Origin of the sequence: Aliivibrio sifiae (assembly GCF_002954705.1) — a bacterium.
GTDB lineage: Bacteria > Pseudomonadota > Gammaproteobacteria > Enterobacterales > Vibrionaceae > Aliivibrio > Aliivibrio sifiae_A.
This window is the reverse complement of record NZ_MSCO01000001.1, coordinates 2,425,776-2,483,446: the sequence shown is the minus strand read 5'-3', so window position 1 is coordinate 2,483,446 and position 57,671 is coordinate 2,425,776. Positions and strand designations below refer to the sequence as shown.

Annotated in this window: 48 protein-coding genes, 3 tRNA genes and 1 other RNA gene (1 of these 52 only partly in view); 33 read left to right on the top strand and 19 right to left on the bottom strand. The window is 39.4% G+C overall.

The features are described 5' to 3' along the window. From rsmI to lpxC, 16 genes are all read left to right on the top strand, one after another. On the top strand, positions 1-499 hold the 3' portion of the coding sequence (gene rsmI / locus BTO22_RS11005) for a 16S rRNA (cytidine(1402)-2'-O)-methyltransferase (RefSeq protein WP_181044597.1). The gene continues 365 nt to the left of window position 1, outside the view; 499 of the gene's 864 nt are visible here — the last part of the coding sequence; the start codon falls outside the window, past its left edge; the stop codon is at positions 497-499. A gap of 56 nt (positions 500-555) precedes the next feature. After that, positions 556-962: RNase P RNA component class A (rnpB, locus tag BTO22_RS11000), an RNA gene on the top strand. Between the two features lie 167 nt (positions 963-1,129). Further along, complete coding sequence (gene rsmH / locus BTO22_RS10995) at positions 1,130-2,080, top strand: 16S rRNA (cytosine(1402)-N(4))-methyltransferase RsmH (RefSeq protein WP_105055508.1); 951 nt, start codon at positions 1,130-1,132, stop codon at positions 2,078-2,080. Beyond that, complete coding sequence (gene ftsL, locus BTO22_RS10990; RefSeq protein WP_105055507.1) at positions 2,077-2,403, top strand: cell division protein FtsL; 327 nt, start codon at positions 2,077-2,079, stop codon at positions 2,401-2,403. The genes rsmH and ftsL overlap by 4 nt, the downstream gene beginning before the upstream one ends. After that, entirely contained in the window at positions 2,400-4,139 is a 1,740-nt protein-coding gene (locus tag BTO22_RS10985; protein ID WP_105055506.1) for a penicillin-binding transpeptidase domain-containing protein, read from the top strand. The genes ftsL and BTO22_RS10985 overlap by 4 nt, the downstream gene beginning before the upstream one ends. 7 nt (positions 4,140-4,146) lie before the next feature. Then, positions 4,147-5,628: a UDP-N-acetylmuramoyl-L-alanyl-D-glutamate--2,6-diaminopimelate ligase gene (murE, locus tag BTO22_RS10980; RefSeq protein WP_105055505.1), complete on the top strand. Its 1,482-nt coding sequence runs from the start codon at positions 4,147-4,149 to the stop codon at positions 5,626-5,628. After that, positions 5,625-6,983: a UDP-N-acetylmuramoyl-tripeptide--D-alanyl-D-alanine ligase gene (locus BTO22_RS10975; protein ID WP_105055504.1), complete on the top strand. Its 1,359-nt coding sequence runs from the start codon at positions 5,625-5,627 to the stop codon at positions 6,981-6,983. The genes murE and BTO22_RS10975 overlap by 4 nt, the downstream gene beginning before the upstream one ends. Next, positions 6,983-8,065 carry a phospho-N-acetylmuramoyl-pentapeptide-transferase gene (mraY, locus tag BTO22_RS10970; protein ID WP_105055503.1) on the top strand — a complete coding sequence of 361 codons (1,083 nt, stop codon included), beginning with the start codon at positions 6,983-6,985 and terminating at the stop codon, positions 8,063-8,065. Before BTO22_RS10975 ends, mraY begins: the two co-directional genes overlap by 1 nt. 1 nt (position 8,066) lies before the next feature. Then, the gene (murD, locus tag BTO22_RS10965) at positions 8,067-9,392 is read left to right on the top strand and encodes a UDP-N-acetylmuramoyl-L-alanine--D-glutamate ligase (RefSeq protein ID WP_105055502.1); all 1,326 of its coding nucleotides are present in this window, start codon (positions 8,067-8,069) and stop codon (positions 9,390-9,392) included. 2 nt (positions 9,393-9,394) lie between these two features. Further along, entirely contained in the window at positions 9,395-10,597 is a 1,203-nt protein-coding gene (ftsW, locus tag BTO22_RS10960; RefSeq protein ID WP_105055501.1) for a cell division protein FtsW, read from the top strand. Beyond that, positions 10,581-11,645 carry an undecaprenyldiphospho-muramoylpentapeptide beta-N-acetylglucosaminyltransferase gene (gene murG / locus BTO22_RS10955; RefSeq protein ID WP_105055500.1) on the top strand — a complete coding sequence of 355 codons (1,065 nt, stop codon included), beginning with the start codon at positions 10,581-10,583 and terminating at the stop codon, positions 11,643-11,645. Before ftsW ends, murG begins: the two co-directional genes overlap by 17 nt. 17 nt (positions 11,646-11,662) lie before the next feature. After that, positions 11,663-13,126, top strand: a complete 1,464-nt coding sequence (gene murC, locus BTO22_RS10950) for a UDP-N-acetylmuramate--L-alanine ligase (protein ID WP_105055499.1) — start codon at positions 11,663-11,665, stop codon at positions 13,124-13,126. Between the two features lie 229 nt (positions 13,127-13,355). After that, positions 13,356-14,108, top strand: a complete 753-nt coding sequence (locus BTO22_RS10945) for a cell division protein FtsQ/DivIB (RefSeq protein WP_258132542.1) — start codon at positions 13,356-13,358, stop codon at positions 14,106-14,108. Between the two features lies 1 nt (position 14,109). Beyond that, a complete protein-coding gene (gene ftsA / locus BTO22_RS10940) occupies positions 14,110-15,372 on the top strand; it encodes a cell division protein FtsA (RefSeq protein WP_060994098.1) in 1,263 nt (420 codons plus the stop codon). A 32-nt stretch (positions 15,373-15,404) separates the two neighbouring features. Beyond that, a complete protein-coding gene (gene ftsZ, locus BTO22_RS10935) occupies positions 15,405-16,646 on the top strand; it encodes a cell division protein FtsZ (protein ID WP_105055497.1) in 1,242 nt (413 codons plus the stop codon). Between the two features lie 105 nt (positions 16,647-16,751). Next, on the top strand, positions 16,752-17,669 hold the full coding sequence (gene lpxC, locus BTO22_RS10930) for a UDP-3-O-acyl-N-acetylglucosamine deacetylase (protein ID WP_105055496.1): 918 nt from the start codon (positions 16,752-16,754) through the stop codon (positions 17,667-17,669). Between the two features lie 61 nt (positions 17,670-17,730). On the opposite strand, the gene BTO22_RS10925 is transcribed toward lpxC, so the two are convergent. Then, complete coding sequence (locus BTO22_RS10925) at positions 17,731-18,201, bottom strand: DUF721 domain-containing protein (protein ID WP_258132541.1); 471 nt, start codon at positions 18,199-18,201, stop codon at positions 17,731-17,733. Positions 18,202-18,532: 331 nt separating this feature from the next. On the opposite strand from BTO22_RS10925, the gene secA reads away from it, so the two are divergent. Continuing rightward, positions 18,533-21,256, top strand: coding sequence for a preprotein translocase subunit SecA (gene secA / locus BTO22_RS10920; RefSeq protein ID WP_105055495.1), 2,724 nt, complete (start codon positions 18,533-18,535; stop codon positions 21,254-21,256). 86 nt (positions 21,257-21,342) lie between these two features. After that, entirely contained in the window at positions 21,343-21,741 is a 399-nt protein-coding gene (gene mutT, locus BTO22_RS10915; RefSeq protein WP_105055494.1) for an 8-oxo-dGTP diphosphatase MutT, read from the top strand. A gap of 60 nt (positions 21,742-21,801) precedes the next feature. Here mutT and yacG read toward each other — a convergent pair whose 3' ends face one another. The 8 genes from yacG to nadC form a co-directional block, all read right to left on the bottom strand. Continuing rightward, positions 21,802-22,023 carry a DNA gyrase inhibitor YacG gene (yacG, locus tag BTO22_RS10910; RefSeq protein ID WP_105055493.1) on the bottom strand — a complete coding sequence of 74 codons (222 nt, stop codon included), beginning with the start codon at positions 22,021-22,023 and terminating at the stop codon, positions 21,802-21,804. Between the two features lie 7 nt (positions 22,024-22,030). Beyond that, a complete protein-coding gene (gene zapD, locus BTO22_RS10905; protein ID WP_105055492.1) occupies positions 22,031-22,777 on the bottom strand; it encodes a cell division protein ZapD in 747 nt (248 codons plus the stop codon). A 5-nt stretch (positions 22,778-22,782) separates the two neighbouring features. Further along, complete coding sequence (gene coaE / locus BTO22_RS10900) at positions 22,783-23,406, bottom strand: dephospho-CoA kinase (protein ID WP_105055491.1); 624 nt, start codon at positions 23,404-23,406, stop codon at positions 22,783-22,785. After that, positions 23,403-24,290 (bottom strand): prepilin peptidase, encoded by an 888-nt coding sequence (locus BTO22_RS10895; RefSeq protein WP_105055594.1) that lies wholly within the window; start codon positions 24,288-24,290, stop codon positions 23,403-23,405. Before BTO22_RS10895 ends, coaE begins: the two co-directional genes overlap by 4 nt. 104 nt (positions 24,291-24,394) lie before the next feature. Continuing rightward, complete coding sequence (locus tag BTO22_RS10890; protein ID WP_105055490.1) at positions 24,395-25,633, bottom strand: type II secretion system F family protein; 1,239 nt, start codon at positions 25,631-25,633, stop codon at positions 24,395-24,397. A gap of 19 nt (positions 25,634-25,652) precedes the next feature. Then, on the bottom strand, positions 25,653-27,344 hold the full coding sequence (gene pilB, locus BTO22_RS10885) for a type IV-A pilus assembly ATPase PilB (protein ID WP_105055489.1): 1,692 nt from the start codon (positions 27,342-27,344) through the stop codon (positions 25,653-25,655). Positions 27,345-27,347: 3 nt separating this feature from the next. Then, complete coding sequence (locus BTO22_RS10880; protein ID WP_105055488.1) at positions 27,348-27,818, bottom strand: pilin; 471 nt, start codon at positions 27,816-27,818, stop codon at positions 27,348-27,350. A 340-nt stretch (positions 27,819-28,158) separates the two neighbouring features. Next, positions 28,159-29,046, bottom strand: a complete 888-nt coding sequence (nadC, locus tag BTO22_RS10875) for a carboxylating nicotinate-nucleotide diphosphorylase (RefSeq protein ID WP_181044596.1) — start codon at positions 29,044-29,046, stop codon at positions 28,159-28,161. 124 nt (positions 29,047-29,170) lie between these two features. Between nadC and ampD the strand changes: the two genes are divergently transcribed. The 5 genes from ampD (at position 29,171) to lpdA (ending at position 37,090) form a co-directional block, all read left to right on the top strand. Continuing rightward, positions 29,171-29,722, top strand: coding sequence for a 1,6-anhydro-N-acetylmuramyl-L-alanine amidase AmpD (gene ampD / locus BTO22_RS10870; RefSeq protein ID WP_105055486.1), 552 nt, complete (start codon positions 29,171-29,173; stop codon positions 29,720-29,722). Between the two features lie 288 nt (positions 29,723-30,010). Further along, a complete protein-coding gene (gene pdhR / locus BTO22_RS10865; protein ID WP_105055485.1) occupies positions 30,011-30,781 on the top strand; it encodes a pyruvate dehydrogenase complex transcriptional repressor PdhR in 771 nt (256 codons plus the stop codon). Positions 30,782-30,836: 55 nt separating this feature from the next. Next, positions 30,837-33,500 carry a pyruvate dehydrogenase (acetyl-transferring), homodimeric type gene (aceE, locus tag BTO22_RS10860; RefSeq protein WP_105055484.1) on the top strand — a complete coding sequence of 888 codons (2,664 nt, stop codon included), beginning with the start codon at positions 30,837-30,839 and terminating at the stop codon, positions 33,498-33,500. 11 nt (positions 33,501-33,511) lie between these two features. Next, the gene (gene aceF / locus BTO22_RS10855; RefSeq protein ID WP_105055483.1) at positions 33,512-35,389 is read left to right on the top strand and encodes a pyruvate dehydrogenase complex dihydrolipoyllysine-residue acetyltransferase; all 1,878 of its coding nucleotides are present in this window, start codon (positions 33,512-33,514) and stop codon (positions 35,387-35,389) included. A gap of 270 nt (positions 35,390-35,659) precedes the next feature. After that, positions 35,660-37,090, top strand: a complete 1,431-nt coding sequence (gene lpdA / locus BTO22_RS10850; protein ID WP_105055482.1) for a dihydrolipoyl dehydrogenase — start codon at positions 35,660-35,662, stop codon at positions 37,088-37,090. 88 nt (positions 37,091-37,178) lie between these two features. On the opposite strand, the gene BTO22_RS10845 is transcribed toward lpdA, so the two are convergent. Continuing rightward, complete coding sequence (locus BTO22_RS10845) at positions 37,179-37,784, bottom strand: TetR/AcrR family transcriptional regulator (protein ID WP_105055481.1); 606 nt, start codon at positions 37,782-37,784, stop codon at positions 37,179-37,181. A gap of 328 nt (positions 37,785-38,112) precedes the next feature. Here BTO22_RS10845 and hpt point away from each other — a divergent pair, with 328 nt between their 5' ends. Continuing rightward, positions 38,113-38,640: a hypoxanthine phosphoribosyltransferase gene (gene hpt / locus BTO22_RS10840; protein WP_105055480.1), complete on the top strand. Its 528-nt coding sequence runs from the start codon at positions 38,113-38,115 to the stop codon at positions 38,638-38,640. Positions 38,641-39,127: 487 nt separating this feature from the next. Then, complete coding sequence (locus BTO22_RS10835) at positions 39,128-39,379, top strand: DUF1127 domain-containing protein (protein WP_105055479.1); 252 nt, start codon at positions 39,128-39,130, stop codon at positions 39,377-39,379. 84 nt (positions 39,380-39,463) lie between these two features. Here the strand turns inward: BTO22_RS10835 and can are convergent, their stop codons facing one another. Beyond that, positions 39,464-40,117 (bottom strand): carbonate dehydratase, encoded by a 654-nt coding sequence (gene can / locus BTO22_RS10830; protein WP_181044595.1) that lies wholly within the window; start codon positions 40,115-40,117, stop codon positions 39,464-39,466. A 293-nt stretch (positions 40,118-40,410) separates the two neighbouring features. Between can and BTO22_RS10825 the strand changes: the two genes are divergently transcribed. The 3 genes from BTO22_RS10825 to BTO22_RS10815 all read left to right on the top strand — a co-directional run bounded on the left by BTO22_RS10825 (position 40,411) and on the right by BTO22_RS10815 (position 43,948). Continuing rightward, on the top strand, positions 40,411-42,066 hold the full coding sequence (locus tag BTO22_RS10825) for a SulP family inorganic anion transporter (RefSeq protein WP_105055477.1): 1,656 nt from the start codon (positions 40,411-40,413) through the stop codon (positions 42,064-42,066). Between the two features lie 194 nt (positions 42,067-42,260). Beyond that, positions 42,261-43,178, top strand: a complete 918-nt coding sequence (locus BTO22_RS10820) for an ABC transporter ATP-binding protein (RefSeq protein ID WP_105055476.1) — start codon at positions 42,261-42,263, stop codon at positions 43,176-43,178. Beyond that, the gene (locus BTO22_RS10815; protein ID WP_105055475.1) at positions 43,178-43,948 is read left to right on the top strand and encodes an ABC transporter permease; all 771 of its coding nucleotides are present in this window, start codon (positions 43,178-43,180) and stop codon (positions 43,946-43,948) included. Before BTO22_RS10820 ends, BTO22_RS10815 begins: the two co-directional genes overlap by 1 nt. Positions 43,949-44,021: 73 nt before the next feature. On the opposite strand, the gene panC is transcribed toward BTO22_RS10815, so the two are convergent. The 7 genes from panC to sfsA form a co-directional block, all read right to left on the bottom strand. Next, positions 44,022-44,903, bottom strand: coding sequence for a pantoate--beta-alanine ligase (panC, locus tag BTO22_RS10810; RefSeq protein ID WP_105055474.1), 882 nt, complete (start codon positions 44,901-44,903; stop codon positions 44,022-44,024). Between the two features lie 8 nt (positions 44,904-44,911). Next, positions 44,912-45,706 (bottom strand): 3-methyl-2-oxobutanoate hydroxymethyltransferase, encoded by a 795-nt coding sequence (panB, locus tag BTO22_RS10805; RefSeq protein ID WP_105055473.1) that lies wholly within the window; start codon positions 45,704-45,706, stop codon positions 44,912-44,914. A 22-nt stretch (positions 45,707-45,728) separates the two neighbouring features. Then, the gene (folK, locus tag BTO22_RS10800; RefSeq protein ID WP_105055472.1) at positions 45,729-46,214 is read right to left on the bottom strand and encodes a 2-amino-4-hydroxy-6-hydroxymethyldihydropteridine diphosphokinase; all 486 of its coding nucleotides are present in this window, start codon (positions 46,212-46,214) and stop codon (positions 45,729-45,731) included. Next, positions 46,211-47,536 carry a polynucleotide adenylyltransferase PcnB gene (pcnB, locus tag BTO22_RS10795; protein ID WP_105055471.1) on the bottom strand — a complete coding sequence of 442 codons (1,326 nt, stop codon included), beginning with the start codon at positions 47,534-47,536 and terminating at the stop codon, positions 46,211-46,213. Before pcnB ends, folK begins: the two co-directional genes overlap by 4 nt. 123 nt (positions 47,537-47,659) lie before the next feature. Beyond that, positions 47,660-48,553 carry a tRNA glutamyl-Q(34) synthetase GluQRS gene (gene gluQRS / locus BTO22_RS10790; RefSeq protein ID WP_105055470.1) on the bottom strand — a complete coding sequence of 298 codons (894 nt, stop codon included), beginning with the start codon at positions 48,551-48,553 and terminating at the stop codon, positions 47,660-47,662. 64 nt (positions 48,554-48,617) lie between these two features. After that, positions 48,618-49,067 carry an RNA polymerase-binding protein DksA gene (gene dksA, locus BTO22_RS10785; protein WP_105055469.1) on the bottom strand — a complete coding sequence of 150 codons (450 nt, stop codon included), beginning with the start codon at positions 49,065-49,067 and terminating at the stop codon, positions 48,618-48,620. A 162-nt stretch (positions 49,068-49,229) separates the two neighbouring features. After that, entirely contained in the window at positions 49,230-49,937 is a 708-nt protein-coding gene (sfsA, locus tag BTO22_RS10780) for a DNA/RNA nuclease SfsA (RefSeq protein ID WP_105055468.1), read from the bottom strand. 59 nt (positions 49,938-49,996) lie between these two features. Between sfsA and hrpB the strand changes: the two genes are divergently transcribed. The 5 genes from hrpB (at position 49,997) to BTO22_RS10755 (ending at position 55,365) form a co-directional block, all read left to right on the top strand. After that, positions 49,997-52,462 carry an ATP-dependent helicase HrpB gene (gene hrpB / locus BTO22_RS10775; protein ID WP_105055467.1) on the top strand — a complete coding sequence of 822 codons (2,466 nt, stop codon included), beginning with the start codon at positions 49,997-49,999 and terminating at the stop codon, positions 52,460-52,462. A gap of 23 nt (positions 52,463-52,485) precedes the next feature. Next, the gene (gene mrcB / locus BTO22_RS10770; protein ID WP_105055466.1) at positions 52,486-54,861 is read left to right on the top strand and encodes a penicillin-binding protein 1B; all 2,376 of its coding nucleotides are present in this window, start codon (positions 52,486-52,488) and stop codon (positions 54,859-54,861) included. Positions 54,862-55,051: 190 nt separating this feature from the next. Next, positions 55,052-55,127, top strand: a tRNA-Phe gene (locus BTO22_RS10765). Positions 55,128-55,183: 56 nt separating this feature from the next. Continuing rightward, a tRNA-Thr gene (locus BTO22_RS10760) sits at positions 55,184-55,259 on the top strand. Positions 55,260-55,289: 30 nt separating this feature from the next. Continuing rightward, a tRNA-Asn gene (locus BTO22_RS10755) sits at positions 55,290-55,365 on the top strand. 156 nt (positions 55,366-55,521) lie between these two features. Here the strand turns inward: BTO22_RS10755 and BTO22_RS10750 are convergent. Further along, positions 55,522-57,147: a methyl-accepting chemotaxis protein gene (locus BTO22_RS10750; protein WP_105055465.1), complete on the bottom strand. Its 1,626-nt coding sequence runs from the start codon at positions 57,145-57,147 to the stop codon at positions 55,522-55,524. Positions 57,148-57,671: the final 524 nt, after the last annotated feature.

The following is a 57,671-nucleotide window of genomic DNA, read 5'->3' as shown; positions in this document are numbered from 1 at the left end:
TTGTGCTGTTATAACAGCATTATCAGCGGCAGGTTTACCTTCTGATCGTTTTAGCTTTGAAGGGTTTTTACCGCCAAAAAGTAAAGGTCGTCGTGATAAATTTGAAGAAATAGCACAAGCAGAACGTACGTGTATTTTTTATGAGTCGCCACATCGTATTATGGATTCATTAGAAGATATGTTGACGGTTCTTGGTGCTGAAAGACAAGTGGTTTTGGCTCGAGAGTTAACTAAAACCTATGAAACGATTTATGGCGCACCGCTAGGCGAATTGATCGAGTGGATAAAAGAAGATTCAAATCGTAAGCGTGGAGAAATGGTTTTATTAATTCATGGCTTCAGAAGTGAAGAAAAAGATGAGCTTCTATTTGAAGCGACACGCTCAGTTTCTATTCTAGTAAAAGAACTTCCGCTTAAAAAAGCAGCAGCAATGGCCGCTGAAATTCATGGTGTGAAGAAAAATGCCCTATATAAATGGGGTTTAGAGCATTTAGATTAAGATAATTGCTAAAAAGAGGTGGTAACTTATAACTGACTCTTATATCATTCGCGTCAGGAGCTGACTCGGTAATCGCTGCTTCATTGATGTCCTTCGGGAGACTGATGAAGGGGAGGAAAGTCCGGGCTCCATAGAGCAGGGTGCCAGGTAACGCCTGGGGGGCGCAAGCCTACGACAAGTGCAGCAGAGAGAAAACCGCCGATGGCTTAATCTTCTTTATTCTTCGGAATAGGAAGTAAGCACAGGTAAGGGTGAAAGGGTGCGGTAAGAGCGCACCGGGCGTCTAGTAATAGTGCGTTGCAAGGTAAACTCCACCCGGAGCAAGATCAAATAGGCCCTCACATAGCATTGCTCGTGTTTGGGGGCGGGTAGATTGCTTGAGCCTGTGAGCGATTGCAGGCCTAGACGAATGGTTACCACCGCGCAAGCGGGACAGAACCCGGCTTATATGTCGGCTCCTAACTTAGCCCACCATAGTACTATTTCGGTAGTGTTATGGTGGGCTTTGTGCTTTCTGCTACATTGGTTTAGAATTATCACTAATTTGACACACATCTCTGCATTTTTAGTTTACACTTCCAACTAAAATTCAGTCGCTTATTCTCATAATTACGGTAGTAAATACTCACTATGTCTGAACAATTTCAACACGTATCCGTTCTTCTTCATGAATCTATTGATGGCTTAGCTATTAAACCTGATGGTATCTATATTGATGGTACTTTTGGTCGTGGTGGTCACAGTCGTCAAATTTTATCGCGATTAGGTGAAAACGGACGTTTGTACAGTATTGACCGAGATCCTCAAGCGATAGCTGAAGCGAAAACAATTACTGATCCTCGATTCAATATTATTCATGGTCCATTCTCAGGTTTAAAACAATATATTGAAGAGTTAGATTTAGTTGGTCAGATTGATGGTGTTCTGCTTGATTTAGGTGTGTCGTCTCCTCAATTAGATGATGCTGACCGTGGCTTTAGTTTTATGAAAGACGGTCCTTTGGATATGCGAATGGACCCGACATCAGGTATGCCTGTATCTCAGTGGTTACTGGATGCTGATGTGGAAGATATTACGTGGGTTATTCGTGAATTTGGTGAAGATAAGCACGCGTGGCGCATTGCAAAAGCTATTGTTGCTTATCGTGAGAATGAAGAAAACGAGCCGTTAACACGCACAAGCCAATTAGCTAAATTAATTTCAGATGTTGCTCCTAAGAGCTATAAAGAAAAAAAACACCCAGCAACACGTACTTTCCAAGCTTTCCGTATTTATATTAATAGTGAGTTGGATGAGATTGATACCGCGTTAAATGGTGCCCTTGATGTTTTTTCTCCTGGCGGTCGCTTATCAGTAATCAGTTTCCATTCATTGGAAGATCGTATGGTTAAGCATTTCATTCGTAAAGAAAGTCGAGGGCCACAAGTTCCTCATGGTTTACCATTAACAGAAGCGCAAATTAAAGCGTTAGGCAGCGCAAAAATGAAAGCTGTTGGTAAAGCAATTAAACCCACCGATAATGAAGTTGACGTTAATGTTCGTTCACGCAGCTCTGTATTGCGTATCGCTGAGCGCTTATGAGTCAAAATACCTCACCACAGTCTAATTTAACAAAAATGATTGGCCTAGACCTTTTTGGTGTAGGTCGGTTTCATACTATCTTATTAATATGCATATTTTTTAGTGCTATTTGTGTTGTTTTAGCTACACACAATACCCGTCAAATGGCTGTTAAACGAGAGAATTTGTTACTTGAAAAAGACATTTTAGATGGTGAATGGCGTAATTTGATTTTAGAAGAAAGTGCATTAGCGGAACACAGTAGAGTGCAGTCTCGCTCTGTTGATGAACTGAATATGGAACGACCGGCACCGGATAAAGAAGTCATAATTAAACTACGATGAAATTACCAAATAGAAAAAAAAATAATAAACGAATCACCAAAGCGCCGCCGACTCTTATTCAGTGGCGCTTTGGCGTTATTGTTTTCTTTGTTTTTGTCGCATTAGCTATCCTAATTGCAAGGGCTGCTTATATCCAAGTTATTGAACCTGATAACTTGATTAAGCAAGGTGATATGCGTTCAATTCGAGTTAAATCCCTTCCTTCTGCTCGTGGCATTATTTCAGATCGAAATGACGAACAACTAGCTGTGAGTGTTCCTGTTGATGCGGTTTGGGCTGATCCTGTTGCCATTTATAAAGCAGGAGGTTTGGTTGAAGTCGAACGTTGGTATGCTTTAGCTGATGTGTTAGGTCTCAAACGTAAAGAGCTATTGAGTAAAATTGAGAAAAATAAAAAACGTCGTTTTATTTATCTTCAACGTCAAATCTCGCCAGCAGTTGCCTCTTATATTCGCAAATTAAAATTATCAGGCATTGGTCTGAAAGCGGAATCTCGTCGTTACTATCCAACTGGTGAGATCAGTGCTCATGTTATTGGTGTAACGGGGATTGATAGTCATGGTTTAGAAGGCATTGAAAGCAGTTATGATGGATGGTTAACTGGTGAGCCAGGTCGACGAACTGTACGAAAGGATCGTTATGGGCGAGTGGTTGAGAATATTTCGCTAAAAGAAAAGCAAGAAGGTAAACCGCTTACTCTTAGTATTGATCAGCGCTTACAAGCGATTGCTTACCGATCTATTAAACAAGCTGTTGCAGATTATCGTGCCATGTCAGGCTCTGTTGTTATGATCGATATTAAAACTGGTGAAGTGTTAGCTATGGTGAATGCACCATCGTATAACCCAAATGACAGAAGCCAATTACAAAGCTTTAGAATGCGAAATCGAGTGATTACCGATACGTTAGAACCAGGCTCAACGGTTAAGCCTTTTGTCGTATTAGCCGCTCTAGATGGTGGGACTGCAAATTTAAATACCATCGTAGATACGGGCAATGGCATTATGCGAATTGGTGGTAGTCGTGTTCGTGATAGTTCTAAAGTAGGTAAAGCCGATTTAACTACGATATTAAAGAAATCAAGTAACATAGGTGTTGCTCATCTGGCTCTCGGTATGCCTTTACAAGAACTTTTAGGTGAATACAGCGCTGTTGGCCTTGCTGATCCATCAGGGCTGAATCTTATCGGCGAGGCTACAGGAATTTTCCCTGATCGTCGTCGTTGGTCTGATTTTGAAATCGCTACATTAGCCTTTGGATATGGTCTTTCTGTTACTCCTATTCAATTAGCTCACGCATATGCCACGCTAGGTGCTTATGGAGAGTATCGTCCGTTATCTATTTTAAAAACCACAGGACCGACACCCGGTAAGCAAGTGGTTAATCGTCAACATGCTAAAGCCGTATTAGAAATGATGGAAACCGTAACTCAACCTGGCGGTACAGCAACTAAGGCTGCCGTTCCTGGGTATCGAGTGGCGGCGAAAACGGGTACGTCTCGTAAAGCGGTTCGTGGTGGTTATAGTGATGAATATATGACGGTTACGGCGGGCGTTGCTCCTGTGAGTAATCCTAGAATTGCATTAGTTACCATTGTTAACCAACCGCAAGGCGATGAGTATTATGCAGGTCAAGTTGCGGCGCCGATTTTTGGTCAAGTAATGAAAGATGCACTACAAATACTAAATGTAGCGCCAGACGAAAGTACCGTAAAACATATCGATGTATTGAATTAGGAAAGGGATGATGCAGTTATCTGAATTAGTATTACCTTGGTGTGAATTAAATCAAACCGTTGAAATATCATCCATAACATTGGACAGTCGCCAAGTATCTGTTGGTAGTCTATTTGTTGCAATTAAAGGTCACGCTATTGATGGTCGACAGTTTATTTCTACTGCGATTGAGAGTGGTGCTTCAGCGGTTTTAGCCCAAAGTGATGAACTTAATATTGAAGGTACGATTAATTACGTTGATCAAGTACCTATTATATATATTAATGAGTTATCAATAGAATTAAGTGCGCTTGCTGGTCGCTTTTATCAAGCTGATAAGCGAAAAATGAAACTAGTCGGTATTACTGGCAGTAATGGTAAAACAACCATTTCTCAAATTATTGCACAATGGGCAACCCTATTGGATACCCCTGCAGGCGTTATGGGAACCACTGGCAACGGTTTATTATCGGATTTAAAACCAGCATTAAATACGACTGGTAGCCCTATTGAAATTCAGCAAACATTAAGTGAGCTTGAGGGGGTTGGTGCTGAATTAACCGCATTAGAGATCTCTTCTCATGGGTTGGTGCAAGGACGAGTAAACGCACTGAACTTTGATGCTGCTGTATTTACCAATTTAAGCCGTGACCATTTGGATTATCATGGTGATATGGTCAACTACGCTGAAGCTAAGAAGTTACTCTTTACCTCCCATCATCCTAAATATTCAATTATCAATGCAGATGATATCGTTGGTGCTTCTTGGTTAAAAGAGATTCCTTATGCGATTGCAGTGTCCTTAAATGAAGAAAGTGTTGAAAATCATTCTGGTAAAAAAGTTTTTGCTACCTCTGTCGCTTATTCTTCTGAGGGGATTCAGCTATCCCTTGATTCCGATTGGGGAAAGGCTGATTTATCTGTTCCGTTAATCGGTGCATTTAATGCGAGCAACGTGCTTGTCGCTTGTGCAACTCTACTTTCTCTAGGTTATGACATTCATTCTCTAGAAAAAACAGCCCCTAAATTAACAGCCGTTATCGGACGAATGGAGTTATTTACAGCAACAGGAAAGGCGAAAGTTGTTGTTGATTATGCTCATACACCAGATGCTCTTGATAAGGCATTACAAGCGTTACGAGTACATTGTGAAGGTCAGCTTTGGTGTATTTTTGGTTGTGGTGGCGATAGAGATACAGGTAAGCGACCAATGATGGCCAGTATTGCTGAGCAGCAAGCTGATGTTATTATTCTAAGTGATGACAATCCTCGCTCTGAAGAACCAAGTTTAATAATTAAAGATATGTTAGCAGGATTAAATAAACCAGAAGCTGTAAAAGTTATCCATGATCGCTTCGAAGCTTGTAAGTATGCGTTATCTCAAGCAAGAGAAAACGATATTATTTTGCTAGCAGGCAAAGGGCATGAAGACTATCAAGTGCTTGCTAATAACACTATTCACTACTCAGATCGTGAAAGTGCACAGACATTATTAGGACTACTATCATGATAGAAATGACATTAAATCAGATTGTGGCACTATGCGACGGTCAGCTAATAGGTACAGACTGCCAAGTTGTATCGGTATCTACAGACAGTCGAAATATAGATGAAAATGGACTTTTCGTTGCATTAATTGGTGAGCGTTTTGATGCTCATAATTTTGCAAAGACAGCTCAAGAGCAAGGTGCTGTTGCGCTTCTTGTTTCTCGTCAATTAGACAGTGAACTACCTCAAGTTATTGTTAAAAATACACAAAAGGCACTTGGTTTGATTGCAGCTAATGCTCATAAGCAATGTGATACCTTTACGTTCGCATTAACAGGGAGTTGTGGCAAAACAACAGTTAAGGAAATGCTGGCTTCGATCTTACAGCGTTCTGGTAATGTATTAGCTACTGCCGGAAATTTTAATAACGAAATTGGTGTACCGCTGACGTTATTACGATCTCGTCCAAGTGATGATTTTGCTGTTATCGAGTTAGGCGCTAACCATCAAAACGAAATTTCATATACGACTCAATTAGCTCGCCCAAATGTCGCATTAGTAAACAATGTTGCAGCTGCACATTTAGAAGGTTTTGGCTCTTTAAAAGGAGTTGCGAAGGCTAAAGGTGAGATCTTTGAAGGTTTACAAGAAGATGGCGTTGCTATTTACAATTTAGAAAGTAATGGCTTACCAGAGTGGTCATCATTATTTGATGGTAAGACGGTATTATCTTTCTCTATGGATAATGTTACAGCAGACTTTTATGCATCAAATATTGAGGTGAACTCTATTGGTGAGTCAACTTTCATGCTGAATACTCCGATTGGTGGTATTAGCGTATCTCTGGCTGTTATTGGCAAGCACAATATTGCAAATGCGGTTGCTGCGACTGCATTAGCACTTCAAGCAAATTGTTCATTAAAAGATATTCAACAAGGGCTCCAAGGGCTAAATAACGTCAAAGGCCGAGTGGCTGTTGAGGTGTTAGCGTCAGGTTTGAAAGTTATTGACGATACTTACAATGCCAGTGTTCCAGCAGTTAAAGCCGCAATCGATCTCCTTGGTGAGTTTAATGCTCAGCGTTGGCTTGTTTTAGGTAATATGGCTGAGCTTGGCGAAGAAAGCCTTGCACTTCACCGAGAAGTTGGTGAATATGCTGCCCCATATCAATTCGAGCAAGTACTTACTTTTGGTGACGATACCAAAGTGATCAGTGAATTATGCAATGGTCACCATTTTGAAACTCGTAATGCTTTAAATAAATACTTACTGAAAGAATTACAATTAATTAAAAATAATGAGGTTACCGTGTTAGTAAAAGGTGCCAATAGTTCACGTATGAGCGAAGTGGTTTCTGCTCTTAAGGAGTGTCAGTAATGATTATCTGGTTATCTAACTTTCTAGAGCAATATTTCCCGTTTTTTCGTTTATTCGAATACCTTAGTTTTCGAGCTATTTTAAGTATTATCACTGCATTATCTATTTCGCTATGGATGGGACCAAAATTAATTCGATGGTTACAGAACCTACAAATAGGTCAAGTAGTTCGTGATGATGGTCCTGAGTCACATTTTAGTAAGCGTGGTACGCCAACAATGGGCGGTATCATGATTCTTACTGCGATTACAGCGACTGTATTTTTGTGGGCAGACCTTACTAACCCTTATGTATGGGCAGTTATGTTTGTATTGCTAGGTTATGGAGCGGTCGGTTTTGTTGATGATTATCGTAAAGTTGTTCGTAAAAATACTGATGGTTTGATTGCTCGTTGGAAGTATTTTTGGCAGTCAGCAATTGCGTTAGTGGTTGCTTTTGCTTTATATGCTTACGGCAAAGATACGGCAGCAACACAGTTAGTCGTTCCTTTCTTTAAAGAAATAATGCCTCAACTTGGTCTTGCTTATATCCTTCTGACTTATTTCGTTATTGTGGGTACAAGTAATGCTGTAAACCTAACAGATGGTTTAGATGGTTTAGCTATTATGCCTACGGTATTCGTTGCAGCAGGTTTTGCCTTTATTGCATGGGCAACAGGTAATGTGCAATTTGCGAATTACCTACATATTCCACATATTCCACAAGCAAGTGAGTTGGTTGTTGTGTGTGCAGCTATTGTTGGTGCTGGTTTTGGTTTCTTATGGTTTAACACTTACCCTGCGCAAGTATTCATGGGCGATGTAGGTTCATTAGCACTCGGTGGAGCATTAGGTACGATTGCGGTATTAGTTCGACAAGAGTTCTTATTAGTGATCATGGGTGGTGTATTTGTTGTTGAAACATTATCGGTAATCTTACAGGTTGGTTCATACAAATTACGTGGACAACGTATTTTCCGTATGGCACCAATTCATCATCATTACGAATTAAAAGGTTGGCCAGAGCCTCGTGTTATTGTACGTTTCTGGATTATTTCTATGTTATTGGTTCTTATTGCATTAGCGACGTTGAAGGTACGTTAATATGACTGGTTTTGGTGGTGTGAAAAGCGTTGTTGTCGTTGGGTTAGGAATGACAGGATTATCTGTTGTTAAGCATTTACTTAGACAACCAGAAGCGTTAATAGTCAAAGTTATTGATACTCGTGAAACGCCACCAGGCCAAGAACAACTTCCTGAGAATGTTGAGTTATATTCAGGTGGTTGGCAACAAGAGTGGCTCTTAGAAGCGGATCTCATTGTTACCAATCCTGGTATTGCTCTTGCTTCTCCTCAATTGCAGCCAGCGATTAAAAAGGGTACGCCAATTGTTGGTGATATCGAACTTTTTGCTTGGGCAGTAACTGCTCCTGTGATTGCAATTACAGGGTCTAATGGTAAAAGTACAGTCACTGACTTAACTAGTGAAATGGCGAATGCTGCTGGCGTTAAAACAGCTGTTGGTGGCAACATAGGTTTTGCTGCGCTTGATCTATTAGAACAAGACGCAGAGCTTTATGTACTTGAGCTATCCAGTTTTCAATTAGAAACAACTTCATCGTTAAACTTAAAAGCAGCTGCATTCTTGAATTTATCCGAAGACCATATGGATAGATATCAAGGTATGGCTGATTATCGTCAAGCAAAGTTGCGTATTTTTGATAATGCAGACGTATGTATTGTTAACCGTGATGACAAAGAAACGCACCCAGAGACCAAAGAAAAACCAGTAAAAAGTTTTGGTTTTGATGAAGGTAACTATGGTTGTGTTATTCAAAATGGGGTTAATTATTTAGCGATTAACTCAACACCTATCATTGCTGCGAGTGAATTAGGACTTGTTGGTAAACATAATATTGCGAATAGTTTAGTTGCGATTGCATTACTAGATGCCGTAGGAATTAAAATTGCTTCAGCATTAGAAATATTAAGAACTTACAATGGGTTGACACATCGATGCCAAGTGGTAGCTGATAATAAAGGTATTCGTTGGGTCAATGACTCAAAAGCTACAAATGTTGCAAGTACGCTTGCTGCGTTATCTGGTCTAAAGATTGATGGTAAATTGCATTTGTTAGTTGGTGGTGTAGGTAAAGGCGCAGATTTTTCTGAGTTATCTCCTGCATTACATGATTTGAACTTAATGATGTATTGTTTTGGTGAGGATGGTGAGCAGTTTCTTTCTTTAGACCCTCGTTCTCTGCAATGCCAAACAATGGATGAAGCTATAGATATTCTATTTCCTACCTTAACCGAAGGAGATATGGTTATGTTATCTCCTGCGTGTGCTAGTTTTGACCAGTATGCAAATTTTATGGCTAGAGGTGATGCATTCACTCAACTAGCAAGACAGTATTCAACTGAGAGTTAATTTTGATATTTGACCGCATTAAAAAATGGACATTATCAGCTCAGGATTGGTGTTTGACACCATCCCCTAAAGTGATGTTTGATCGCCAGTTAATCTGGATTGCTTTAGGATTAATGTTAACTGGCCTTGTTATGGTTGGTTCTGCATCATTTCCAATCAGTACTCGCCTGACTGGGCAGCCATTCCATTTTATGATGCGTCATATGCTATTTGTCTGCTTAGCACTTGGAGCTTCCTCTATTGTATTACGTATAAAATTGGATACCTGGTTGAAATACAGTAGTCACCTATTGTTGATTTCTTTTTTATTACTCGCTGCTGTTTTAGTTATCGGTAAATCGGTAAACGGTGCAGCACGTTGGCTGCCGTTAGGGATCTTTAACTTACAACCAGCAGAAGTTGCAAAACTCTCTTTATTTGTATTTATCTCTGGTTATCTTGTTCGTCGCCATGGCGAAGTAAGAGATAGTTTTAAAGGATTTGTTAAACCCTTAGTCGTGCTTATTGGTCTTGCTTTTTTCTTATTATTACAACCAGACTTAGGTACAACTATCGTAATGTTTGTTACGACTATCGGTATGTTATTTATTGCTGGCGCTAAATTATGGCAGTTCATAGCGTTGGTGATGAGTGGTATTTCACTCGTTATAGTTCTGATTATTGCTGAACCTTATCGTATGCGTCGAGTGACCTCCTTCCTAGACCCATGGCAAGATCCATTTGGTAGTGGTTACCAATTAACACAGTCTCTTATGGCGTTTGGTCGAGGAAGTTGGCTTGGGGAAGGTCTTGGTAATTCAATTCAAAAATTAGAGTACTTACCTGAAGCTCATACCGACTTTGTGTTTGCTGTTGTTGCAGAAGAATTAGGATTCATAGGGGTATCTTTAGTCCTTATTTTGATATTTTCTTTGGTATTAAAAGCTCTGTTTATTGGCCGAAAATGTTTGCAACATGACCAGCGTTTTGGTGGTTTTTTAGCGTTTGGTATTGGTATTTGGTTTGCCTTCCAAACTTTAGTTAACGTTGGTGCTGCTGCAGGTATTGTTCCAACAAAAGGGCTGACATTACCACTGATTAGTTATGGTGGTTCCAGTTTAATTATCATGTCAGTCGCAGTATCTCTCCTTATTCGTATTGATCATGAGTGTCGTATTTTTTTAGAAAACGAGCCTCCACGGAGCGAAAATGAAGAACAGAAATAAACGTTTATTAGTGATGGCTGGTGGTACTGGCGGTCACGTATTTCCAGGGTTAGCAGTAGCAAAACAACTACAGAATGAAGGCTGGGAAATTCGTTGGTTAGGTACAGAAGATAGAATGGAAGCGGATTTAGTACCAAAGCATGGTATTGAAATTGATTTTATCAAAGTAAAAGGGTTGCGTGGTCAAGGTATTAAGAAACTACTGGCCGCACCTTTTCAAATTTTAGGTGCGATTTTCCAAGCAAAGAAACACATTCAAGCATGGCAGCCAGATGTTGTATTAGGCATGGGTGGTTATGTAAGTGGTCCTGGTGGCATTGCTGCTTGGTTATCTGGTATCCCGGTTGTATTACATGAACAAAACGCCGTTGCTGGCTTAACCAATCAGTGGTTATCTAAAATTGCTAAACGTGTATTTCAAGCGTTTCCGGGTGCGTTTCCAAATGCAGACGTCGTCGGTAATCCAGTAAGAGAAGATGTATGCCGATTGCCTCATCCAAGTGAACGATTTGCTGAACGTAGCGGTCCTATCCGTGTGTTAATCATGGGTGGCAGTCAAGGTGCCCGTATTCTTAATACGACATTGCCAGAAGCATTACCAAAGCTGAATCACGTTGTTGAAATCTGGCATCAAGCAGGTAAAGGAAATCAAGAGACTGTTAATCAAGCATATTGTGATAATGGAATTACAAATGCAAACGTAACGGAGTTTATTGATAACGTAGCTGAAGCTTATGCGTGGGCCGATGTATTGGTATGTCGTTCAGGTGCATTAACGGTATCTGAAGTGTCAGCCGCTGGCGTTGGTTGTGTGTTTATTCCCTTTATGCATAAAGATCGTCAACAAGCATTAAATGCTGATCATCTTGTACAGTGTGGGGCAGCGCAAATGATTGAACAACAAGATTTAACAGTTCAGAGTTTGGTTGCTACACTTAATAGATTAGAGCGAAAAGAATTATTAGAAATGGCATGTAATGCTCGTAAAGCCGCAATTATCGATGCTGATGTACGCGTTGCCAATGCGATAAAAGAACTCGCAAAATAAAAGAATTGAGATTTAAAATGATAAAAGAACAGAAATTGCAATTAGCTGAAATTAGAACCATGATCCCTGAAATGCGCCGCGTTGAATGTATTCACTTTGTCGGTATTGGCGGTGCGGGTATGAGTGGGATAGCTGAAGTGTTATTAAACGAAGGTTATCACATCAGTGGTTCAGACCTGGCTGAGAATACAGTTACGGTGCGTTTAGCTCAAAAAGGTGCAAAAATATTCTTTGGTCACCACGCTAGCAATGTAGAAAAAGCCAGTGTAGTCGTTGTATCTACAGCAATTGATCCAACAAACCCTGAAATTGTTGCAGCAAAAGAAAACCGAATTCCTGTTATTCGTCGTGCAGAAATGCTAGCAGAGCTGATGCGCTACCGACATGGTATTGCTGTTGCTGGTACACACGGCAAAACAACAACAACAGCATTAACGACTCAAATCTATTCAGAAGCAGGATTAGACCCAACATTTGTAAATGGTGGTTTAGTTAAAAATGCAGGTACTAATGCACGTTTAGGCTCTAGCCGTTTTCTGATTGCAGAAGCTGATGAAAGCGATGCTTCATTTTTGCACCTTCAACCGATGGTTAGTATTGTTACTAATATCGAAGCTGACCACATGGATACCTATGGCGGTGACTTTGAAGTATTAAAACAAACCTTCATTGATTTTCTTCATAATTTGCCATTTTATGGTCAAGCTATTATGTGTATTGATGATGAGGTAGTTAGAGAATTACTTCCTCGTGTTAGCCGTCAAGTTATTACTTATGGTTTCTCAGAAGACGCAGACGTACGTTTAATTAATTACCGTCAAGTTGGTCAACAAAGCTTCTTTACAGTTCAAAGAAAAGATCGCGCTGATTTAGACATTATTCTTAATATCCCTGGCAAGCATAATGCGTTGAATGCAACGGCAGCTATCGCTGTTGCTACAGAAGAAGATGTTGAAGACAGTGCTATTCTTTCTGCATTACTTAATTTTGAAGGAGCGGGTCGCCGCTTTGATCAATTAGGTGAATTTGAAACCGGTAATGGTCATGCGATGTTAGTGGACGATTATGGACACCATCCAACAGAAGTTGATGTAACAATTAAAGCTGCTCGTGCTGGTTGGTCTGAAAAGCGTTTAGTGATGATCTTCCAACCTCACCGTTATAGCCGTACTCGTGATCTTTATGATGATTTTGCGAATGTGCTAGATAATGTTGATGTGCTTATAATGTTGGATGTTTATTCGGCTGGTGAAACACCGATTGTAGGTGCAGATGGGCGAGCATTATGTAGAACTATTCGTGGTAGAGGGAAGATTGATCCTATCTTTGTTCCAAATATTGATGCATTACCACCAGTATTAGCTAATATTATTCAAGAAGGTGACTTAGTTTTGACTCAAGGTGCTGGAGATGTTGGTAAACTAGCAAAACAACTGGCGTCAATGAAACTAAATATTGAAACAATGAAAGAGTTTGGGTAATTATTGTTTAATTAGTTAGAACTTCTAATAAAAATACGAATAATGGGATAGAATCCTCATTGTATTAATAATATGCTATTGGAGATTGGGAATAGAGTGTTTTTGCACCCTATACTTATTAGTAGAATTCATTTTAACGTCACCATAAGGCGATTATTTTGTATAATTGGTTAATGTTGATGTTAGTTTCTAGTACTGTTGTGAAAATAATATGATAAAAACGGTCAAAATGAATACTTCATTTGATAAAGAAGGAGTAAGGAAACACCTGCCTGGTGGTCTTTTTCTTTTTTTAGTCGTAATCATTTCATTATGGCTAGTTATTTCAACAGTAAGTTGGATGACAGATGAAGACAGGTTGCCTTTATCTCATATGATTATTCAAGGGCAGCTAAAGCATATTACTGCGGATGATATTCGTGAAGCGATTGACTCAATGGATTCCATTGGGACATTTATGACTCAAGATGTAAATAAACTGCAAGACGCATTGTTATCACTACCTTGGATCGCTCAGGTATCAGTTAGAAAGCAATGGCCAGAAACGATTAAGGTCTTTGTGGTTGAGAATCAGCCTGAAGCAACATGGAATGATCGAGTAATCGTGAATCCAGAAGGTGTTGTTTTTAATGCACCAATGACTGATTTGATGGAGCCAAAACCTGCATTATTTGGTCCAGAAAATAGCAGTAAAGAAGTCTTGGATTTTTGGCATCAATTACAAAAGCAATTTGCACCATTACATACAAGTGTTCATAGTGTTGCATTAACTGATCGCTTATCTTGGCAAGTCGTCTTAGACAGTGGTATTCGACTTGAGTTGGGTCGTGATTCTCGAGAAGAAAGAATAGAACGATTTATTGCTTTATATAAGCAGTTAGAAAAGAAAAAGAATTCGATAGATTATATAGATCTTCGTTACGATACTGGCGCAGCTGTTGGATGGAAATCCGACAATGTAGAAGATAAAGAAGAGAATTGACATGAGTAAAACGCCAGAAGGCAGTATTATTGTTGGTTTAGACATAGGTACAAACAAAGTTTCAGCATTAGTTGGCGAAGTTTTACCTGATGGCCAAGTGAGCGTTATTGGCTCTGGATCATGTCCCTCTCGTGGAATGGATAAAGGCGGCGTTAACGATCTTGAATCGGTAGTAAAATCAGTTCAAAGAGCGATTGATCAAGCTGAGCTTATGGCTGAATGCACCATTACCTCTGTATTTATTTCTTTATCGGGCAAGCATATTGCTAGTCAAATAGAGAAAGGAATGGGGTCTATTTCTGAAGAGGAAGTGACTCAAGATGATATGGATAGTGTTATTCACACAGCTAAATCCGTTAAGATTGGTGATGAACAGCGTACATTGCATGTTATTCCACAAGAGTTCTCTATTGATGTGCAAAAAGGTATTCGAAATCCAATAGGGTTATCGGGTATGAGAATGGAAGTAAGCGTTCACTTAATTACATGTCATAATGACATGGCGCGAAATATTGTTAAAGCTGTTGAACGCTGTGGTTTAAAAGTCGAACATATTATTTTCTCTGGTTTAGCATCGAGTAATGCGGTAATCACAGAAGATGAGCGAGATCTTGGTGTTTGTGTAGTTGATATCGGCGCAGGTACAATGGATATTGCAATTTGGACTGATGGTTCCTTACGTCATGCAGAGGTTCTTCCTTATGCTGGTAATGCAGTAACCAGTGATATTGCTTATGCGTTCGGCACACCATTTAATGATGCTGAAAAACTTAAAGTTAAATATGGTTGCGCAATTAGCGAGCATATTAATCGCGATGAAACAGTCAATGTTCCTAGTGTTGGTGGTCGACCATCTAGAAGTTTACAACGAAGAATGCTAGCAGAAGTTATCGAACCAAGGTATTCTGAACTGCTAGGTCTTGTAAACCAGCGTATTCTTGCAATTCAAGATAAATTACGCGCTGAAGGAACAAAGCATCATCTTGCTGCTGGTATCGTGTTAACCGGTGGTGGTGCACAAATTGAAGGTTTGGCAGATTGCGCAGAGCGTGTTTTTCAAACTCAAGTAAGAATAGGCCAACCTTTAGAGGTGACAGGCCTGACAGATTACGTAAAAGAACCTTATCAAGCAACAGCGGTAGGACTTTTGCATTACGGTAAAGAAAGTCAATTGCATGACGATGAAGATTATGTGCCAAGTAAGCACCAATCTTTTGCTACCGTAATAAAGAAATTTAAAAATTGGATACTAAAAGAGTTTTAACCTGAGCGAACAGGAAGAAACGGAGAGAACAGATGTTTGAGCCGATGATGGAAATGTCCGACGACGCAGTAATTAAAGTTGTTGGTGTAGGTGGCGGTGGCGGTAATGCTATCGAGCACATGGTACGTGAGTCAATTGAAGGTGTTGAATTTATCAGTGTAAATACTGATGCTCAGGCACTTCGTAAGACTAGTGTAAATACAGTTATTCAGATTGGTGGAGACATCACAAAAGGTTTAGGTGCAGGTGCAAACCCGCAAGTAGGCCGTGATGCAGCTCTAGAAGATCGTGAAGCCCTTAAAGAAGTTCTTGCTGGTGCCGATATGGTATTTATCGCAGCGGGTATGGGCGGCGGTACTGGTACTGGTGCAGCTCCTATCATTGCAGAAGTAGCAAAAGAATTGAATATTCTAACTGTTGCTGTTGTGACAAAACCGTTTAGCTTTGAAGGTCGTAAACGTCTTGCTTTTGCTGAGCAAGGTATTGAAGAGTTATCAAAACATGTTGACTCATTAATTACGATTCCAAACGAAAAGTTACTAAAAGTACTAGGCCGTGGTATCACATTATTAGAAGCATTTGCAAAAGCAAATGATGTTCTACGTAATGCTGTTCAAGGTATTGCTGAGTTGATTACTCGCCCAGGTATGATTAATGTCGATTTCGCCGATGTTCGTACTGTTATGTCTGAAATGGGACATGCAATGATGGGTAGTGGTATCGCAGTAGGTGAAGACCGAGCAGAGCAAGCAGCAGAAGAAGCGATTTCAAGTCCTTTACTGGAAGACATCGATTTAGCTGGAGCTCGTGGTGTTCTTGTTAACATTACTGCAGGTCTTGATATGCGTCTTGATGAATTTGAGACCGTAGGTAATACAGTAAAAGCATTTGCATCAGATAATGCAACCGTTGTTATTGGTACCTCTCTTGACCCTGATATGACTGATGAAATTAGAGTGACGGTTGTTGCTACAGGTATCGGTACAGAAAAAAAGCCTGAAATCACGTTAGTGACAAATAAAGCAGCTGCACCAACTCAACCTGCACCAGTTGCTCAACCTGCAGTTCAGCCACAAGCGAAAGCACCAGTTGTTGAACCAACGGTAGAAAAACCGGCACAAAATGTGCAGGTGACTAAGCCAGCAGCACCGCAAACTACACCATCAACGTCGCCAGCGGCAGGTGTTCAGAATGCAGGTGCAGCGCAAGCTAAGCCAGATCAAAAAGAAGATTACTTAGATATCCCAGCGTTTTTACGACGCCAAGCTGACTAATTAATCATCAAGCGATTTGGTTTTATTGAAAGTTGTGTGCTAGAATATCAGACCAGTTCTTATAATTGGTTTGAAATCAAGCATATTTATAGTTGAGATGAGCATATGATCAGACAACGTACACTGAAAAGTATCGTACAAATGACAGGCGTGGGTTTACACTCAGGTCGAAAAGTCACGCTTACTCTTCGTCCAGCAGCATCAAATACAGGTGTAATTTATCGTCGTACAGACCTTAATCCACCGGTAGATTTTCCTGCGGATCCAGAGTCAGTGCGCGATACGATGCTATGTACAGCGTTAGTTAATGATGAAGGTGTCAGAATCTCAACGGTTGAACACTTGAATGCTGCTTTAGCGGGCATGGGCATTGATAACGTTGTTATTGAAGTTGATGCACCTGAAATTCCAATTATGGATGGCAGTGCAAGTCCTTTTGTTTATCTTTTACAATCTGCGGGTATTGAAGAGCTTAATACGGCGAAGAAATTCATTCGTATTAAGAAACCTGTTCGCATTGAAGATGGTGATAAATGGGCCGAAATTCGTCCTTATAACGGTTTCCGCCTAGATTTTACTATCGACTTCAATCATCCAGCGATTGAATCAGATGACCAAAAGTTAGTGTTTGATTTTTCAAGCCAATCGTTCATCAAAGATATCTCACGAGCTCGTACTTTCGGGTTTATGCGTGATATTGAGTACTTACAATCACAAAACCTATGTTTAGGTGGTAGTTTTGATTGTGCAATCGTACTAGATGATTACCGTATTCTTAACGAAGACGGATTACGTTTTGATAATGAATTTGTAACGCATAAAGTACTAGATGCTGTTGGTGACCTATATATGTGTGGTCATAGTATCTTAGGTGAGTTAAGTGCTTACAAATCAGGTCATGCTCTGAATAATCAGTTACTTCGTGCTGTTCTTGCTGATCAAGAAGCATGGGAGTGGACAACCATTGAAGATGAACAAGAATCACCAGTTGCATTTATGCAGCCAGGAATGGTACTTGCCTAATCCATCATCAAATTAAAAAAGCCAAGCAAATTGCTTGGCTTTTTTGTATCTATCGTATTTCTTATTTCTTATTTGCTAAAGCCGCTAAACTTTCTAATCGTTTTTTTAATTTTGGTGATGCGGTTTCTGCTACCATTTCTAATGCACTTGCTGCTGCGGCAGATAATTCTCGTTTGGCTTGTTTCTCTGATTTATAGACAGCTGGTTTCTCGCCAATAAAAGATCGGGCTAGATCTGGGTTGATCTTAATTTCTAAATTAGATAAACCAGGTAAGCCGTGACGGCGAAAAGCCGATAAAATAGCTAATCTTTCATAGTTAATTCGTGTCGCCCATACACTGCTAGATACTTCGATCACTAATGATCCTTGGCGGTAATTTGCCACACGGCAATGATCTTCACAGCCCGTAGGTAATGAATCTTTTAGTACTGTAGATAGTTTAGATAAAATAATCGCTTTTTCTTGAAGATCTTTGAAGCGAGTATTATTAAAAAAATCATTTGCAGGCTGAGGCCTGTGGTCTCGCATCATTGTGAACTCTCACTAATAGGACGTTATTTAATTGCGGTTTCTCAAAAAAAAGTCATAAATGCCAATTAGATCTGACTTTTTCAGAATTGAAATCAAACTCTACGGATTTAGCTTAGGATTGCTTCGCATTATCGCTTATACTTTCTTAATTATTACTTATGATGACTAGCAACACAACAATCATGATTGGCCTTGAAAAATCAAAGTCGAATCCCCATAAGGTAAGTATATAAAGAAGTTTTTTTCTTAGAGTAATTTCTCTAGGTGATTGATTCACATTTCAGATAAACCGATCAGAAATGATCATAGAGATAAGAGAAGCAACGGAATCATGTTTTCTAAAATTCTAACAAAAGTTATCGGTAGCCGTAATGATCGTACATTACGTAAGCTACGTAAAATCGTAGATCAAATTAATAAACTCGAACCACAATTCGAATCATTACAAGGCGAAGAATTAAAAGCGAAAACAATCGAGTTCCGTGCACGTTTAGAGCAAGGTGAAGATTTAGATAGTTTATTGCCAGAAGCCTTTTCAACAGTTCGAGAGGCATCTAAACGCCTATATGGTATGCGTCATTTTGATGTTCAAATGATTGGTGGTATGGTTCTAAACGATAGCCAAATTGCTGAAATGCGTACAGGTGAAGGTAAAACACTAACGGCAACCTTACCGTGTTATTTAAATGCATTAACAGGTAAAGGTGTACACGTTGTAACCGTGAATGATTACCTTGCAAAACGTGATGCAGAGACAAACCGTGAATTGTTTGAATTCTTAGGTATGACCGTTGGTATCAACGTACCTAATATGCCACCTCAAGAGAAAAAACAAGCGTATTTATGCGATATTTTGTATGGCACAAATAATGAATTTGGTTTTGACTACTTACGTGACAACATGGCTTTCCGTGCTGAAGACCGTGTTCAGCGTGAACGCTATTTTGCCGTGATCGATGAAGTGGATTCAATCTTAATCGATGAAGCTCGTACCCCTCTTATCATTTCTGGTCCAGCAGAAGATAGCTCAGAACTTTATACTCGAATTAATACATTGATCCCGCAGCTTGTTAAACAAGATGAAGAAGACAGTGAAGAGTATCGTGGTGAAGGTCACTACACATTAGATGAAAAAGGAAAACAAACTCACCTGACGGAAAACGGTCAAGAGTTTGTTGAGCAATTACTAAAAGATGAAGGCTTAATGGAGGCAGATGATACTTTATATTCTCCTGCTAATATCAGCTTACTTCATCATATTAATGCTGCATTACGTGCACATGTATTGTTTGAAAAAGACGTAGATTATATTGTAAAAGACGATGAAGTTATTATCGTTGATGAACATACTGGCCGTACAATGCCAGGACGTCGTTGGTCTGAAGGTTTACACCAAGCGGTTGAAGCAAAAGAAGGTGTGAAAATTCAGAACGAAAACCAAACATTAGCATCAATCACTTTCCAAAACTTCTTCCGTCTATACGACAAACTGTCAGGCATGACAGGTACTGCTGATACAGAAGCCTTTGAATTCCAATCTATTTATGGTCTTGATACGGTAGTTATTCCAACTAACCGTCCAATGACTCGTAATGATATGGGTGATTTAGTCTACATGACAGAAGCAGAAAAATTTGCAGCTATCATTGAAGATATTAAAGGGTGTTCTGAACGTGGTCAGCCAGTACTGGTTGGTACCGTTTCGATTGAAAAATCAGAGCTACTTTCAAATGCATTGAAGAAAGCAAAAATTAAGCACAATGTACTTAATGCTAAATTTCATGAAAAAGAAGCAGAGATTGTTGAAAATGCCGGTACATCGAGTGCTGTAACCATTGCTACTAACATGGCTGGCCGTGGTACGGATATCGTACTTGGCGGTAGTTGGCAGGCTGAACTTGCTAAAATAAATGAGCCAACTGAGGCTCAAATCCAAGAAGCTAAAGCTAAATGGAAAGAAGCTCACGATGCAGTACTTGCTGCCGGTGGTCTTCATATTATTGGTACTGAGCGCCATGAATCACGTCGTATCGATAACCAATTACGCGGTCGTGCTGGTCGTCAAGGTGATGCTGGTTCTTCTCGTTTCTATTTATCAATGGAAGATGCATTGATGCGTATCTTTGCTTCAGACCGTGTATCTAGCATGATGAAGAAGTTAGGTATGGAAGAAGGCGAAGCAATTGAGCACCCATGGGTAACTAAAGCCATTGAAAATGCACAGCGTAAAGTTGAAGGCCGTAACTTTGATATTCGTAAGCAACTTCTTGAGTATGATGATGTAGCCAATGACCAACGTAAAGTGGTTTATGAGTTACGTGATGAACTAATGAATGTTGATGATATTAGCGACATGATTGCACACAACCGTCAAGATGTACTTGAAGGTCTATTTGGCCAATATATTCCGCCTCAATCTCTAGAAGAGATGTGGGATGTCGAAGGGCTAACTACACGTCTACGTGCTGATTTTGATTTAGATATTCCTGTTCAAGAATGGTTAGACAGTGATGATAAACTCCACGAAGATAATTTACGTGAAAAAATCATCGAAACGGCAATTCAAGTATACAAAGATAAAGAAGAGTCTGTTGGCGAATCTGTTCTGCGTAACTTTGAAAAAGCTGTTATGTTACAAACGCTTGATGGTTTATGGAAAGAACATTTAGCAGCAATGGATCATCTTCGTCAAGGTATTCATTTACGTGGCTATGCTCAGAAGAACCCAAAACAAGAATACAAACGTGAGTCTTTTGAGTTATTTGAAGGCCTGCTTGATACCTTGAAGTTTGATGTGGTTTCGATTTTAAGTAAAGTACGTGTACAACAACAAGAAGATGTTGAGCGTATGGAAGAGAAGCGTCTTCAGCAAGCAGAAGCTGCGGCTCGCCGTCAACAATTACAACATCAAAATGCAGAAAACCAATTGGATGATGGTGAAACATCAGAAGATGGTCATACTCCTGTAGTACGTGATGAACGTAAAGTTGGACGAAATGAGTCATGCCCATGCGGTTCTGGTAAAAAATACAAGCAGTGTCACGGAAAAATCTAGTTGATATAGGCTGTTTATAATTAATAGAAAGCCGCTATTTTTAGCGGTTTTTTTATAACTAAAACGTATTGTAGGTAAGATTATTGATGAAACGATTACATATTGTCGCAGCGATTATTTTGAACCCTAAACAAGATAAAGTATTTATTACTAAACGTCCTGATAAAGCATATAAAGGTGGTTTTTGGGAGTTTCCTGGTGGTAAAGTCGAAGCTGAAGAAAGTGCAGAGCAAGCATTAATAAGAGAGCTTAATGAAGAGGTTGGCATTAACTCAACTGAACTTCATTTATTTGAATCTTTATCCCATGATTACCCTGATAAATCGCTTTATTTTGATTTTTTTACTGTAACTCAATTTGATAATCAACCTTATGGGAAAGAAGGCCAAGAAGGCTTGTGGGTATCAATTTCCGAGCTTAAAAAGTATGAGTTTCCAGAAGCGAATGTACCTGTATTAAATAAAGTCGTAGAGCAATTTAGTTAGTAGTAATCTAATATGAATAAGTATAAAAAAGCGATCATAACGATCGCTTTTTTATTTTTATTAGTATTGGTCTTCAGACCAACCATCAGAATCTGACATGTCAGGTGCGCCTGGAATTGATTTCTCTTCATCAGCCCACTCACCGAAATCAATCATTTGACATTTTTTACTGCAGAATGGGCGAAACGGACTTTCGGTATTCCATATAACAGCAGATTGGCAAGTTGGACATTTAACTATAGTCGGTTTAGTTATTGATTGTTCGTTATTTGATTCTGACATGTTTTCCTCAGCAGACAGCAAGCATAAACTCAATGTCTTTCTCACAATTCTTATTAGTTTCGAAAGACATAAAGCGTAACGCAAAACGACTTTTATGCCCTGAGATCATTGGATAAACACCACTATCTATTGGGATCTCTAAACGTAATAGATTTGCATTTTCCATTTCGCTTTGCATAAAACCATTACGTGCTATTTGTGGTTCAAAGCGTGCAGTCTCTCTTGTTAATCGCAACCATAACGACAATGCATCAGAAAGAGAAAGCAGTTGGGACATCCAATTATGGGTATTCCTGCATCTTACTTCTAAAGGGAGATGTAGCCAATGGTGTAATGCAGGAAGATCAAAACAACAATCTCCACCAGGGATAAAAAAGCGCTGTTTTAAGGCCGATAAAAAGCGGTCTTCTTTTAAAGAATGACCAGGGCGAGTGGTTTGCATCAAATTATGATGAACTTGACTAATTTGCTCTAATACCGAAAGCAAAGCAGATTGATCAACACCTTCGATATCCATCCAAGCTCTGTATTGTAAACGAAGCTTTTCTAAATCTTTACCTAAATCCGCTTTAACTTGAACTTGCTCTAGAATATCGAGCATATTAAAAAGGGAACTAAAGAAAACTTGGTATTCAAACGGTTGAGTTAAATCTGCAGAATGCCCAAGCTTACGAAAGAGAGATTCTATTCGTAAATAAATTCGAGTCCTTTCATTTAAAGGGTGTTCAAATTTTTGCATGCCCAATCCATTCATAGTCGTTATTGATTCTCTTCATTTATCGATTCTTGAGACAATAGCAGATATTTATTATGTAGCAGAGCTATTTCACTGTCCAAGTCATGAATATTGTGATCATTCTTAATAATGTCATCAGCGATAGCTAATCGCTCAGCTCGTGAAGCTTGTGACATTAATATTGCCTTAGCCTGCTCTTGATTTACTTTATCACGATTCATGGTTCGATTAATTTGAGTTTGCTCCAAAACATCAACAACAAGAATGCGATTTGCTAAATATTGCAATTGGTTTTCAACTAATAAAGGAACAATAAGTAATACATAATCAGAAGTAGCTAACGAGAGCTGGCGTTGCATTTCTTTTCTAATAAGAGGATGGAGTAGATCGTTTATCCATTTTTTCTCTTCAGGGTTTGAAAAAATACGCTGCCTAAGTTCTGTTCTGTCTAAGTGACCATCATTTAATAAAATAGAATTGCCAAAATGTTCGATGATTTTAGTTAATCCAATAGTGTTTGGCTCAACAACTTCTCGAGCAATAATATCAGCATCAACAAGGTCAATATTATGATTATAGTGGAAATTATCTGCAACGGTGGTTTTTCCACTTCCAATACCGCCAGTAATAGCTACAACATAACTCATACTGGAAATCCTAATATTGAAGTAAAGTACCAATGGCTGATTTCATGCCCCCATAAAAGACATATCCAACCGGCAATGGCGAGATATGGACCAAATGGAATGGCTTTATCAAAGCCATTTTTTTGAGCTCGGAGCATTGCTATACCAATAATAGCACCGACAACAGAAGAGAGTAGAACAAGTAAAGGCAATTGTTGCCAGCCAAGCCAAGCCCCAAGAGCGGCTAATAATTTGAAGTCACCATACCCTATGCCTTCTTTACCTGTTATAAGTTTAAAGCCCCAGTAGATGGACCATAAGATAAGATAGCCTGCCATTGCCCCAATAACAGAATCAATTAAAGAGACTGAGCTCCAACCAACTAAAGCGAGATATATTCCTGTCCATAATAGTGGCAAGGTTATTTGATCGGGCAGTAGCATTGTATCTATATCAATAAAGGTGAGAGCAATGAGAACGAGGGTAAATAGAACGGCAGTAATAGCAAAGTAAGAAAAAGGCAATAAATAAGAAACAGCAAAACACATAGCACCAGATAACAGTTCAATTGCAGGATATCTAAAACTAATTGGATTACTGCATTGACGACATTTTCCTTTTAGTAATAACCAGCTAATTACAGGAATATTATCGTAGAATTTAATTTGTGTATTACATTTTGGGCAGCGAGAACGAGGAACACTTAAATTGAATATCTCTTCTTTTTCGGATGATTTTTTTTGAGGCTGTAAGTCCGGGAAGCAATCAACACACTCTTTTTTCCACTCTTTTTCCATCATGATAGGGAGGCGATAAATAACCACATTTAGGAAGCTACCCACGAGTAAACCAAAAAGAGTAGCAAAGAGGGGGAAAAGCCAAGGGTAGTAATCAAAAACAGCCATGTAAGAGTATCCGAGATCATTATAATTTAATGCATTTATTTTATCAGAGTTCATCTAAAGGAAGTAGGTAAGAGCAGGTATTTCCTGGCGAAATAGAGTTAAGCTTATCCAATAACATTCATTAAATTGAAAATAGGGAGGTACATAGAGACAACAAGACCACCAATCATGACTCCTAAAAATAGAATAATAAAAGGTTCAAGGATCTTCCCTAAATTATCGACGGTATTATCAACTTCGTCTTCATACACGAACGCAATTTTATTGAGCATATCATCTAACTGCCCAGATTCTTCACCAATCATGACCATTTGCAAGACCATTTCAGGGAATGCTTGAGTGTGTCGCATTGCTAAATAAAGAGGCATCCCTGCTGCAGTGTTTTGTTGTACGGATAAGATAGCTTCTTGGTAGTAAAGATTGCCTGCGGTTTTACTGGTGGTTTGTAAGCTATGTAAAATAGGTAACCCCGAGCTAAAACTGGTGGCGAGAGTTCGACTAAATTTCGCAATGGCTGCTTTGGAGAGTACCGTTCCAATAATTGGCAGTTGCAAACCGCGTCGGTTGAGCATAAATCGAAAATAATAAGATTTCTTTTTTAATAAATGCAGCGATAGGGAAGCAAGCCCCAACATGAATAAAATCGAGAATCCATAATTTTGTAAAAAATGGGAAGCATTGACGACTTGCTGGGTAAACCAAGGAAGATCGGCCCCAAACCCTTTAAAAATCGATTCAAATTCAGGGATAACAAACATAAGCATTAAAACGGTAACCGCAATCGCGATTAAAAAAACCATTGTAGGGTAGATCATCGCTTTGACGACTTTTGCTCGTAATGCCTCACTTTTTTCTCTGTATTCAGCTAAACGAGCAAATGCGTGCGATAAACTGCCTGTTTCTTCACCTGTCGCCACTAAATCAATATAAAAAGAATCAAAGAGTGAGCAGCTGGTAGAGAGTGCTTTTGAAAGTTGGGTTCCTGCCTCTATTGATAAACAAACTTGACTAAGAATGGATTTCATTTCAGCTTTAATATTGTTTTCAGCGATGAGCTGTAATGATTGCACTATGGGCACACCTGCACCAAGCATTGTGGCTAATTGACGAGTGAAAAGAGTGATGTCTTTTCGTTTAACGGCGTGTTTCATTTTTTCAAAACTAGAAATGCTGCGCTTTTTAATTTTCTTTATTTGAATGCTTTGTTCGTTGAGCTTTGCTCTAACTTCTACTTCGGTAAGCGCAAGGATTTTCCCTGATACTTTTTTACCAGTGCTATTAATGCCACGCCATTGGAAGTTATGCAGGGTAAGCGTTTTTATTTTGGTTTTTGGTTTTAGCATAGGAGTACTTACTTAAGAATTAAAAATAAAGAACACGAGTGAGTTCTTGTAAGCTCGTTGTGCCATCTTCAAGTCGTTTAATGCCGGATGTAGTTAGGTTGTCCATACCTTGTTTGATGGCGAGTTGTTCAATTTGTCTTACTGTCGCTCCTTTAAGGATGGCGATTGATAATTCACGCGTAAAGGGCATGACTTCGTAAATACCGATACGGCCAGAGTAACCATGAGTACATTCATTACAGCCCTCAAGTCGAGCTTTAAAAATAGTACTTAATAAATCGATACAATATTCTTCTCGTGTTTCTGAACTAAGAGGGTCAACTTCTTTACAGTGAGGGCAAAGTCTCCTCGCTAAGCGTTGGGCGATAATTAAACTAAGGGAAGAGGCAAGGTTGAAGTTTTCTATCCCCATATTACCTAAGCGAACTACGGTTTCTGCTGCTGAATTGGTATGGAGTGTCGAAAGTACTAAGTGCCCTGTTTGCGCCGCTTTTACTGCGATTTCTGCCGTTTCGAGATCTCGAATTTCACCGACCATGACGATGTCTGGATCTTGTCGTAAAAAAGAACGCAGGGCATGGGCGAAAGTAAACCCGATTTTAGGGGCGACTTGTACTTGGTTTACCCCATTAAGATTTATTTCTACCGGATCTTCAGCGGTGGATATGTTTTTTTCTGTGGTATTTAAAATGTTCAAACCAGAATAGAGAGAGACGGTTTTACCACTGCCTGTTGGGCCTGTCATTAATATCATCCCTTGAGGGCGTTTTAATGCGTTAAGATAAAGCTCTTTTTGTTTGTCGCTGTAGCCTAATTTATCAATATCTAAACTTGCGGCACTGCTGTCTAATAAACGTAAAACGATTTTTTCTCCCCATAAGGTGGGAAGGGAAGAAACTCGCATATCTATCGATATATCACTGTTCAGTTTTAATTTAATTCGCCCATCTTGTGGTAAGCGACGCTCTGCGATATCAAGTTTAGCCATGATCTTTAAGCGAGCAGAAAGGCGACGACTTAAATGTGAAGAAGGTGAACTGTTCTCTATTAAGATCCCATCACAACGAAAACGGACTCGATAGGTCTCTTCGTAAGGTTCAAAATGAATATCTGAGACACCTTTTCGGACGGCTTCCAATAGAATTTGGTTAATAAAGCGAGTAACTGGCGCATCATCTTGACTGAGATCTTCGGTAGACGTCATTTCATCAAGTGATACATCAACTAATGAGGCGAGTTCATCTTGAGTGATGTCTTTACGGTGCGATGAATCAGAGGTTGAAATACTGCGTCCATACAGACGACGTACAGCGGCTTCAAGTTGACCTTGGTCGGCTAAAACGAGAGTGATTTGTTTTCCTGTGGTAAAGCGAAAATCGTCTTCAACTTGGGCGATGCTTGGGTCGCTGACGGCAAGTTGAATATTGCAACCATCATTAGAAATAGGCAGCGCTTGATATTTGGTGATGAGATCGCGTAAGCCCAACTTTTGGCAACAATCAGCATAGTCATATTGGGTGATATTAATAACATCTAACCCAAAGATGTGAGCAAGATGGCTTACTAGTTCATCTGGGCTAAAAATACGGTCAGCCAAAAGCGCAGAAGGCACGGTGTGTGCCCCTGATTGTACGTGTTCGATAATGGTGTTTTCTTGCGCCGAACTGATGAGTTCAGCTTGACGCAAGATTGAGGCTAGGTTGGTATGCATTTGTTACTTACAATTTTTTGGAAGGAGATCTGCATCTACACCATCAGAGCTTGATGTTTGGCAATCCCAAGTACCGCTATTATTTCTTGTTAATTCAAAGCTTTTTTCTGATATTAAAGAGCTTACACTGTTACTTGCTGAGGTTGCGAATACAAACTTTATAGTACCACTAGCACCACTTACGCCAGTGCCTTGAGCTGTAAAACTAATATCACCTAAATCCATTTCTGCTGGAGCTCCAAGATTTTCAGGTTCTTCTGTTCCTGAGCCCGTTGGAAATTTTCCATTTTCGACAGTAAACGCTTCTACGTTAGTTTTTAGTCCTGATAAAGTAATTAAAGCGGATGCAACTTCAGCTTTAGCTACATATTTTTGGTATTGAGGTATTGCAACTGCCGACAGCACCCCAATCACCGCAACTACAATCATTAACTCAATTAAGGTAAAGCCTTTCTGTCCTTGACGTTGTTTCATTTTTCCCTCCAAGATGAATCAAGCTGATTCATGTTTTATTTGATGTGCAAAATAATAAATCGAATAAAAAGAGCGTGCAGAGAGAAAAAGAGAAGGTTCGAGTGATGCACCACTTTATTATGTTGACAATGAAATTTGCAAAATCAAATACGATAAACTTCAAGTTATGACATTTTTTAGTTTATGTTCGATCGCAATTCTTAATTTAGAAACAAAGAGTTAATTAACTATATTGAAGTTGTGTAGTGTGGGGTTAGTCAAAGTTATTTATAGGGGATTATGTACAAAGAAATAAAAAAGGCCAACGTAATGTTAGCCTTTTTAATCAGTTAGATAGCGGTTACTTAAAACGCATTGATAAATCCATTGCGTTTAGATGCTTAGTTAATGCGCCGACAGAGATGTAATCAACTCCCGTTTCAGCGAATTCTGCAATCGTATCTAAAGTGACATTGCCTGAGTTTTCTAGTGCAGCGCGACCCGCATTTAATTTAACGGCTTCACGCATCATGTCGGTAGTGAAGTTATCCAACATAATAATGTCAGCACCTGCATCAATCGCTTGTTGCAGTTCTTCTAGGCTTTCTGTCTCTACTTCAACAGGCTTTCCTGGATTTAGCTCTTTAGCTGTAGAAATCGCTTTTTCAATACCGCCACAGGCAATAATGTGATTTTCTTTAATTAGATAAGCATCAAAAACACCAATACGGTGATTGAAACCACCGCCACAAGCTACGGCATATTTTAATGCACTGCGTAAACCCGGAATGGTTTTGCGAGTATCAAGTAGACGACATTTGGTGTGTGCAATTTTTTCAGCGTAAATTGCTGTGGTGGTAGAACAACCAGAGAGTGTTTGAATGAAGTTCATCGCATTGCGCTCACCAGTCAATAGTGTGCGTGATGGGCCTGTTAAAGTACAAAGCGTTTGGTTTGGTTCGACTTTATCTCCATCTTCTATGTGCCATTGGATAGAAACGGTACCACCGAGTTGCTTAAAAACTTCATCGGCCCACATTTTTCCACAAAACACACCATGTTCACGCGTGATGATCGTTGCAACAGATTGTGTTTCTTCTGCGATTAAGCTTGCGGTAATGTCCGTACTTATATCGAGAGTTCCACCTAAATCCTCACGTAGTGTATCTGAAACGGCACGAGTAATTTCGGTTGGAAGCTGTTGTTTTAAATATTCAAGACGAGAGGCGCTGTCATGGGTTTTGATCATGGTGAGGTCCATTGAATTATTTGAAATAGAATTATGGTAACAATAATACTCGCGCTAGAGCAGAATTTCATCATAAGATACATACAAGTTGCACAAGATACTTTAATTGAGATAGGAATAGATGATGAAATTCACTTTATCAACAGATCATTGGCTTAATGAAGCAAAGCATGTGGTATCGCCATTTTATGATGCTCGTCCTGATGATAAAGATATTTCCTTACTTGTGGTGCATAACATCAGTTTACCGCCGGGGCAATTTGGTGGTCCTTATATTGAACAGCTATTTACGGGCACGCTAAATCCAGACGATCATCCATTCTTTAAGGTGATCCATCAATTTAGAGTATCGGCGCATTGTTTGATCAGGCGTGATGGCTGCGTTGTGCAATTTGTTCCTTTTAATGCAAGGGCTTGGCATGCAGGAACCTCCTCCTTTGCAGGACGAGAGCGGTGTAATGATTACAGTATTGGTATTGAGTTGGAAGGGACTGATTTTACTGCCTATACTCAAGAGCAATATGACAGTCTGGCCGTTGTAACAAACGTGCTACAAGACGCTTACCCATTGATTGTTGATAAGCGCATTACTGGTCACCAGTACATAGCCCCATTAAGAAAAACAGATCCGGGGTTATCATTTCATTGGGAAAAGTACCATAAGTTAAGGAAATAGAAGAGGTTAGCTCTTAAATTTATGAACTCTAATTTCTTGATTTTGGCACATGAATCTCTATTTATAAATCAAATTGGTCAGACCAATTGTATTTATTGTGTGGTTATATTGTTAATTAACAATGTAAGCCAACTCCGTTCCATGATTCAAATCAACTTTTATCTAGACAAATTCCCTTTTTTTATGATAACTTGCACCTCAAATAAAATTGGTATTACCAATTATTTAAAGTGACGAATGACTCACGGTAATGTGGGAAGTAATCAACTTAAATTAGGTTGAGCTACGATGACATATCAAAGGATACGTCAGCCAAAGCTGTCCGATGTAATCGAGCAAGAGCTTGAACGGCTGATTTTAGAAGGAACCCTTTCTCCTGGGCAAAAATTACCAGCTGAAAGAGAGTTAGCAAAACAGTTTGATGTTTCTCGCCCTTCGGTACGGGAAGCAATACAACGTTTAGAAGCAAAGCATTTATTAACGCGCCGTCAAGGTGGTGGAACGTTTGTTAATAAAGGGCTGTGGCAAAGTTTCTCAGAGCCGTTGTTAGATTTACTAGCAACGCATCCTGAAACACAGTTTGATTTATTGGAATCGCGTCATGCGTTAGAAGGTATTTCTGCTTATTACGCGGCTTTACGTGGTAATGAAGAAGATTTTAAACGGATTAAAGAGTCACATAAATTAATCCAACAAGCACAACAAGATGGTGATTTAAAAGCGGAAGCGTCTGCGGTTATGCATTGTCTTATTACGGTCACAGAATCGGCGCACAATGTGGTATTACTTCACATGGTTCGCAGTTTAGAGCCCTTGCTTGAGCAAAACGTATTACAAAATTTTACCTTATTAAATCGTCGTGAAGCGGTGGTAAAAAAGGTAAGAGAGCATAGAGCTGAGATTGTAGAGGCGATAGTGTCAGGAAAGCCTGAAGAGGCGCGTTTGGCATCACACTCACATCTTGCCTATATTGAAGAAACATTGTTGGAATTGACAAAAGAAGAGAGCCGCCGAGAGTGCTCGCTTCGTCGAATTCAACAAAGTAATGATATGGATTAATTCGATTCATTTCATTGTCACCCTATTTGAACCAACAAATAAAAGGATAGCTCGCATGTCTGACATGAAGCATGACGTTGATGCACTAGAAACTCAAGATTGGTTAGAAGCTCTTGAGTCAGTTGTACGTGAAGAGGGTGTTGAACGCGCCCAGTATCTATTAGAGCAAGTTCTTGATAAAGCTCGTTTAGATGGTGTTGATATGGCTACAGGTATCAATACTAACTACATCAATACCATTCCAGCAACGCAAGAACCTGCGTACCCTGGTGATGTTACTCTTGAGCGTCGTATCCGTTCAATTATTCGTTGGAACGCAATCATGATCGTTCTACGTGCTTCGAAGAAAGATTTGGATCTAGGTGGCCATATGGCTTCTTACCAATCTGCAGCTGCATTCTACGAAGTATGTTTCAACCATTTCTTCCGTGCTCCAAATGAGACGGATGGTGGTGATTTAGTTTATTACCAAGGTCATATCTCTCCTGGTATCTACTCTCGTGCTTTCGTTGAAGGTCGTTTAACTGAAGAGCAACTAGATAACTTCCGTCAAGAAGTTGATGGTAAAGGTATTCCTTCTTACCCTCACCCTAAACTGATGCCTGAATTCTGGCAGTTCCCTACAGTGTCTATGGGTCTTGGTCCTATTTCTGCTATCTATCAAGCGCGCTTCCTTAAGTACCTTGAAGGCCGTGGCATGAAAGAGACTGGCGCTCAGCGTGTATACGCTTTCCTAGGTGATGGTGAGATGGATGAGCCAGAATCACGCGGTGCGATCTCTTTCGCTGCTCGTGAAAAATTGGATAACCTATGTTTTCTAATTAACTGTAACCTACAGCGTCTAGATGGCCCTGTTATGGGTAACGGTAGCATCATTCAAGAACTAGAAGGCCTATTTAAAGGTGCTGGTTGGAATGTTGTTAAAGTTATTTGGGGTAGCAACTGGGATTCACTACTTGCTAAAGACACGACTGGTAAACTTCTTCAATTAATGAACGAAACTATCGACGGTGACTACCAAACATTCAAATCTAAAGATGGCGCTTACGTTCGTGAGAACTTCTTTGGTAAATACCCTGAGACTGCAGCACTTGTTGCTGATATGACTGATGACGAAATCTTCGCTCTTAAGCGTGGTGGTCATGATTCATCTAAACTGTTCGCAGCATTCAACAATGCAAAAGAAACAGGCGGTAAGCCAACAGTTATCCTAGCTAAAACTGTTAAAGGTTACGGCATGGGCGATGCTGCTGAAGGTAAGAACATTGCACACGGTGTTAAGAAAATGGACATGACTCATGTTCAACACCTACGTGATCGTTTAGGTTTAGAAGACATTCTTTCTGATGAGAAAATCAAAGAACTTCCTTACCTTAAACTAGAAGAAGGTTCTGCAGAGTACAACTACTTACACGCACGTCGTGATGCGCTACACGGTTACACACCTAAGCGTCTGCCTAAGTTTACTCAAGAATTCAAAGTGCCAGAGCTTGATGCATTTGCCCCTCTATTAGGTGAGCAGAAGCGTGATATCTCAACAACGATGGCTTACGTACGTACACTAAATATCTTACTTAAAGATAAGAACATTGGTAAGAACATCGTTCCTATCATTTGTGATGAAGCACGTACATTCGGTATGGAAGGTCTATTCCGTCAGGTTGGTATCTACAACCCACACGGTCAAGATTACACTCCTGAAGATAAAGGCATTGTTTCTTACTACAAAGAAGCAACTTCTGGTCAAGTTCTTCAAGAAGGTATCAATGAACTAGGTTCAATGGCATCTTGGGTTGCAGCTGCAACATCATACAGCACAAACAACCTACCAATGATCCCATTCTACATCTACTACTCAATGTTCGGTTTCCAACGTATTGGTGACATGGCATGGTTAGCGGGTGACCAACAAGCACGTGGTTTCCTATTAGGTGCTACTGCAGGTCGTACAACGCTTAACGGTGAAGGTCTACAACACGAAGATGGCCACTCACACATCATGGCAAACACAGTTCCTAACTGTATTTCTTATGACCCAACGTTTGCTTACGAGCTAGCGGTAATCATGCAAGACGGTATTCGTCGCATGTACGGTGAGAACCAAGAAAACGTTTACTACTACCTAACGGTTATGAACGAAAACTACGCAATGCCAGCAATGCCAGAAGGCGCTGAAGAAGGCATCCGTAAAGGTATCTACAAGCTTGAGTCTCATGCTGGTTCTAAAGCTAAAGTTCAGTTAATGAGCTCTGGTACTATCATGAATGAAGTACGCAAAGCAGCACAGATCCTAAGTGAAGATTACGGCGTAGCGTCGGACATATTCTCTGTTACTTCTTTCAACGAGCTAACTCGTGATGGTCAAGATGCAGAGCGTTACAACATGCTACACCCAGAAGCAGAAGCTAAAGTACCGTACATCACAACAGTTCTTGGTAACGAACCAGCAATCGCTGCGACAGATTACATGAAGAACTACGCTGAGCAAGTACGTGCATTTATGCCAACTGAATCATACAAAGTACTTGGTACTGATGGCTTTGGTCGTTCAGACAGCCGTGAGAATCTACGTCGCCACTTCGAAGTTAACGCAGGCTACGTAGTTGTTGCTGCTCTAACTGAACTTGTAAAACGTGGTGATATTGAGAAATCAGTTGTTGCAGAAGCAATTGCTAAATTCAATATCGATACTGAAAAAACTAACCCGCAATACGCATAAGGTAGAAAACAATGACAATCGAAATTAATGTACCTGACATCGGTGCAGATGAGGTTGAAGTAACTGAGATTCTAGTTAAGGTCGGCGACCGAGTTGAAGAAGAGCAGTCACTGATCACTGTTGAAGGCGATAAAGCTTCAATGGAAGTTCCTGCGTCTCAAGCGGGTATCGTTAAAGAAATTAAAATTTCTGAAGGCGATTCAGTAACAACTGGTTCTCTAATCATGATCTTTGAAGCTGAGGGTGCTGCTGCACCTGCAGATCCAGTAGTTGAAGCGGCTCCAGTAGCTGCTCCTGCTGCGGCATCTGTTGCTGAGCTTAAAGAAGTTCATGTTCCAGATATCGGCGGTGATGAAGTTGAAGTCACTGAAATCATGGTTTCTGTTGGCGATACAGTAGAAGAAGAGCAATCTCTTTTAACTGTTGAAGGCGACAAAGCTTCAATGGAAGTTCCTGCACCATTCGCTGGTACAGTTAAAGAAATCAAAATCGCTTCTGGTGATTCAGTGTCAACTGGCTCTTTAGTTATGATCTTTGAAGTTGCAGGTTCTGCTCCAGTAGCTGCTCCTCAAGCGGCAGCAGCACCAGTTGCAGCGGCTCCAGCAGTATCTGCTGAGAAAGAAGTAAATGTTCCAGATATCGGCGGTGATGAAGTTGAAGTAACTGAAATCATGGTTGCTGTTGGCGATACAGTAGAAGAAGAGCAATCTCTAATTACTGTTGAAGGCGACAAAGCATCAATGGAAGTTCCTGCTCCTTTTGCTGGTACTATCAAAGAGATTAAGATTGCAGCTGGCGATAAAGTATCAACTGGCTCTCTAATCATGACATTTGTTGTTGAAGGCGCAGCACCAGTTGTAGCACAAGCGACAGCAGCACCAGTTGCACAAGCAGCTCCTGCACCAGTTGCAGCGGCTTCTGCTCCAGCAGCTACGGGTGAATTTGAAGCAAACAACGAATACGCACACGCGTCTCCAGTTGTTCGCCGTCTTGCTCGTGAGTTTGGTGTAAACCTTGCTAAAGTTAAAGGTACTGGCCGTAAAGACCGTATCCTAAAAGAAGACGTTCAAAGCTTTGTGAAAGATGCGCTTAAGCGTCTTGAATCTGGTGCTGCTGCATCAGGTAAAGGCGGTGACGGTTCTGCTCTTGGTTTACTTCCGTGGCCAAAAATTGATTTCAGTAAGTTTGGTGAAACAGAAGTTAAGAAACTTTCTAAGATTAAGAAAATTTCTGGCGCTAACCTGCACCGTAACTGGGTAATGATCCCGCACGTTACACAGTGGGATAATGCTGATATCACAGAGCTAGAAGCATTCCGTAAAGAACAGAATGCAATCGAAGCGAAGAATGATACAGGTATGAAGATCACGCCACTTGTGTTCATCATGAAAGCGGTTGCGAAAGCACTTGAAGCATTCCCATCGTTTAACTCTTCATTATCTGATGATGGCGAAAGTATCATCCTTAAGAAGTACGTAAACGTAGGTATCGCAGTTGATACGCCAAACGGTCTTGTTGTTCCTGTATTTAAAGACGTGAACAAAAAAGGCATTTACGAGCTATCTGAAGAGCTAATGGCTATTTCTAAGAAAGCACGTGCTGGTAAATTAATGGCTTCTGATATGCAAGGCGGTTGTTTCACAATCTCAAGCCTTGGCGGTATCGGTGGTACAGCATTTACACCAATCGTAAATGCTCCAGAAGTAGGTATCTTAGGTGTATCTAAATCTGAAATTAAACCAGTTTGGAATGGCAAAGAGTTCGCTCCACGCCTACAGCTTCCTCTGTCTCTATCTTACGATCACCGTGTGATTGATGGTGCAGAAGGCGCTCGTTTTATTACTTTCTTAAACAGTGCATTATCAGACATTCGTCGCTTGGTACTGTAATTAGCGGTAATTGAAATAAACAATAAGGTGGCAAATAAGCCGCCTTATTGCTTCATAAATTGAAGGTTAACTTCAGTTTTTAGAATTAAATACAATTTGCGTTTTTTAACACTTTTTATAGGAAGTGTATTAACGTGAATTGTTGTCTAGCTCACAGGCTAACCCCATCTTGCTTTCACACTGTTAACATATATGTAAAATAAAGTCAGTCTGAAAACAATACTAGAACATCGGTCAGCCTGTTAGGGAAATGACTATAACGAGGTCAAAATGAGCAAAGAAATTAAAGCCCAAGTTGTGGTACTTGGTGCCGGTCCTGCTGGTTACTCTGCAGCATTCCGTTGTGCAGATTTAGGTTTAGAAACAGTTATCGTTGAACGTTACAACACGCTTGGTGGTGTATGTTTAAACGTTGGTTGTATCCCATCAAAAGCATTACTTCACGTAGCTAAAGTTATTGAAGAAGCAAAAGCGATGGCAGATCACGGCATCGTATTTGGTGAGCCTCAAACGGACATCGATAAGATCCGTTTATGGAAAGAAAAAGTAGTTACTCAACTGACTGGCGGTCTTGGCGGTATGGCTAAGATGCGTAAAGTCACAGTAGTAAATGGCCTTGGTAAATTTACTGGCGCAAACACTATTGAAGTAACTGGTGAAGATGGCAACACAACAATCAACTTTGATAATGCGATTGTTGCTGCTGGTTCTCGTCCAATTAAGCTACCGTTCATTCCACATGAAGACCCACGTATTTGGGATTCAACGGATGCGCTTGAGCTTAAAGAAGTTCCTAAGAAACTGCTTATTATGGGCGGTGGTATCATCGGTCTAGAAATGGGTACGGTTTATCATGCGCTGGGTTCTCAAGTTGACGTTGTTGAGATGTTTGACCAAGTAATTCCTGCAGCAGATAAAGATATCGTTAAAGTTTACACTAAGCGTGTGAGCAAGAAGTTCAACTTAATGCTTGAAACGAAAGTGACAGCAGTTGAAGCAAAAGAAGATGGTATCTACGTTTCAATGGAAGGCAAAAAAGCACCAGCAGAAGCTGAGCGTTATGATGCTGTTCTTGTTGCTATCGGTCGTGTTCCAAACGGTAGCTTATTAGATGCTGAGAAAGCGGGTGTTGCTGTTGATGAACGTGGTTTCATTAATGTTGATAAGCAAATGCGTACTAACGTACCTCATATCCACGCTATTGGTGATATCGTAGGTCAACCTATGCTTGCTCACAAAGGTGTGCATGAAGGTCACGTTGCTGCTGAAGTTATCTCTGGTAAGAAGCACTACTTCGATCCTAAAGTGATTCCTTCAATTGCTTACACTGAGCCAGAAGTCGCTTGGGTTGGTAAAACAGAGAAAGAAGCAAAAGCCGAAGGCATTAACTACGAAGCTGCAAGCTTCCCTTGGGCTGCATCAGGCCGTGCAATCGCTTCAGATTGTGCTGATGGTCTAACTAAGCTTCTTTTTGATAAAGACACTAACCGCGTTATCGGTGGTGCAATTGTTGGTACTAACGCTGGTGAACTTCTTGGCGAAATCGGTCTTGCAATTGAAATGGGTTGTGATGCAGAAGATATCGCATTAACTATCCATGCTCACCCAACATTGCATGAATCAATTGGTATGGCTGCTGAAATTTATGAAGGTTCTATTACTGACCTTCCAAATGCAAAAGCAGTGAAGAGAAAGAAATAATTTCTCCTAATAACCATTAGAGTTTAAATATAAAAAAACCGCTGATTAATCAGCGGTTTTTTATTATCTACTTTCTGAGTTCTGAATATTATTTATAAATACACAGCATATTTAAGAAGCAGTTAGCCGTATCTTCAAGCTCTTCAGCTGCGTGATTACGGTTTGCTTGGATAAATACAGTATAGCAGATGCCATGAAGCATTTTCGCTAGGTTTTCAGGAGTATGGTCATTACATACTTCATTACGTTCAATTCCTTCAGTAAACATAGTGCGAATAATTTTTTGATTATTCACATGTGTACTTAAGAAAAGAGGCCATACTTCTTCACGAGTCGAAGTACTCCACTCAAACCATACCTTAATCCACTTATTACCAGATTGAACAGTATCAATAATGTTCATTAATAATGTATGAAGGTTTGATCGAACATCTACATCAAGATCAATGGAGTCTTTAACGAATTGATGAAATTGCTCTTCTACTTTATTTAATACATCATCAACAAGATCTTCTCTTGTTGGGAAATAATTAAATACAGTAGCGACTGAGACTTGCGCTATTTCAGCAACATCAGCATGGCCGCCACGACCAATACCACGTTGTGAAAATACCTCAATTGCAATATCAAGCAGTTGTTCTTTGCGCTTTTCTGGAGATAGCCTTGTTCTAGGCCTTTTTTGGATCGTATCCATATTATTATATCCTTGCCAACAAATTATTATTTTATATAGGGTTTTATTATTATTATGCTCAATAACTTTACATAAGGCAGCTTATATATTCAACAAATATTCACTTAATCAATTAAAAATATGACGTACTTAAAGGTTATTTATAAAAAATTGCAATGGTTTACCGTATTAATCCTTTTGATTTTAATTGATTTTATAAAATTAGATGGTTAGTCATAAAGTGGCATGAAAAACTTTTGTAATTCGACGCATGTCATTAGTGGTTTTGTTGTAGACTATATAGGTCTAAATCCTACCGTGGGTAGGTTCAACGAATAAGTGAGATGGTATGAAACATACAGTAGAAGTGATGATCTCTGAACAAGAGGTAAGCCAGCGAGTTAAAGAGTTAGGCCAACAAATATCTGAGCATTATAAAGCATCAGAAGGTTTAGTCATGGTTGGTTTATTACGTGGTTCATTTGTATTTATGGCTGATTTAGCTCGTGCGATTGAAACACCAATGACGGTTGATTTCATGACGGCATCAAGCTATGGCAATAGTATGGAAAGTACTCGTGATGTACGAATCTTAAAAGATCTTGATGATGATATTAAAGGTAAAGATGTTTTATTAGTTGAGGATATTATTGATACTGGTAATACTCTGAGTAAAGTGTGCGAGATCTTATCTATTCGTGAACCAAACTCAATTGCTATTTGTACTTTACTTGATAAGCCTTCTCGCCGTGAAGTTGATGTTAAGGTTGATTGGATTGGTTTTTCAATTCCTGATGAGTTTGTTGTTGGTGTTGGTATTGATTACGCTCAAAAATACCGTAACTTACCTTATATTGGTAAAGTCGTACCTCAATAATAAGTATTGAGTTAAATCAACGTATTATTAAAGGCGGGGGATACAAAGTATTTTCCGCTTTTTTATTATCTATAGAACTACTAATTATAATATATAGCTAATAATAGTGTGGTTTGGATATATACAAAATATTTACTAAGTAAATAGTGAAGTTAATTCAGAATATCAGTGTGTTTATTTTGTTTTGTTTTTGTTGAAGTTTTGTGCTTGATTATTAATCACTAGCGGTTACAATTTAACCGTAAATCTAATTTACAACTTACCTATTTATAGAGTTAATTTTAAGTTTTATGAGGTCAACATGACAGTTATTCATTCATACAAAATGTGTTGTGCCACCATTACATCGTTTACTACTGGTAACGATCAAAATTTATAATTAATTCGTAACTTTCTTGGCTGCGAATATTGCGGCTATCTAAGAAGGTATACTCCCATCTTTACTATTTTAGTCGCGTTATTTCTAGCCATATTTTGGAGAAATATTATGCGTCATTCACTATATCTACATTTAGCTACTTTATTAATTAAAGCCGATTTTGCACGAGAAGAACGCGAGTGGAAACGAAGAGTTCGTAAAGTTCAGTATGAAATCCCATGGGGAAATGAATATCTTTTAAAAGACATTGGCTTACATATTGATGGGCGTACTATTAGCCATTTTGAAGTCACTGAGATTAAAGCGGAACGTCAAGTTCGACATCTTCGCCGACTCATACGTTTGCGAATAACAACGTAATAAAAAGCCAGAGAAAGAAGATGTGAATACTTTCTCTGGCTAACTTTCTTGATGGTAAAAAGTAGAACTATTCGCTTTTTATCATCAATTATTCACATGAGTGATTACTGACATAGCAGCTTGATAGGATATTTCTAATGATTCACGGCTGTGGCCTTTAACGCCAAGATCATTTAATACACCATCTCCCATACCATAAACAACGCCGTGAACTTGAACATCTTGACCTCGTTCCCAAGCGGTTTGCATTACGGTTGAATTACCTACGTTATAAACTTGCTCAGCAACATTTATCTCACATAATTTATCGCCCCACTTTTCACGAGGGATTTGACCAAATACGGTTCTATGTTTTAGGTATAAGTCTCTAATATGAAGTAACCAGTTATTGATTAACCCTAACGGTGGGTTTTCGATGGCAGCATTAACACCGCCACACCCATAATGACCACAAACAATAATGTGCTTAATTTTTAATACATCGACAGCGTATTGTAATACGGATAAGCAATTTAGATCGGTATGAATCACTTGATTGGCTACATTACGGTGCACAAATAACTCACCTGAATGTAGTCCTGTTAAACGCTCTGCAGGAACTCGACTGTCTGAGCAACCAATCCATAGGAACCCTGGGCTTTGTCCTTCCTCAAGTTGGGCAAAATATTCTGGACGTCCAGCTTTAATTGATTTAGCCCATTTAGAATTGTTTTCAAAAAGCTCTTTGATCTCTGGCATTTTAAATTTTTCATCCCTTAAATACATAAGAAGAAGGGGTTTTACCTAAACTTCTTTCTGTTAAAAACGTCAACAGGTTTATTTACTATACACAATGTTACAATTTCAATCTGCTAAAAAGTTACTCTAAAAGCACTCATCTGACGAGTAGATGCTTTTAAAAGTAGGATTTGAAACATGAACTAGATAGATAAGACATAAGCAAAACTGATTAGTTCTAATTAACTGTTATGAGAGAAGAATAACATTTGTTAAATTAATGAAGTTAATGTGTTTATAGCAAGGAGCTAGTGGTGTTTGGGCAACGATTTGAAAACATAAATTTAAAAGGTGATCTTTTTGGTGGGGTAACAACAGCCATCATATCACTACCCTTAGCATTAGCCTTTGGTGTTGCTTCGGGAGCAGGGGCTGAAGCCGGTCTCTGGGGCGCAATAATGGTTGGTTTTTTTGCGTCCTTATTCGGTGGATCTTCAACATTGATCTCGGAACCTACCGGGCCAATGACCGTGATTATGACCGCGGTCTTAACCAGTATGGTTGCTAAATACCCTGAGACTGGAATTGCAATGACCTTTACCGTCGTAATGATGGCGGGTGCTTTCCAAATATTATTGGGGACATTAAAGCTAGGGAAATACATTACATTAATGCCTTACAGTGTAATTTCAGGCTTTATGTCTGGGATTGGCGTTATTCTCATTATCTTACAGCTTTCACCTTTACTGGGTCATGCGGCGCCATCTGGTGGTGTCATGGGTACGCTTACTGCTTTACCTGATACATTAGCTAACTTAGACATTAAAGAATTATTTCTTGGCTTACTGACGCTCGCAGTTCTGTTTCTTTTTCCCCAACATTATCGTAAATATGTTCCTTCTCAATTAGTTGCTTTAGTCGCAGTCACTCTCATTTCTGTCATCATTTTTGATATGGGGTCTATTCGTCGAATTGGAGAGATCCCTGCAGGATTACCTTCTATCGTTATTCCTACGGTTAACAGTGATATGTTTATGACCATGGTGATTGATGCACTTGTTTTGGGGACATTAGGGTGTATTGATACGTTGTTAACCGCAGTTATAGGCGATTCTTTAACTCGTAAAGAGCATGATTCAGATAAAGAATTACGAGGTCAAGGTTTGGCTAATATGATCTCTGGGCTATTTGGTGCTTTACCGGGGGCGGGCGCAACAATGGGAACGGTAACGAATATTCAGGTTGGCGCTCGTTCTCCTTTATCAGGTGTATTTAGAGCTGCAGTACTTGCTTTAGTCGTATTAGTCGCTGGTGGGTTAACTGAACCTATTCCAATGGCTGTATTGGCAGGCATTGCTGTATATGTTGGTTTTAATATTCTGGATTGGAGTTTTATCCAACGAGCGCATAAAGTAAGTTTTGCAGGTATGGCGATCATGTATGGCGTAATGCTACTGACGGTATTTGTTGATTTGATTGTTGCGGTTGGTCTTGGTGTTTTTATTTCAAACATTATTATTATCGAAAGGTTGAGTCGTGAACAAGCAAGACAAGTTAAAGCAATTAGTGATGCTGATGAAGACGACGTACCTTTAACAGATAGTGAAAGAGCGCTGCTTGATAAGGCAAACGGAAAAGTATTGTTCTTCTATCTATCTGGCCCGATGATCTTTAGTGTGTCAAAGGCGATCTCACGTCAACATAGTAGTATTTCTGACTATGAGGTGATGATCTTAGATTTAACGGATGTACCGATGATTGATGTTACTGTTGGTTTAGCCTTAGAGAATGCAATTAAAGATGCGTTGGATACAGATTGCCAAGTGTACTTACTATGTCCTAACGAGAATACAAGAATGCAGTTAGAAAAATTCCACATATTAGATTTAATCCCGGAGCAAAAAACTTATTCTTTCCGTTATGAAGCACTCAAGTCTGCAGTAAAGCAAGTCTCACTTAGTATGAACTAAGCTTGTGCATTAAGTCTTAAAAATGGCTGAATATTATATTCAGCCATTTTTATTTATACGATTTATTTTTGATGCTTGGCTGTGCTTAACATTAGATTGCTTTGATTAATCGCAAGCATGCAATTGCATTCATCGTAATTCAACGATAAGCTAGATATATTAATAAATGCTTAATCTAGGCGATGGGTAAATATATGTACGCATTAGAAATAGAACAATTAAGAAAAACCTATGCCGGCGGCTTTGAAGCTCTAAAGGGGGTTGATTTAACCGTTGAACAAGGTGATTTTTATGCTTTGCTAGGACCAAATGGAGCAGGTAAATCAACAACCATTGGCGTTATCAGCTCACTTGTAAATAAAACCTCTGGTCGAGTGAAAGTATTTGGTCATGACATTGATACCCATTTGGTTCAAGCAAAACAACAGATTGGATTAGTACCTCAAGAATTTAATTTTAATCCATTTGAAACGGTGCAGCAGATAGTCATACAACAAGCGGGCTATTATGGTGTATCTCGAACTCTTGCCAAAGAGCGAGCTAAAAAATACTTATCTCAACTCGATCTTTGGGATAAAAAAGATGATCGAGCACGTAATTTATCTGGTGGTATGAAGCGCCGCTTAATGATTGCTCGCGCATTAATGCATGAGCCAAAGTTATTAATTCTTGATGAGCCTACCGCTGGTGTTGATATTGAACTGCGCCGTTCTATGTGGGAGTTTTTAAAGCAGATTAACGAACAAGGCGTTACGATTATTTTAACAACGCATTACCTTGAAGAAGCGGAAATGCTATGTAGGAATATCGGGATTATTAATAAAGGGGAAGTCATTGAAAATACCTCAATGAAACTGCTGCTTAATAAGCTTCAAGTTGAGACCTTTATTTTAGATTTTGCTGAAGGTAGCCCTATTCCTCAGCTAGAAGGCGCGAAAGTAACAAGCAGTAAAGAAGGATCTATAGAGGTTGAAATCGATAAGTCTCAAGGATTGAATTACCTTTTTGAGCAATTGAATCATCAAGGTGTCAATGTGCTTTCTATGAGAAATAAAGCGAACCGATTAGAAGAGTTATTCGTAAGTATTGTTCGTAATGGGGAAACTAAATAATGATGGATCTATATTGGACTGCGTTTAAAAGTCTTATATCTAAAGAGATAAATCGATTTACTCGTATCTGGGTACAAACCCTTGTACCACCAGCGATTACCATGACCCTTTATTTTATTATTTTTGGTAACTTGATTGGATCTCGCATTGGTGAAATGAGTGGCTTTAGTTATATGGAATATATTGTTCCAGGCTTGATCATGATGTCTGTTATTACGAATTCTTACTCTAATGTGGCTTCTTCATTCTTTAGTGCTAAGTTTCAAAAGAATATAGAAGAGCTATTAGTAGCACCTGTACCTAATTACATCATTATTGCAGGTTTTGTTGGCGGTGGTGTTGTTCGTGGACTATTGGTTGGTGCCTTAGTTACTTGTGTATCACTGTTTTTTGTTGATATTCAAATTGCTCATTTTGGTGTGATAATGCTAACAGTATTAATGACATCCATTGTGTTCTCTTTGGGCGGGCTAATTAATGCCGTTTTTGCGAGAACATTTGATGATATTAGTATTATTCCAACCTTTATATTAACGCCATTAACGTATTTGGGTGGCGTTTTTTACTCGATTAGTTTGTTGCCTGAATTTTGGCAAGAGGTTTCTAAATTAAACCCAATCGTTTATATGGTAAATGCTTTCCGCTATGGATTTTTAGGCGTTTCGGATGTAGGAATTGGAACGGCTTTTTCTGTGTTAACGGTTTTTATTCTTGCTTTGTACGCTATTGCTTTTCGTTTAATATCAAAGGGAACCGGCTTAAGAAGCTAAAGTAGAACTTTTAAAAAAAGGGCTGATGATTATGAATCATCAGCCCTTTTTTAATATGGAGATAGAGTAAGAGTTACTCTTCTGTCTCTTCTTCGCTTGCTGCAATATGAAGTTCAACAACCAAGTTATCGATTAATCGAACTTGACCAAGAAAGGCGGCCATTAAGATTACAGCTTGAGTTGTTTCTTCTGTTGGTTCTTGAAGTGTTCTTGCATCACGAATGAAGATTTCATCAGGTTGCAAATCAGCCGCACGTAATTGATCATTGGCATCTTCTATTAACGATTCATAATCAGTACGACCGCCACGCATCTGGCTGCTGATCCAGCGCATTGTACGCGCTAGAACTGGGGCTCGCTGACGTTCATTTAATGTCAGAAGGTTATTACGTGAGCTCATAGCTAAGCTATCAGCTTCACGCACCGTAGCAACGCCTACAATCTCAATATCTAAGGCCATATCAATAACCATTTGACGAATAAGAGCGAGTTGTTGGAAGTCTTTTTCTCCAAAACAAGCAACGTCAGGTTGAACGATATTAAACAACTTATTTACAACAGTAGAAACACCTTTAAAGTGCCCAGGACGAGAAGCGCCTTCTAAGATAGTCGAGATAAAAGGAACGTCAACCGTTGTTTGTTTATCTAATCCTTCTGGATACATGATTTCAGGAGTAGGAGTAAAAACTAAATCTACTTTTTCAGCCGTTAGTTTCTCTACATCATCATCAAGGGTACGAGGATAGTTCGTTAAATCATCAACATTGTTAAATTGCATTGGATTAACAAAAATACTCGCAATAACAATATCTGCGTGTTCGCGTGCAGTACGAACAAGGGTAAGGTGACCTTCATGCAGATTGCCCATGGTAGGAACAAAAGCAATGCGCTTTCCTTCACGTTTCCATGTTTTAATCTGCTCACGTAATGGCAGAATTTCAGAAAAAATGTCCATTACGTTCCTTAATTAAATGTATGTTCAGCAGCAGGGAATAGCCCTTGCTCAACATCTTGAATATATTTAGTTACCGCGGTGCGCATATCACCGGTTTCAGCTAAGAAGTTCTTAGAGAATTTAGGCATGTAGTTCGCAGAGATACCAAACATATCGTGCATAACTAGGATTTGACCATCAGTGCCGTTACCTGCGCCAATACCAATTACTGGAACTTTACATGCTTTAGTGATGCGGTCAGCAAGTGAAGCCGGAACGCATTCTAGTAAAATAATTTGAGCCCCTGCTTTTTCAAGCGTTAATGCATCTTTTACCATTTGATCTGCTTTTTCTTGATTACGGCCTTGGATTTTGAAACCACCAAAAATATTAACTGATTGAGGCGTTAAACCAAGATGTGCACAAACAGGTACTGCACGTTCAGCAAGGATGCTAATCGTTTCTGCTATCCATTCACCACCTTCAATTTTCACCATATTAGCGCCAGCTTGCATTAATTTAGCAGCGTTTTCACAGGCTTGTTGAGGGGTTGCATAGCTCATGAATGGCATATCAGCCATTACTAAGCTATTTGGGCTCCCTGCACGAACACAGCGAGTATGGTAAGCGATCTCTTCTGTTGTTACAGGTAATGTGTCATTTTTACCCTGTAAAACCATACCTAATGAATCACCAACAAGTAAAACAGGCATTTCTTGCTGTTCAAACAGTTGAGAGAAGCTAGCATCATAAGCCGTTACTGTTGCAAATTTTCGGCCTTCTTGCTTCCATTTCATTAAGTCATTAATAGAGATTTTTTTCATAAAACATCCTTACTAAAAGCGATTACGCTTGCCAGATAGTTAAGCCATTTCTATCTACTTTTGTGAGTAGCTGAGAAAGTGTTACGCCATCAGGAAAGGTAAAATCGTTATAAATTTCTGAGAGCGGATATAGAACAAATTCACGTTCTTTCATGCCGTAGTGGGGCACAGTTAATCGCTCATTGTCGATCATTTGATCGCCAAATAAAATAATATCGAGATCGAGGGTTCTTGGTCCCCAACGTTCATCTTTACGCACACGACCTTGCTCAAGTTCAATTTTTTGAGTGAGGTCAAGTAGGTCTAATGGTTCAAGGTTAGTTTCAAGTTCAACAACGGCATTAATGTAATCGGGTTGATCTTTAGGGCCCATTGGAGAGCTACTATAAAGTGAAGAGGTTGCAGTCACTTTAGAGTTTGGCAGGTGATGAAGTGCTTCAATCGCAACTTTCGCCTGTTCTACTGGGTTTCCAAGATTACTCCCAATTGCAATAATTACTTTGATCATGAGTCGTTATTTGCTCTTTTTTTCTTACGATATGGACTACGACGCTTGCGTGTACCTGTAGAACGACCGCCATGTAAACCTTGAATCATGTTATTACGATGTGGGGCTGGGGCATCTTGGAATTCAGTCCACCAATCAGCTAAAGTTTTCACTTCCCCACCTTCGACCGCCCCACGCATTTCTAAGAAGTCATAGGCAGCTCGGAACTTTTGCTGTTCAATAAGAACAAAGGCGCGTTTTCCATTACGACGAGGAAGTCGAAGCTGAAGTTGCCAAACGTCACGAATAGTCGCGGTTAGTCTGCGTGGAATCGCAGTACTTTTAACTTGAATATCAAGCATGATATTAGACGCTTCCATAATGGATTCGTAGTGATCATACTTTGGATTCTCATCTTGCACTTCTTGCGCTTTAGCTGTTAATGGATACCACAACATTGCTGCAAACATAAAGGCTGGGTTAACACGCTTGCCACTATTAATACGCTTGTCTGTTGAGCGTAATACTAGTTCGATCATTTGCTCTGTTGGGCTATTACCTTCTTCAGTTAAGAAAGGAGTAAGCGCAGGGAACAATTGCTGAAATAAATTAAACTTACGTAGCATGTAGTAGGTGTTTAGCCCCTTACCTGCTTGCAGTAATTTTAGTGACTCTTCAAATAAACGAGCGGCAGGGATATCACGCAATAGTGGTGATAACTCAACCATTGGTTCTGCCGTTTTATCGCAAATCGTCATATCTAATTTAGCAGCGAATCGCACCGCTCGAAGCATACGAACTGGGTCTTCACGGTAACGCGTTTCAGGATCACCAATTAAACGTACAATGCCGTTATTTAGATCTTCAATACCGTTGGCATAATCGTGAATCGAGTAGTCAGCAATGTTGTAATACATTGCATTTATTGTGAAATCACGACGCTGTGCATCTTCTTCAACTGTGCCATATACGTTATCACGTAATAGCATGCCTTCTTTAGATTGAGATGATATGTTTTTTTTCTCTGACTCTTCTTCTTTATGGTGACCACGGAAAGTCGCCACTTCAATGACATCTCTACCAAAAAGAATATGAGCTAGACGAAATCGGCGACCAATTAATCGACAGTTTCTGAATAGTTTTTTGATTTGCTCTGGTGTGGCATTTGTAGCGATGTCGAAGTCTTTAGGTTCTTGGCCTAGAAGAATATCGCGTACACCTCCGCCTACTAGATAGGCGTCATATCCAGCATTGCTCAAACGGTAAAGTACTTTTAGCGCATTATCGCTAAGGTCTTTACGTGAAATATTATGTTCTTGGCGTGTGATTACGTTCAGTTTCAAATCCTCTGTAGAGCAAATATCACTGTTGTTTTTGAGTAAATTACGACAAAAACGGGCAACTTGATTAAAGATAATTTACCTCGATATTCAAGTGAGCAGTCAAAAATAGGCGCACATTATAGCTTAAATTGCAGGTTTTGAGAATGGGGTAGTGATCTCAAGCCCAGTTGGAAGCTGTTTTAGTTGCCAATTTTTGATTGCCCATTGAAAAATTTCATTCAATGTGGCGGTTTCTATGTCCTTTGGTAAGGAAAAACCTAAGAATTGTAACGCAGCAAGTAACGTTGGTTTTGGATCCGCGTTATCAATAGCAGGAGCATAGTTTTGTTTTGATAGTTTATTCCCAGAATCATCAACAGCAAGTGGTAAGTGAAGATAACTGACTTCTTTTTTACCTAATTGACGATAAAGAGAGATTTGACGTCCTGTAGGTTCAATTAAATCTGCCCCTCGAACGACTTCTGTTATTCCTTGTTCAATATCATCCAATACAACTGCTAGATTATAAGCAAACAAGCCATCCCGACGTTTGATAATAAAATCTTCTTGAGCTAATTGAGATGGTATTTGAATAGTGCCATGTTTCATATCAGAAAATGATTCAACAGGGTGTTGCATAACAAGACGGACGGAAGCGCTTTCTTTTGGATGTTGCTTATGTTTGCAATGCCCTAAATAAAATCCACCATCCTCCTTGATTTGTTTACGAGTACATTGACAGAAATACGCGTTATGCTCTTTAACCCATTGGTCGATTTGAGATTGATAAAGATCATGTCTTTGGCTCTGATAAACAATCTCACCATCCCATTCAAATCCATAGCTTGCTAGGGTTTCGATAATTAGACTTGACGCACCTGCGATTTCTCTAGGTGGGTCCAAATCTTCAATACGAACTAGCCACTGGCCTTGTTGAGACTTTGCTTGTAAATAACTGCCTAAAGCAGCAACAAGAGAACCAAAATGCAATGGGCCTGATGGAGATGGTGCAAAGCGACCTATGTATTGAGTAGTCATCGTATATCACTGTATAAACGTAAAAAAGGGAGCCAGCGCTCCCTTTTTATTATTTTGATTGGTATTAGCCAGCCATTTGCTTTTCTTTGATTTCTGCAAGTGTTTTACAGTCAATACAAAGATCAGCGGTTGGGCGTGCTTCTAGGCGACGAATACCGATTTCAACACCACAAGAATCACAGAAGCCGAAATCTTCTTCTTCAATTTTGTTTAGTGTTTTTTCAATTTTTTTAATTAGACGGCGTTCACGATCACGATTACGCAGTTCTAAACTAAATTCTTCTTCTTGAGCGGCGCGATCTACTGGATCTGGGAAATTCGCTGCTTCGTCTTTCATGTGATTTACTGTGCGTGCAACTTCATCCCTAAGTTGATTACGCCAAGCTTCTAGAATCTTAGTAAAGTGTTCAACTTGAGCTTGGCCCATGTACTCTTCACCAGTTTTTTCTTGGTAAGGTTCAACACCAGCGATAGCTAGAATACCTAGCGTTCTTTTTGTATTGCTCTCAGGCATTACAGCTTCTCCTAAACGTCTTTGACTTTCACCAGCCAATGAGGCCGCTATCTATAACAGAAAGAAAAGGGGCAATCAAATATTGAATACACCAATTGAGATCTAGTAGCAAGAACGTAGCACTTTTCTTAAAAAGAATGTAATGATTGCTTATTAAAGCAACTAAATACTAAAAGGTAGCTTACGCACGATCTTCATCTCTTTTGGTGACATCTCTGCTTGGTAACAGAGAACCGTAACCCCACTTTCAATCGCATCTATTAATAAAGAATTATATTTTTGGTCTATATGGTGTGCGATTGATACTTTTTCAATACCTGAATGTAAAACAGCGAAAAATAAAACGGATTTTTTTCCATTTAATGCCATTTCACTCAGTTCTCGTAGGTGTTTTTGTCCTCGAGTGGTCACTGCGTCAGGAAAATAACCCTGACCTTCCCTACCTAATAAAGTAACGCTCTTCACTTCAATATAGCAGTCAGGTAATGAATCTTCACTAAGAAGAATATCAATACGGCTATTTTCTGAACCATATTTCACTTCTGTCTTAAGTGTGTTGTATTCATTTAGCTCATCAACTTGTTTATTTTGAATTGCTTCAACGACGAGTTGATTCGCTCTAATGGTATTAACGCATATTGTGTGATTCTTTTCTGTGACGCTTAACTCCCAACTATTAGGATATTTGCGCTTTAGGTTACTGGATGTCGAAAAAAACACCGTATTGCCAGGGGTTGCACAGCCAGTCATCGCACCAGTATTGGCACAATGGATAGTTCGCTCGCTTTTATCTGGTAATTCAATGTCGGTTAAAAAGCGTTTATAGCGTTTTATTAACACTCCAGATTCTAATTCAGGTTCAAATTTCATTTAACTACTGTTTTTTTGTACAATGGTTTAATTCGAGATAATGCCATAAGGCGAAACGATTGTCACAGTTACCTATTGAAAGAGTGATCCCGTCATTAATTGAAGGGTTATGTCACCATTCTCAAATTATTTTAAAAGCATCTACAGGCGCAGGTAAATCTACGTATCTGCCTTTAATGCTGTTAAAAGAAAATGTGATTGAGGGTAAAATCATTATGTTGGAACCTAGACGGTTGGCTGCGCGAAATATAGCTAATTATTTGGCATCTCAACTAGGTGAGTCAGTGGGGGAGCAAGTTGGTTTTAGAGTGAGAGGAGAGACTAAAGTCAGTTCAAAGACTCGTTTAGAGATCGTAACTGAAGGTGTGATGACTCGAATGATCCAAGCTGACCCTGAATTATCGGGGGTAGGGCTACTAATATTTGATGAATACCATGAACGTAGTTTACATGCTGATACTTCTTTGGCTTTTTCTCTTGAGGTTCAAGAAGCCTTAAGGGATGACTTAAAAATAGTAGTCATGTCGGCAACGTTAGATCAAGAATCACTAAAAAGTTTATTACCTATGGCTCTCTATCTTGAGTCTGACGGTCGATTATTTCCTGTTGAGACCTTCTATGCACCCTTGAAAGTAAACCAAAGAATAGTCGAAGCGGTTGAATCTACAATTCGTCGAGCTCTTAGCGATGAGCGAGGTTCGATACTTGTGTTTCTTTCTGGTGTTGGTGAAATAAAGCAGTTAGAAGAGCGATTAAGCGATCTTCCTTCTGATATCGTGATTGCCCCCCTGTATGGTCAGCTTGCTCCTAGAAAGCAACAGCAAGCTCTAAAACCTGCGGCTAAAGGGCAACGTAAAGTGGTGTTAGCGACCAATGTTGCTGAAACCAGTTTGACGATTGAAGGGATAAGGATTGTTATTGACAGTGGCTATGAACGTAAAGCCACATTTGATGTTAAAACTGGCATTACAAAGTTAGAGCAGAGACGTATAGCACAGTCATCTGCAGAGCAAAGAAAAGGGCGCGCAGGACGTTTAGAAGCGGGTATTTGCATTCGTTTATACAGTGAGTCGCAATACTTGCAACAAGCTTTACTGCAATCACCAGAAATTGAATCTTCAGATTTATCTTCTTTGGTATTAGAGCTTGCTAAGTGGGGGGTGACGAATCCACTCGATTTACAGTGGTTAACACCACCGCCAACTGTAAATACGGAACAGGCTCGTTCTTTATTATGTCAATTGGGATTTATTGATTTACAGGGTCAATTGACTGCACTTGGTGAGCAATCACAACGATTAGGCCTTGAACCTAGACTTGCGGCTATTATTTTACAAGCTCAACAGCATTCAATTGAATACTTGCATACTGCTTTGTATTTACTTCCTATTATTGAAGAACCTGCAAAATCGATTTCTTCGAAAGATTTGAGCTTTCATCTTTCTTTATTGATTGATGGTAAGTATCCAAAGCAAGCTTATTATCAACAGCGTATTCAACGTTTAGCAAAATTATTATCCGTAAAAGAAGAGGCCAAACTTGCGTCTATAGATATTATTGGCGAAGTTCTTGCTGTTGGGTTTCCAGAACGATTAGCGATGGCTAAAGGTTCTATAGGGCAATTTCAATTAGCAAATGGTCATGGCGTTCAAATGGATGAAATTGAGTCTATTGCACAAAGTGATTATCTAGTCGTGGTGGATTTGTTAAAAGGCAATCAAAATCGAAGTTATGTATTTCTTGCGGCACCATTATCTAAATCATCATTAATGAACGCCGCATCTCATTTAATCACCGAAAATGAATATGTTGATTGGGATGAAAAATCAAGCAGGATGGTGGCTGAAAATAGACGTTATCTAGGGAGACTAATTCTTGAAAGGAAAAGCATAAGTTCACCTGATCCTGACAAAATATCTTTCGCATTACTTAGTATGCTCAAACGAAAAAGCTTGATGTGTTTGGATTGGAATAAAGACGTTCAAGCGTTACATTCCCGTTTATTGTGTTGTTGTGAGTGGTTGCCCGAAATTTCTCTCCCTGCTATGCGGGAAAGTGACCTGCTTGAGAAGGTTGATGAATGGCTGTTGCCTTTTATGAATGGGATTAAAAGCGATAAGCAACTTAAGAGCCTTAATCTGATTGATGCGTTAGAAGCGTATGTTGGTTGGGATAAGATAAAGCTGATTAATGAGTATTTTCCAACACATTATTTATTACCTACAGGGACAAAGGCAAAGATCTGTTATGAGTTGCAATCTGATCCTAAAATTTCAGTTAGAATGCAAGAAGTCTACGGTGAAGCTCAAACGCCGTTATTAGCGAAAGGAACAAAGAAATTAGTGATGGAGTTATTATCTCCAGCTAAAAGGCCGCTGCAAACGACCAGTGATTTAGCAGGGTTTTGGAGTGGTTCATACAAAGAAGTACAAAAAGAAATGAAAGGACGGTATCCCAAGCATATTTGGCCTGATGATCCCGCAACTCATCAAGCGACAAAAAAAACAAAACGTCACTTTAATTAATTTCTCAATTTAAAAGATCTCTCATGGCTGAAAAGAAAAAAACACCAGTAAAGGCTGCGCCGAAAAAGGCGACGACAAAAAAGAAAGCGGCAACCAAAAAGAAAACGACAACTAAAAAGAAAGTACAATCCTCTCGTTCATTTTGGAAAGGGTTATTGGTGCTGTGCTTTAAGCTAGGTTTAATTTTGCTAGCTATTCTCGTTATCGCTGGTATTTACCTAGATACCGTGGTTAAAAAGCGGTTTGATGGACAATTATTTAGCTTGCCGACGGTGGTTTATAGCCGTGTTCTGACATTATCTCCTGGACAAAGTATTAGCCTGCAGTCAGTTAAAAAAGAATTGGATTTATTAAAGTACCAAAAAGTGAGTCAACCTCAACGATCTGGTGAGTATTCATCATCATCAACAAAAATTGAATTGATCCGCCGCCCTTTTGAGTTTCAACAAGGGCCTGAGCCAGATCGTCATGTCATGTTGTATTTTAATGTTGACGGGTTACAAAAGATTGAGAATAGAACTGCAAAAAAACAAATGGGTTTTTTACAGATAGAGCCTCAATTTTTAGGAATGTTAGATGCGGATGATGATCAACAGCGTTTGTTCTTACGAAGAGAACAGTTTCCTGAAGTGATGGTTGATGCGTTATTAGCGACAGAAGATAGAGATTTTTATCAGCATGATGGTGTATCACCGTTGGCAATTGCTCGTGCTGCATTAGTCAATGCAAAAGCAGGAAGAACAGTTCAAGGTGGAAGTACTCTAACTCAGCAATTAGCTAAAAACTTATTTCTATCTAGAGAGCGAACCTTATGGCGTAAAGTTCGCGAAGCCTATATTGCTTTAATACTTGATTATCGTTATAGCAAAGACCGTATTTTAGAAGCATATTTAAATGAAGTGTATCTAGGGCAAACTGGTGGAGAGGCTATTCATGGTTTTGGGTTGGCTGCTCAAGTGTATTTCGGACGTCCAATTGAAGAGTTACGTATTGACCAACTTGCTATGTTAGTTGGCATGGTAAAGGGACCTTCTTATTACAATCCAATGCGTTTTCCTGAAAGAGTAAAAGAGCGCCGAGATTTAGTATTACGTCTTATGATGCAAGAAGATATTTTATCCCCTCGTCAATATGAGATGGCCGCGGGTCGTTCTTTAGATGTAAAAAAACGAGCAACGATTGCGACCAGACAACCAGCATATTTCCAACAACTCAAATGGGAATTGAAAGAGAAGGCAGGAGCTGCATATCAAAAAGGAGAGGGTTTACGAGTGTTCACTACTCTTGATCCTTTATCTCAACAAAAGGCAGAGCAAGCGGTAGAGAAGAGGATCCCTCAATTAGAGAAACGAGCGGGTAAAGGCTTAGAAGCTGCTATGGTGATCGTTGATCGTCAAAGTGGAGAGATCAGAGCTATGATCGGTGGAAGTCGTACTGGATTTGATGGGTTCAACCGTGCGATTAATGCTAAGCGTCCAATTGGCTCTTTAGTGAAGCCTGCTATTTATTTGTCTGCACTAGAAAGTCCAGATAAGTTTTCTTTAGCTACGACTTTAGATGATAAGGCTATTTCATTAAAAGGGAGTAAAGGGACAACTTGGACCCCTCGAAACTTTGATCGTAAATTCAGAGGGCAAGTTCCTTTATATTACGCGCTCTCTCGCTCGTTGAATATACCCACTGTAAATTTAGGCTTGATGGTTGGTTTGAGTAAGGTGACTGATACCTTGGTTAAATTAGGTGTAGATGCGCAAGAGATTAATCAAGTACCAAGTATGCTGTTAGGGTCACTTAACTTATCGCCATATCAAGTTGCTCAGATGTATCAGACTCTTGGTAATGGAGGAAAGAAGGCAAAGTTAACAGCATTAAAGGCGGTTGTAGATAATGATGGTAACTTACTATATGAAAACTTTCCACGCTCTTCTAGTGTCGCTCCTGAACAGGCAACTTGGTTGACTATTTATGGTATGAAAAAAACAGTGAGTGAAGGGACAGCAAGATTTTTGAATAGTAAATACAGCTGGGCAGGTTTGGCGGGCAAGACTGGGACGAGTAATGACTCTCGAGATAGTTGGTATGCTGGGATTGATGGACGAGAAGTTGTTATTACTTGGCTTGGTCGTGATGATAATAAACCGATGAAATTAACCGGTTCAAGTGGTGCATTAAGAGTTTATGCTGATTATCTTGATTTGCGAACGCCAGAAGCATATCAATTGCCATGGCCTAATGACGTAACAACCGCTGGATTTGATTTGGAAAGAAATAAAACGCTAGAACCAAATTGCAGAGGAAGCGTAAAGTTACCTATATGGGATAAAAGTGGTCAATATAAAGCAGAGTGTGATAGAAAAAACAGCCCAGCGGCTTGGTTAACAGATATTTTGGGGCTATAAATAACGTCTAATTATGATTGATACCATAATGCTAATTACGAATGAAAGTGATGTTTGATCTTATCTATCAGTGTTTTGTTTAATGAAACGTTATAAAAACAAGCATTCAGTACGTATTTTCATCAAACGAACTTTTATTTGTAATTATAGGTTGACCTAAAGGTGTAAAAGCCGTTTAATACACCTCGTTGCCCGGATAGCTCAGTCGGTAGAGCAGAGGATTGAAAATCCTCGTGTCGGTGGTTCGATTCCGCCTCCGGGCACCATATTAAATTGTTGGTGCTTAGTAATTTATTAACACGAGCAATAAAAAAATTAGTGTGCCGACTTAGCTCAGTAGGTAGAGCAACTGACTTGTAATCAGTAGGTCACCAGTTCGACTCCGGTAGTCGGCACCATTAATTCTCCTAGTGAGATGTAACACCTGTTCCCTTTTAGTTCAGTTGGTAGAACGCCGGACTGTTAATCCGTATGTCGCTGGTTCAAGTCCAGCAAAGGGAGCCACATTTAAAGCCTCGTCAGAAATGACGAGGTTTTTTTCGTTCTTGTTATAGTAAAATATACTCGTTTTAAATTACGCCATATATTAATTGATGTATCTTCCGATATAAAAAAGGCACACCAAAGTGGCATGCCATTTATAATTTATTCAGCAGTTAACTAGTTTTTGACGCGAAACTTATTTAGCCAGGTCTCTAGGTCATCAGCTAGTTCCGTTAATGTATGAGTACTGTCTTTACTTTCAGCAACAACATTTGCTAACTTCTGACCACTTTCTTCAATCATATTTACTCGTTGAGTAATGTCTTCACTAACATGCCTCTGCTCTTCAGAAGCCGTTGCAATTTGATGACTCATGCTTGATATAGATTCAAGAGCAGTAACTATTTGTTGTAGAGCATCAGAAGCATTTTGAGATCCTGATACAGTACTTTTGCTTGTTTCAGCACAAATTTCCATTGTTGAAATGGCGTTACGAGAACCTTCTTGTAAGTTAGATATCATTTGCTGTATTTCTTTAGTGCTGCCTTGGGTTCTTCCGGCAAGGTTGCGAACTTCATCTGCTACCACTGCAAAACCACGCCCTTGTTCTCCTGCTCGAGCGGCTTCAATCGCTGCATTTAAAGCAAGTAGGTTAGTTTGCTCTGCAATATCACCAATAACATCAAGCACTTTAACAATGTTATTAACTTCACTATCTAATTCGGCTACTGCTGTGCTCGCAGTGCTTAGTTGTTCTGCTAGTCCTTCTATATTATTGACAGTTGCAGTAATTAACGTTTGAGTAAGAACACTTTGTTTATCTGCTTCATCCGTATTCATTGCCGTCTGCTGTGCTGATTCTGCTACATTATTTGCAGAGGAAGCCATTTCTGTTATTGCTGTGGCGATCATTTCGGTTGATTGATGCTGGCTTTCCGTTAATTGACTTACAGCTCCTGATCTTGAATGTACATCTGCTAATTCTGCTTTTAAAGCTAACATTGATTGAGTTAAGTGTTGAACTAATTCAGCTAATGAAAGATTCATCGTTTGTACTGCGTAATAAATACTGCCTTCAGTTGCTTTTGTATCAAATTGAGTAACTATCTCTCCAGCCGCAACAGTTTGGATTGCAGCATGTACATCCTTTGGTTCTCCGCCTAATAAAGATATCATACGCTTCATAGATATCATCAGAATACTAAAAATTAAACTAGCAATAATAAAAGCTAATCCAAATTGCCATTGGGCGGTAGACCAAAAACGAGCATTTACTTCTGTTTCACCGATTCCTGTACCTACAATCCAATTCCAGTCTTTTGTTTTTTCTGCAATAGATAGCTTTTTATCAATACTGCCGTCAGGCATTTTTAATGACCAAGTATATTCAGCGATACCATTTGGAGTTTTAGAAATGGCATCATCTAAGATTTGTCCAACACTTTGGCCTTTACTATCTCTAAATTCATGAAAGCTTGTGCCATGAAGCTGAGGATCAAGAGGGGCGGCTAAGAACATTAAATTATCATCAGCGACGTAAACATATTCATTATCTTTATAAATATTATTACGTAAGATAGCTATGGTGAGTTCTTTTGCTTTATTTTCTTCAATCTTTCCTTCTCTTACCATTTCTTCCATGTTGGTAATTAAATTATAAGTTGTTTGAAAGATTTCTGTGACTCGAGCTTTATTGTCTATAGTACTCGCTACTCGTAGCGTCCATAAGCCAGTCGCAGTCATTGTTATCAGCGAAAATAAAATAATAGCAGCAAGAACATATGATTGTGTTTTCAACTTCATGTCGTTTGTCCTAAATATAATGGTTATCCTTAAACTACTAAATCGGCTGATGAATAACTTTAAGGAATGATTTTTGAATTCTTGATAGATTGTGGTTATATAACACTAAAAAAAAGGGGGGGGGTAGATCTAAATCATGATTTCCGTTGGTTGTAGAAATAAAAGATATCTTTATAAAATACTTAGTTTTAATTGTTTTTGTTTTAAACTGAGATTATTTGAACGTTATATATACAGAAATTTCATGTTTTGGTGGTTTTTTCATCATTTGAATTGGAAAATAGTTTTAATTTAATAAAAGAGCTTGCCAATGTGTTCGAACTCTCTATAATGCGACCTCACTGACACGGAGAGCCCATCCCATAAGGGGTTTGTAATCAGAGTTAGTAAGATGGTTTAGAAATTAAGTTTCAAATAAGTGCTTGACACTGAGACTTAAATCGATAAAATGGCCGTCCTCTTCACAGAAAAGCGAAAACGCTTTGAAAGTAGAAGAAAAGCTCTTTAACAATTTAAAACCTATT

Excerpts from the sequence above, each read along its gene's own strand:
- rsmH (WP_105055508.1), top strand. The coding sequence starts at position 1,130 with ATGTCTGAACAATTTCAACACGTATCCGTTCTTCTTCATGAATCTATT.
- ftsL (WP_105055507.1), top strand. The coding sequence starts at position 2,077 with ATGAGTCAAAATACCTCACCACAGTCTAATTTAACAAAAATGATTGGC.
- BTO22_RS10985 (WP_105055506.1), top strand. The coding sequence starts at position 2,400 with ATGAAATTACCAAATAGAAAAAAAAATAATAAACGAATCACCAAAGCG.
- murE (WP_105055505.1), top strand. The coding sequence starts at position 4,147 with ATGATGCAGTTATCTGAATTAGTATTACCTTGGTGTGAATTAAATCAA.
- BTO22_RS10975 (WP_105055504.1), top strand. The coding sequence starts at position 5,625 with ATGATAGAAATGACATTAAATCAGATTGTGGCACTATGCGACGGTCAG.
- mraY (WP_105055503.1), top strand. The coding sequence starts at position 6,983 with ATGATTATCTGGTTATCTAACTTTCTAGAGCAATATTTCCCGTTTTTT.
- murD (WP_105055502.1), top strand. The coding sequence starts at position 8,067 with ATGACTGGTTTTGGTGGTGTGAAAAGCGTTGTTGTCGTTGGGTTAGGA.
- murG (WP_105055500.1), top strand. The coding sequence starts at position 10,581 with ATGAAGAACAGAAATAAACGTTTATTAGTGATGGCTGGTGGTACTGGC.
- murC (WP_105055499.1), top strand. The coding sequence starts at position 11,663 with ATGATAAAAGAACAGAAATTGCAATTAGCTGAAATTAGAACCATGATC.
- BTO22_RS10945 (WP_258132542.1), top strand. The coding sequence starts at position 13,356 with ATGAATACTTCATTTGATAAAGAAGGAGTAAGGAAACACCTGCCTGGT.
- ftsA (WP_060994098.1), top strand. The coding sequence starts at position 14,110 with ATGAGTAAAACGCCAGAAGGCAGTATTATTGTTGGTTTAGACATAGGT.
- ftsZ (WP_105055497.1), top strand. The coding sequence starts at position 15,405 with ATGTTTGAGCCGATGATGGAAATGTCCGACGACGCAGTAATTAAAGTT.
- lpxC (WP_105055496.1), top strand. The coding sequence starts at position 16,752 with ATGATCAGACAACGTACACTGAAAAGTATCGTACAAATGACAGGCGTG.
- BTO22_RS10925 (WP_258132541.1), bottom strand. The coding sequence starts at position 18,201 with ATGATGCGAGACCACAGGCCTCAGCCTGCAAATGATTTTTTTAATAAT.
- secA (WP_105055495.1), top strand. The coding sequence starts at position 18,533 with ATGTTTTCTAAAATTCTAACAAAAGTTATCGGTAGCCGTAATGATCGT.
- mutT (WP_105055494.1), top strand. The coding sequence starts at position 21,343 with ATGAAACGATTACATATTGTCGCAGCGATTATTTTGAACCCTAAACAA.
- yacG (WP_105055493.1), bottom strand. The coding sequence starts at position 22,023 with ATGTCAGAATCAAATAACGAACAATCAATAACTAAACCGACTATAGTT.
- zapD (WP_105055492.1), bottom strand. The coding sequence starts at position 22,777 with ATGAATGGATTGGGCATGCAAAAATTTGAACACCCTTTAAATGAAAGG.
- coaE (WP_105055491.1), bottom strand. The coding sequence starts at position 23,406 with ATGAGTTATGTTGTAGCTATTACTGGCGGTATTGGAAGTGGAAAAACC.
- BTO22_RS10895 (WP_105055594.1), bottom strand. The coding sequence starts at position 24,290 with ATGGCTGTTTTTGATTACTACCCTTGGCTTTTCCCCCTCTTTGCTACT.
- BTO22_RS10890 (WP_105055490.1), bottom strand. The coding sequence starts at position 25,633 with ATGCTAAAACCAAAAACCAAAATAAAAACGCTTACCCTGCATAACTTC.
- pilB (WP_105055489.1), bottom strand. The coding sequence starts at position 27,344 with ATGCATACCAACCTAGCCTCAATCTTGCGTCAAGCTGAACTCATCAGT.
- BTO22_RS10880 (WP_105055488.1), bottom strand. The coding sequence starts at position 27,818 with ATGAAACAACGTCAAGGACAGAAAGGCTTTACCTTAATTGAGTTAATG.
- nadC (WP_181044596.1), bottom strand. The coding sequence starts at position 29,046 with ATGATCAAAACCCATGACAGCGCCTCTCGTCTTGAATATTTAAAACAA.
- ampD (WP_105055486.1), top strand. The coding sequence starts at position 29,171 with ATGAAATTCACTTTATCAACAGATCATTGGCTTAATGAAGCAAAGCAT.
- pdhR (WP_105055485.1), top strand. The coding sequence starts at position 30,011 with ATGACATATCAAAGGATACGTCAGCCAAAGCTGTCCGATGTAATCGAG.
- aceE (WP_105055484.1), top strand. The coding sequence starts at position 30,837 with ATGTCTGACATGAAGCATGACGTTGATGCACTAGAAACTCAAGATTGG.
- aceF (WP_105055483.1), top strand. The coding sequence starts at position 33,512 with ATGACAATCGAAATTAATGTACCTGACATCGGTGCAGATGAGGTTGAA.
- lpdA (WP_105055482.1), top strand. The coding sequence starts at position 35,660 with ATGAGCAAAGAAATTAAAGCCCAAGTTGTGGTACTTGGTGCCGGTCCT.
- BTO22_RS10845 (WP_105055481.1), bottom strand. The coding sequence starts at position 37,784 with ATGGATACGATCCAAAAAAGGCCTAGAACAAGGCTATCTCCAGAAAAG.
- hpt (WP_105055480.1), top strand. The coding sequence starts at position 38,113 with ATGAAACATACAGTAGAAGTGATGATCTCTGAACAAGAGGTAAGCCAG.
- BTO22_RS10835 (WP_105055479.1), top strand. The coding sequence starts at position 39,128 with ATGCGTCATTCACTATATCTACATTTAGCTACTTTATTAATTAAAGCC.
- can (WP_181044595.1), bottom strand. The coding sequence starts at position 40,117 with ATGCCAGAGATCAAAGAGCTTTTTGAAAACAATTCTAAATGGGCTAAA.
- BTO22_RS10820 (WP_105055476.1), top strand. The coding sequence starts at position 42,261 with ATGTACGCATTAGAAATAGAACAATTAAGAAAAACCTATGCCGGCGGC.
- BTO22_RS10815 (WP_105055475.1), top strand. The coding sequence starts at position 43,178 with ATGATGGATCTATATTGGACTGCGTTTAAAAGTCTTATATCTAAAGAG.
- panC (WP_105055474.1), bottom strand. The coding sequence starts at position 44,903 with ATGGACATTTTTTCTGAAATTCTGCCATTACGTGAGCAGATTAAAACA.
- panB (WP_105055473.1), bottom strand. The coding sequence starts at position 45,706 with ATGAAAAAAATCTCTATTAATGACTTAATGAAATGGAAGCAAGAAGGC.
- folK (WP_105055472.1), bottom strand. The coding sequence starts at position 46,214 with ATGATCAAAGTAATTATTGCAATTGGGAGTAATCTTGGAAACCCAGTA.
- gluQRS (WP_105055470.1), bottom strand. The coding sequence starts at position 48,553 with ATGACTACTCAATACATAGGTCGCTTTGCACCATCTCCATCAGGCCCA.
- dksA (WP_105055469.1), bottom strand. The coding sequence starts at position 49,067 with ATGCCTGAGAGCAATACAAAAAGAACGCTAGGTATTCTAGCTATCGCT.
- sfsA (WP_105055468.1), bottom strand. The coding sequence starts at position 49,937 with ATGAAATTTGAACCTGAATTAGAATCTGGAGTGTTAATAAAACGCTAT.
- mrcB (WP_105055466.1), top strand. The coding sequence starts at position 52,486 with ATGGCTGAAAAGAAAAAAACACCAGTAAAGGCTGCGCCGAAAAAGGCG.
- BTO22_RS10750 (WP_105055465.1), bottom strand. The coding sequence starts at position 57,147 with ATGAAGTTGAAAACACAATCATATGTTCTTGCTGCTATTATTTTATTT.